This is a genomic window from Sphingomonas sp. Leaf257, assembly GCF_001422185.1.
Classification (GTDB): Bacteria; Pseudomonadota; Alphaproteobacteria; order Sphingomonadales; family Sphingomonadaceae; genus Sphingomonas; species Sphingomonas yabuuchiae.
Map to the genome: position 1 here is coordinate 224,077 of NZ_LMMH01000023.1, position 57,671 is coordinate 281,747.

General features: G+C 65.8%; 45 protein-coding genes, 1 tRNA gene and 1 pseudogene (2 of these 47 only partly in view). 29 read left to right on the forward strand and 18 right to left on the reverse strand.

The features are described 5' to 3' along the window. From hppD to ASF14_RS11935, 4 genes are all read left to right on the forward strand, one after another. Positions 1-115 carry the 3' end of a 4-hydroxyphenylpyruvate dioxygenase gene (hppD, locus tag ASF14_RS11920; RefSeq protein WP_056435001.1) on the forward strand. Its footprint begins 947 nt before the window's first position, so only the last 115 of its 1,062 coding nucleotides appear in the window; its start codon lies beyond the left edge, outside the window; the stop codon is at positions 113-115. A gap of 149 nt (positions 116-264) precedes the next feature. Next, the gene (gene hmgA, locus ASF14_RS11925) at positions 265-1,545 is read left to right on the forward strand and encodes a homogentisate 1,2-dioxygenase (protein ID WP_056435003.1); all 1,281 of its coding nucleotides are present in this window, start codon (positions 265-267) and stop codon (positions 1,543-1,545) included. Continuing rightward, a complete protein-coding gene (maiA, locus tag ASF14_RS11930; RefSeq protein ID WP_056435005.1) occupies positions 1,542-2,174 on the forward strand; it encodes a maleylacetoacetate isomerase in 633 nt (210 codons plus the stop codon). The genes hmgA and maiA overlap by 4 nt, the downstream gene beginning before the upstream one ends. Continuing rightward, the gene (locus tag ASF14_RS11935) at positions 2,171-2,530 is read left to right on the forward strand and encodes a Rieske (2Fe-2S) protein (RefSeq protein ID WP_056435006.1); all 360 of its coding nucleotides are present in this window, start codon (positions 2,171-2,173) and stop codon (positions 2,528-2,530) included. The genes maiA and ASF14_RS11935 overlap by 4 nt, the downstream gene beginning before the upstream one ends. Here ASF14_RS11935 and ASF14_RS11940 read toward each other — a convergent pair. Then, positions 2,520-3,350 (reverse strand): PEP-CTERM sorting domain-containing protein, encoded by an 831-nt coding sequence (locus ASF14_RS11940; protein WP_236697039.1) that lies wholly within the window; start codon positions 3,348-3,350, stop codon positions 2,520-2,522. The two genes, ASF14_RS11935 and ASF14_RS11940, sit on opposite strands and share 11 nt — an antisense overlap. Before the next feature lie 138 nt (positions 3,351-3,488). Here ASF14_RS11940 and ASF14_RS11945 point away from each other — a divergent pair, with 138 nt between their 5' ends. The 4 genes from ASF14_RS11945 (at position 3,489) to ASF14_RS11960 (ending at position 5,572) form a co-directional block, all read left to right on the forward strand. Then, positions 3,489-3,764, forward strand: a complete 276-nt coding sequence (locus tag ASF14_RS11945) for a metal/formaldehyde-sensitive transcriptional repressor (RefSeq protein WP_056435008.1) — start codon at positions 3,489-3,491, stop codon at positions 3,762-3,764. Positions 3,765-3,811: 47 nt separating this feature from the next. Next, positions 3,812-4,762 (forward strand): CDF family Co(II)/Ni(II) efflux transporter DmeF, encoded by a 951-nt coding sequence (gene dmeF, locus ASF14_RS11950; protein WP_056435010.1) that lies wholly within the window; start codon positions 3,812-3,814, stop codon positions 4,760-4,762. Between the two features lie 35 nt (positions 4,763-4,797). Continuing rightward, positions 4,798-5,430 carry a L,D-transpeptidase family protein gene (locus ASF14_RS11955; protein WP_236697040.1) on the forward strand — a complete coding sequence of 211 codons (633 nt, stop codon included), beginning with the start codon at positions 4,798-4,800 and terminating at the stop codon, positions 5,428-5,430. A gap of 68 nt (positions 5,431-5,498) precedes the next feature. After that, a tRNA-Gly gene (locus ASF14_RS11960) sits at positions 5,499-5,572 on the forward strand. A 25-nt stretch (positions 5,573-5,597) separates the two neighbouring features. Here ASF14_RS11960 and ASF14_RS11965 read toward each other — a convergent pair. Next, entirely contained in the window at positions 5,598-6,575 is a 978-nt protein-coding gene (locus tag ASF14_RS11965; protein ID WP_056435011.1) for an NAD-dependent epimerase/dehydratase family protein, read from the reverse strand. A 176-nt stretch (positions 6,576-6,751) separates the two neighbouring features. Then, complete coding sequence (locus tag ASF14_RS11970; RefSeq protein WP_056435012.1) at positions 6,752-7,522, reverse strand: competence/damage-inducible protein A; 771 nt, start codon at positions 7,520-7,522, stop codon at positions 6,752-6,754. Between the two features lie 50 nt (positions 7,523-7,572). On the opposite strand from ASF14_RS11970, the gene map reads away from it, so the two are divergent. From map to purL, 3 genes are read left to right on the forward strand one after another with little or no spacing between them, the layout of a single operon-like run. Then, a complete protein-coding gene (gene map, locus ASF14_RS11975; protein WP_056435014.1) occupies positions 7,573-8,400 on the forward strand; it encodes a type I methionyl aminopeptidase in 828 nt (275 codons plus the stop codon). 7 nt (positions 8,401-8,407) lie between these two features. Continuing rightward, the gene (locus tag ASF14_RS11980; RefSeq protein ID WP_056435407.1) at positions 8,408-9,919 is read left to right on the forward strand and encodes an ABC1 kinase family protein; all 1,512 of its coding nucleotides are present in this window, start codon (positions 8,408-8,410) and stop codon (positions 9,917-9,919) included. Between the two features lie 55 nt (positions 9,920-9,974). Next, the gene (gene purL / locus ASF14_RS11985) at positions 9,975-12,200 is read left to right on the forward strand and encodes a phosphoribosylformylglycinamidine synthase subunit PurL (RefSeq protein ID WP_056435019.1); all 2,226 of its coding nucleotides are present in this window, start codon (positions 9,975-9,977) and stop codon (positions 12,198-12,200) included. Between the two features lie 10 nt (positions 12,201-12,210). Here the strand turns inward: purL and nhaA are convergent, their stop codons facing one another. Further along, positions 12,211-13,617: a Na+/H+ antiporter NhaA gene (gene nhaA / locus ASF14_RS11990; RefSeq protein WP_056435025.1), complete on the reverse strand. Its 1,407-nt coding sequence runs from the start codon at positions 13,615-13,617 to the stop codon at positions 12,211-12,213. Positions 13,618-13,699: 82 nt separating this feature from the next. On the opposite strand from nhaA, the gene ASF14_RS11995 reads away from it, so the two are divergent. The 3 genes from ASF14_RS11995 (at position 13,700) to ASF14_RS12005 (ending at position 15,521) form a co-directional block, all read left to right on the forward strand. Then, positions 13,700-14,947, forward strand: a complete 1,248-nt coding sequence (locus tag ASF14_RS11995) for a DUF418 domain-containing protein (RefSeq protein ID WP_236697041.1) — start codon at positions 13,700-13,702, stop codon at positions 14,945-14,947. 68 nt (positions 14,948-15,015) lie between these two features. Continuing rightward, positions 15,016-15,198, forward strand: coding sequence for a (2Fe-2S)-binding protein (locus ASF14_RS12000; protein WP_443025792.1), 183 nt, complete (start codon positions 15,016-15,018; stop codon positions 15,196-15,198). Between the two features lie 71 nt (positions 15,199-15,269). Beyond that, a complete protein-coding gene (locus tag ASF14_RS12005; protein ID WP_056435026.1) occupies positions 15,270-15,521 on the forward strand; it encodes a hypothetical protein in 252 nt (83 codons plus the stop codon). A gap of 4 nt (positions 15,522-15,525) precedes the next feature. On the opposite strand, the gene ASF14_RS12010 is transcribed toward ASF14_RS12005, so the two are convergent. Together ASF14_RS12010 and ASF14_RS12015 are read right to left on the reverse strand one after the other, a co-directional pair. Beyond that, positions 15,526-16,581 (reverse strand): PepSY-associated TM helix domain-containing protein, encoded by a 1,056-nt coding sequence (locus ASF14_RS12010; RefSeq protein ID WP_056435027.1) that lies wholly within the window; start codon positions 16,579-16,581, stop codon positions 15,526-15,528. A 2-nt stretch (positions 16,582-16,583) separates the two neighbouring features. Then, positions 16,584-18,668: a TonB-dependent receptor gene (locus ASF14_RS12015; RefSeq protein WP_236697058.1), complete on the reverse strand. Its 2,085-nt coding sequence runs from the start codon at positions 18,666-18,668 to the stop codon at positions 16,584-16,586. Positions 18,669-18,956: 288 nt separating this feature from the next. Between ASF14_RS12015 and ASF14_RS12020 the strand changes: the two genes are divergently transcribed. Continuing rightward, positions 18,957-19,799: a type 1 glutamine amidotransferase gene (locus ASF14_RS12020; RefSeq protein ID WP_056435031.1), complete on the forward strand. Its 843-nt coding sequence runs from the start codon at positions 18,957-18,959 to the stop codon at positions 19,797-19,799. A 12-nt stretch (positions 19,800-19,811) separates the two neighbouring features. Here ASF14_RS12020 and ASF14_RS12025 read toward each other — a convergent pair whose 3' ends face one another. From ASF14_RS12025 to manD, 5 genes are all read right to left on the reverse strand, one after another. After that, positions 19,812-21,236 (reverse strand): L,D-transpeptidase family protein, encoded by a 1,425-nt coding sequence (locus ASF14_RS12025; protein WP_056435033.1) that lies wholly within the window; start codon positions 21,234-21,236, stop codon positions 19,812-19,814. Between the two features lie 75 nt (positions 21,237-21,311). After that, positions 21,312-22,178 (reverse strand): hypothetical protein, encoded by an 867-nt coding sequence (locus tag ASF14_RS12030; protein WP_056435035.1) that lies wholly within the window; start codon positions 22,176-22,178, stop codon positions 21,312-21,314. 20 nt (positions 22,179-22,198) lie between these two features. After that, a complete protein-coding gene (locus ASF14_RS12035) occupies positions 22,199-23,470 on the reverse strand; it encodes a PQQ-dependent sugar dehydrogenase (RefSeq protein ID WP_056435037.1) in 1,272 nt (423 codons plus the stop codon). 76 nt (positions 23,471-23,546) lie between these two features. Then, a complete protein-coding gene (locus tag ASF14_RS12040) occupies positions 23,547-24,866 on the reverse strand; it encodes an MFS transporter (RefSeq protein ID WP_056435040.1) in 1,320 nt (439 codons plus the stop codon). 1 nt (position 24,867) lies between these two features. Beyond that, positions 24,868-26,079 carry a D-mannonate dehydratase ManD gene (gene manD, locus ASF14_RS12045; RefSeq protein ID WP_056435042.1) on the reverse strand — a complete coding sequence of 404 codons (1,212 nt, stop codon included), beginning with the start codon at positions 26,077-26,079 and terminating at the stop codon, positions 24,868-24,870. A gap of 212 nt (positions 26,080-26,291) precedes the next feature. Between manD and ASF14_RS12050 the strand changes: the two genes are divergently transcribed. The 3 genes from ASF14_RS12050 (at position 26,292) to ASF14_RS12060 (ending at position 34,826) form a co-directional block, all read left to right on the forward strand. After that, positions 26,292-28,385, forward strand: a complete 2,094-nt coding sequence (locus ASF14_RS12050; protein WP_056435043.1) for an alpha-glucuronidase family glycosyl hydrolase — start codon at positions 26,292-26,294, stop codon at positions 28,383-28,385. Between the two features lie 489 nt (positions 28,386-28,874). After that, positions 28,875-31,895 (forward strand): TonB-dependent receptor, encoded by a 3,021-nt coding sequence (locus ASF14_RS12055; RefSeq protein WP_236697042.1) that lies wholly within the window; start codon positions 28,875-28,877, stop codon positions 31,893-31,895. A gap of 285 nt (positions 31,896-32,180) precedes the next feature. After that, positions 32,181-34,826 carry a PAS domain-containing protein gene (locus ASF14_RS12060; protein WP_156361159.1) on the forward strand — a complete coding sequence of 882 codons (2,646 nt, stop codon included), beginning with the start codon at positions 32,181-32,183 and terminating at the stop codon, positions 34,824-34,826. Here the strand turns inward: ASF14_RS12060 and ASF14_RS12065 are convergent. From ASF14_RS12065 to ASF14_RS12075, 3 genes are all read right to left on the reverse strand, one after another. Next, positions 34,823-35,416: a DUF2076 domain-containing protein gene (locus ASF14_RS12065; protein WP_056435046.1), complete on the reverse strand. Its 594-nt coding sequence runs from the start codon at positions 35,414-35,416 to the stop codon at positions 34,823-34,825. The genes ASF14_RS12060 and ASF14_RS12065 overlap by 4 nt on opposite strands. An 81-nt stretch (positions 35,417-35,497) precedes the next feature. Then, the gene (locus ASF14_RS12070; RefSeq protein WP_056435048.1) at positions 35,498-37,036 is read right to left on the reverse strand and encodes an FAD-dependent oxidoreductase; all 1,539 of its coding nucleotides are present in this window, start codon (positions 37,034-37,036) and stop codon (positions 35,498-35,500) included. 30 nt (positions 37,037-37,066) lie between these two features. Further along, on the reverse strand, positions 37,067-37,636 hold the full coding sequence (locus ASF14_RS12075) for a Dps family protein (RefSeq protein WP_172839659.1): 570 nt from the start codon (positions 37,634-37,636) through the stop codon (positions 37,067-37,069). A 193-nt stretch (positions 37,637-37,829) separates the two neighbouring features. On the opposite strand from ASF14_RS12075, the gene ASF14_RS12080 reads away from it, so the two are divergent. Both ASF14_RS12080 and ASF14_RS12085 read left to right on the forward strand, forming a co-directional pair. Then, positions 37,830-39,185, forward strand: a complete 1,356-nt coding sequence (locus tag ASF14_RS12080; RefSeq protein WP_056435051.1) for an alpha/beta hydrolase — start codon at positions 37,830-37,832, stop codon at positions 39,183-39,185. Then, positions 39,182-40,720: a GMC family oxidoreductase gene (locus ASF14_RS12085; protein ID WP_056435053.1), complete on the forward strand. Its 1,539-nt coding sequence runs from the start codon at positions 39,182-39,184 to the stop codon at positions 40,718-40,720. The genes ASF14_RS12080 and ASF14_RS12085 overlap by 4 nt, the downstream gene beginning before the upstream one ends. Here the strand turns inward: ASF14_RS12085 and ASF14_RS12090 are convergent. Beyond that, positions 40,717-41,598, reverse strand: a complete 882-nt coding sequence (locus tag ASF14_RS12090; RefSeq protein WP_056435055.1) for a polysaccharide deacetylase family protein — start codon at positions 41,596-41,598, stop codon at positions 40,717-40,719. The genes ASF14_RS12085 and ASF14_RS12090 overlap by 4 nt on opposite strands. 175 nt (positions 41,599-41,773) lie before the next feature. On the opposite strand from ASF14_RS12090, the pseudogene ASF14_RS12095 reads away from it, so the two are divergent. Beyond that, positions 41,774-42,796, forward strand: a pseudogene (locus ASF14_RS12095) (glycoside hydrolase family 43 protein); the annotation flags it as partial. Between the two features lie 36 nt (positions 42,797-42,832). Here the strand turns inward: ASF14_RS12095 and ASF14_RS12100 are convergent. Together ASF14_RS12100 and ASF14_RS12105 are read right to left on the reverse strand one after the other, a co-directional pair. After that, positions 42,833-44,038 carry an MFS transporter gene (locus tag ASF14_RS12100; RefSeq protein WP_056435059.1) on the reverse strand — a complete coding sequence of 402 codons (1,206 nt, stop codon included), beginning with the start codon at positions 44,036-44,038 and terminating at the stop codon, positions 42,833-42,835. 54 nt (positions 44,039-44,092) lie between these two features. Further along, complete coding sequence (locus ASF14_RS12105) at positions 44,093-46,366, reverse strand: beta-glucosidase (RefSeq protein ID WP_443025794.1); 2,274 nt, start codon at positions 46,364-46,366, stop codon at positions 44,093-44,095. A 176-nt stretch (positions 46,367-46,542) separates the two neighbouring features. Here ASF14_RS12105 and ASF14_RS12110 point away from each other — a divergent pair, with 176 nt between their 5' ends. The 8 genes from ASF14_RS12110 to ASF14_RS12145 all read left to right on the forward strand — a co-directional run bounded on the left by ASF14_RS12110 (position 46,543) and on the right by ASF14_RS12145 (position 57,405). Then, positions 46,543-49,587 (forward strand): TonB-dependent receptor, encoded by a 3,045-nt coding sequence (locus ASF14_RS12110; protein WP_056435061.1) that lies wholly within the window; start codon positions 46,543-46,545, stop codon positions 49,585-49,587. A gap of 100 nt (positions 49,588-49,687) precedes the next feature. Then, positions 49,688-51,205 (forward strand): tryptophan halogenase family protein, encoded by a 1,518-nt coding sequence (locus ASF14_RS12115; RefSeq protein WP_056435422.1) that lies wholly within the window; start codon positions 49,688-49,690, stop codon positions 51,203-51,205. Continuing rightward, positions 51,205-51,924: a SapC family protein gene (locus ASF14_RS12120; protein WP_056435425.1), complete on the forward strand. Its 720-nt coding sequence runs from the start codon at positions 51,205-51,207 to the stop codon at positions 51,922-51,924. Before ASF14_RS12115 ends, ASF14_RS12120 begins: the two co-directional genes overlap by 1 nt. After that, positions 51,917-52,948 (forward strand): cupin-like domain-containing protein, encoded by a 1,032-nt coding sequence (locus ASF14_RS12125; RefSeq protein ID WP_056435063.1) that lies wholly within the window; start codon positions 51,917-51,919, stop codon positions 52,946-52,948. Before ASF14_RS12120 ends, ASF14_RS12125 begins: the two co-directional genes overlap by 8 nt. Then, complete coding sequence (locus tag ASF14_RS12130; protein ID WP_056435065.1) at positions 52,945-54,426, forward strand: tryptophan halogenase family protein; 1,482 nt, start codon at positions 52,945-52,947, stop codon at positions 54,424-54,426. Before ASF14_RS12125 ends, ASF14_RS12130 begins: the two co-directional genes overlap by 4 nt. A gap of 8 nt (positions 54,427-54,434) precedes the next feature. Beyond that, the gene (locus ASF14_RS12135; protein ID WP_156361160.1) at positions 54,435-55,511 is read left to right on the forward strand and encodes a LacI family DNA-binding transcriptional regulator; all 1,077 of its coding nucleotides are present in this window, start codon (positions 54,435-54,437) and stop codon (positions 55,509-55,511) included. A gap of 27 nt (positions 55,512-55,538) precedes the next feature. Further along, entirely contained in the window at positions 55,539-56,435 is an 897-nt protein-coding gene (locus ASF14_RS12140) for a Gfo/Idh/MocA family protein (RefSeq protein ID WP_056435068.1), read from the forward strand. A 76-nt stretch (positions 56,436-56,511) separates the two neighbouring features. After that, positions 56,512-57,405 (forward strand): ATP-grasp fold amidoligase family protein, encoded by an 894-nt coding sequence (locus ASF14_RS12145; protein ID WP_168371523.1) that lies wholly within the window; start codon positions 56,512-56,514, stop codon positions 57,403-57,405. Here the strand turns inward: ASF14_RS12145 and ASF14_RS12150 are convergent. Further along, a protein-coding gene (locus tag ASF14_RS12150; RefSeq protein WP_056435072.1) for an arylesterase crosses the window boundary here: on the reverse strand, positions 57,402-57,671 show its 3' portion. Its footprint extends 447 nt past the window's final position; only the last 270 of its 717 coding nucleotides appear in the window; its start codon lies off the right edge, out of view; the stop codon is at positions 57,402-57,404. The genes ASF14_RS12145 and ASF14_RS12150 overlap by 4 nt on opposite strands.

Below are 57,671 nucleotides of genomic sequence, written 5' to 3' on the forward strand. Positions count from 1 at the left end.
CGAGATCATCCAGCGCAAGGGCAATGAAGGCTTCGGCAACGGCAATTTCCAGGCCTTGTTCGAGAGCATCGAATTGGACCAGATCCGGCGCGGCGTCATTACCGTCGACGCCTGAGATTTTGCCGAACCAAGGGGCTTCCTCCCCTCCCCTTCAGGGGAGGGGCCGGGGGTGGGGCGCTTCCGCAAACCGGCAGCGCGTGGAGAGGCCCCACCCCAACCCCTCCCCTGAAGGGGAGGGGCTTGCTTGGAAGGAGAGGAAAAGAGATGACGACATCCTATATCCCCGGCTTTGGCAACCACGTCGCGACCGAGGCGGTTCCCGGCGCCCTCCCCATCGGTCGCAACTCGCCGCAGCGCCCGGCTTACGGCCTCTATGCCGAGCAACTGTCCGGCACTGCCTTCACCGCGCCGCGTCACGAAAATCGTCGCTCCTGGCTCTATCGCCTGCGTCCGACCGCCGAGCATCCGCCCTACGAGCCCTATGACGGCGCGCCGCGTTTCGCGCTCGGCACCAGCGACAGCCCCCTGCCCCCCAATCGCCTGCGCTGGGATCCGGCGCCGATGACGCCGCCGGGCACCGACTGGATCGACGGGATGACGACGATGCTCGCCAACCGCGATCCGGCGGATCTGGAGGGCGTCGCCGTCCATATCTATGCCTGCAACCGCAGCATGGATCGCGTCTTCGTCGATGCGGACGGCGAGCTCGTCTTCCTGCCGCAATCTGGCCGCTTGGCCATCCTGACCGAGCTGGGCCGGATCGACATCGCTCCCGGCCAGATTGCACTGGTCCCGCGCGGCGTCCGCTTCCGTGTCGAACTGCCCGATGGCGAGGCGGCGGGCTATGTCGCGGAAAACCATGGCAGCCTGTTCCGCCTGCCCGATCTCGGCCCCATCGGCGCAAACGGCCTGGGCAATCCGCGCGATTTCGAGACACCAGTCGCCTGGTTCGAGGATCGCGACGAGCCGACCCAGGTGGTCCAGAAATTCCTCGGCTCGCTCTGGACGATGACGCTCGACCACAGCCCGCTCGACGTGGTGGCGTGGCACGGCAATCTCGCGCCCTGGCGCTACGACCTGTCGCATTTCAACACGATCAACACGGTCAGCTTCGATCATCCCGATCCCTCGATCTTCACCCTGCTGACCTCACCCAGCGACGTGCCTGGCCGCGCCAATGCCGACCTCGTCCTGTTCCCACCACGCTGGATGGTCGCGGAGGACACGTTCCGTCCGCCTTGGTTCCATCGCAACGTCATGTCGGAGGCGATGGGCCTGATCACCGGCGCCTATGACGCCAAGGCCGAGGGTTTTCGACCCGGCGGTCTGTCGCTGCACAATCTGATGGCGGGCCACGGCCCCGACCTCGCCAGCTGGCAGGGGGCGAGCAACGCGGAACTGAAGCCGCACCGGATCGAAGGCACCATGGCCTTCATGGTCGAAAGCTGCTGGCCCTATCGCCCGACGACCCATGCGCTGTCGCATGCGCAACTCGATTACGATGCGGTGTGGAAGGACTTTCCCAAGGCCAAGCTGCCCCTATGAGCCTGACGCTCCACGGCTATTGGCGGTCGAGCGCCGCCTATCGGGTACGGCTGGCACTGGCACTGAAAGGCTTGTCCCATACCAGCGTCGCGCATGATCTGCGTACGGGGGCGCAGCGTGCCGCCGATTATCGCGCGCTCCAGCCGCAGGGCCTTGTGCCGGTGCTGGAGGGCCCGGATGGGCCGCTGATCCAGAGCCCCGCCATTCTCGAATGGGTGGAGGAACGCTATCCCGATCCGCCACTCCTCCCCGGCGACAGTGCCGGGCGGGCCGTGGTGCGGGCGATGGCGGCGATCGTAGCGTGCGATATCCACCCGATCAACAATCTGCGCGTCCTGACGATGCTGCGGCAGGATATGGGCGCCGACGAGGCTACCATCAGCCGCTGGATCGGCCATTGGGTGACGGAGGGTTTCGCCGCACTGGAAACGCTGATCGAGCGGCACGGCGCGGGCTATGCCTATGGCGATACGCCGACGCTGGCCGACTGCCATATCCTCCCGCAAGTCTATAATGCGCAGCGGTTCGCGGTCGACCTGTCGCCCTTTCCCCTGCTCGTCGCGGCGGCCCAGCGCCTGCGCGACCGCGTGCCCGAGGCATCACCCGAGGTTCAGGGCGACGCGGCATGAGCGACGAACGCCTGACCGCCACGCCCGCCGGGATCACGCTCGGCCCACTCGATACCATCGCCGACGGCGCGGCGCGCAACTTCGTGCTCCAGATGCGGGCGGGTCGTTTCCACGGCTTCGTCGTGCGGCGTGGCGAAGCGGTCCATGGCTATGTCGACCGCTGTCCGCATATGGGCCTGCCGCTGGCGCAGGAACTCGACGCCTATCTGACCCCGAATGGGGAACGGATCGTCTGTTCCTGGCACGGTGCGATCTTTGATGTGGCGGACGGCCAATGTCTGGGCGGCCCCTGCGCGGGACAGCGTCTGACGCCCTGGCCGGTCACGGTGCGCGATGGAGCGATCGTTACGGCGTGACGGCCGTCACCTCGGCATGCGCGATCGCCTGCAACCGGCCGATGAGACGCGGCTCCAGCCCGAGATCGATCCCCGCCCGCTCCTGTTCGCCCAGCCGCCGGACGTCGAACCCCGTGATCTTTCCGAAGACGACCAATGCCTCCAGATAATAGCCCGCCGCGCTGGCGTGATACTGGTCCCAGCTCCACAGATCGACCTGTCCGAAGGCGATGCCGTCATAAGGGTTCGGATCGGCGACCCGCTCCGCCCAGGCCCTGTTCCATGCCTGCCCCACCGGAATCGTGCCCGAGATTTCGGGATAGCGTCGCACGGCATAGGCGTTGCCGACCGCCAGATCGTCCGCCATCGCGGTGATCGGCTTGCCGCGCCAGGGACTGGCGGTACGATAGGTCAGGTCCGCGCGGCTCCAGGTGGATACCAGTTCCACCCGAACGCGCGGATTGGCCCGGCGCAGCATGGCGGTCAGCAGCCCTGCGGCCTCGGCATGACGCGTCGGATCGCCCGGCCGCTGCGCATCGAGGGTGCTATAGCCCTGTAGCACGACGACATCCCAGCGCCGGTCGATCTCCTTGCGCTTCTGGTCGTAATGATAGGCCAAGTCGCGACCGGGCGCGGTTTCCAGGCTGACCTGCCAGTCCTGGCCTGCTTCCTTCGCGAACGTCTTGAACAGCGCGGGCACGCCGCCAATGCCTTCCCGGTTCAGGTCGCGGACCAGATCGGGGCGATAGCGCATGACCGGCGAATGCGCGCCGAAGGTGAAGCTGTTGCCGACGAACAGGATCGACTCCGCCGCCGCCGGGGCGGAAGCGGTCAATGCCACCGCTACCAAACCCCCACGCCGAATTTTTCCCATCATGCCCATACCTCTCCCTTTCATGGCAGCCCTACTGACGGATGCCGAAGCCGGTACGCAACCCCGTTGATCGAAATTCCACTATACCCTATACCCCTATCCATTATGGCCCATGTCACTACCAGCAAGGAAAAGATCATCGCGCGCGTCCGGCGGATCGCGGGACAGGTTGCGGCGATCGAGCGGTCGGTGACGGCCGATGCCGATTGCGCCGAGACGCTGCATCTTGTCGCGGCCGTTCGCGGCGCGGTGGCGGGATTGATGGACGAACTGGTCGAGGACCACCTCCACGCCCATGTCGCAGCCCCCGACCTGTCCGACGAGGAACGCAAGGCCGCCGCTACCGAGCTGGCCAAGTTGCTCCGCCGCCATTTCCGCTGATTGCCGATCAAGGACGTCTTGCCGTGAACAGCCCCGTGAACGCCCCTATGAATACACATAGCCATGACTATCTGGGCCATGCCCATGACGAGAATGCGCGCCGCACACGCCTGGTGGTGTGGCTGTCGACGGGGATGATGGTTGGCGAGATCGTCGCGGGCTATCTGACCGGATCGATGGCGCTGCTGGCGGATGGTTTCCACATGGCGACCCATGTCGGAGCGCTGGGGATCGCGGCGATCGCCTATTCCTATGCCAAGCGCCACGTCGCCAACCCGCGCTATAGCTGGGGCACCGGCAAGGTCGGCGAACTGGCGGGCTTCGGATCGGCAATGGTGCTGGGGCTGGTGTCGTTGGGCATCGCCTATGAGTCGGTCATGCGGTTGGCCGATCCGCATGCGGTTGCGTTCGGGGATGCGATCTTCGTCGCGGTACTGGGCCTGCTGGTCAACATCGCCAGCGCCTGGCTGCTCGGCCATGGTCACGGGCATGATCATGGGCATAGCCACGGCCACTCCCATGGCCATGGTCATTCGCATGATCATCATGACCACGATCACGGGCATTCGCATGACCGCTATGGCGGCGACACCAACATGCGCGCGGCCTATATCCATGTCCTGGCGGATGCGCTGACCTCGGTCATGGCCATCCTGGCTTTGGTGGCGGGGCGCTATCTGGGCTGGGTCTGGCTCGATCCGGCGGTCGGGCTGGTCGGTGCGGCGGTCATCGCCAACTGGTCGGTCGGGCTGATGCGCCAGGCCTCGACCGTATTGCTCGACGCGGCCGATCCCAAGCTCGCCGGTCAGGTCCGCGACCGGGTGGAGGCGCCCGGCGACCTGCGCATCCACGACTTCCACATCTGGCGGATCGGACCCACCGCCCATGCCGTGGTTCTGTCGGTCGAGAGCATCGACACGGCGCTGACCAGCGCGACGATCCATCGGCGGCTGGAGGGGATGGCCGCGCTCGGCCATGTCACGGTCGAAATCCGCTAACCCCTTATTGAAGAAGGGGTGGTAGAAGGCGCAAGATGAGAGCGCTGCAAATTCTGGCTGGAGCCATACTTCTGGGCGTAGCGGGTGGCGGCGTGATGCTGGCCCGCCATGCCGCTCGCGATGACGCGCCCCGGCCCGCCAAGACGACAGCGCCCCGCATCCTTCCCCATCCACCGGTCGTGACCCCCTCGCCTACCCCGACGCCCGCGCCCTTTGTCGTCCGCCGTATCCTGGACCTGAAGGGGCCATTGAAGCACGGCGACTTCATATGGGACGAAAGCGGCGCACCCGGCGGTCCCATCGTCATCACGGTGGATCTGGCCGCCCAGGTCGTCTCGATCTTCCGCGACGGCTATGAGATCGGGACGGCTGCGATCATCTATGGCGCGGACAATATGCCGACGCCGCTCGGCGTGTTTCCCATCCTGCAAAAGGACGCTGACCACGTCTCCAATCTGTACGACGCGCCCATGCCCTATATGCTGCGGCTGACCAATGACGGCGTCGCCATCCACGCCAGCGATGTGCGCTACGGCAACGCCACCCATGGCTGTATCGGCGTACCCACCGGCTTTGCCAAAAAGCTGTTCGCCGCGACGAAACTGGGCGACCGGGTGATCGTAACCAACGGCAAGACCATGGCGCTGGGCCAGTCGATCCTGGGCTGACGACCCCGAAGAAATTTGGCCCCACCCGCTTGCCAAATTCCCATGGCTTGAATAGGCAGCACCACGACGCGGGTGTAGCTCAATGGTAGAGCAGCAGCTTCCCAAGCTGAATACGAGGGTTCGATTCCCTTCACCCGCTCCATCACTTCGATGGTCGCCGGGTCATCCTAGACCCGATAATAATCCCGATACCAGGCGACAAAGCGCTCCAACCCTTCGGCCAGTGCGACCTTGGGCGCATAGCCGGTCAGCGCGTTGAGCTTCGACACATCGGCATAGGTGGCGGTCACGTCGCCCGGCTGCATCGGCTTCATGATCTTGATCGCGTCGCGGCCCAGCGTCCGCTCGAGCGTGGAGATCATGTCCATCAATCCGACCGGCTGGCTGTCGCCGATGTTCAGGATGCGGTGGCTACCGCGCTCGGGCGGGTGATCCAGCGCACCCACGATGCCGTCGACGATGTCCGCGATATAGGTGAAGTCGCGCGCCATCCGGCCCTCGCCGAAAATTTCGATCGGCTCGCCGTTCAGGATTTTCCGGGTGAACGAGAAATAGGCCATGTCCGGCCGACCCCATGGACCATAGACGGTGAAGAAGCGCAGCCCCGTCTGCGGAAAGCCGTAGAGCGCAGCATAAGACTGGCTCATCAATTCGCAGGAGCGCTTGGTAGCGGCATAGAGTGACACGGGGGAAACCGAAGGCTCGTCCTCGCTGAACCCCTGCCCGCCCATCGGCTTGTCGCCATAGACCGAACTGGACGAGGCATAGACGAGGTGAACGAAGCCCGGCTGGTGGCGACAGGCCTCCAGCACCGCGAGTTGCCCGCCGATATTGGAGCGTTCATAGGCGAAGGGGTGGTCGATGCTGTGGCGCACGCCCGCCTGGGCCGCGAGATGGACGACGCGGTCCGCGCCATGCTCCCGCAACAGCGCGGCGACGGCTCCGGCATCCGCAACATCCATCGCATGGAAGGAAAATCCGGGAACGCCCTGCAAACTGGCAAGCCGCGCCTGCTTCAATGCCGGTTCGTAATAGTCGTTGAGATTATCGATCCCGATGACCGTCTCACCACGTGCGAGCAGGCGATGGGCGGTGGCGTGACCGATAAACCCTGCCACACCGGTAACGAGGATGGGGGCGGCCATTGATTAAAGTCCCAGAACCGCATCGGGGCGAACGATCCGCCCCGTTCCACTCACCGCAATCCGCATCCGGAACCACTCCATATCATCGACCACCCAGGACAGGCACACGCCGCCCGATGACCCGCCTTTAGGGCGTCAGTCTTGAAAAAGTACGAAAATGCAAAAGGATCGGCGGCTCAGATGCCGCCCGCGATGACGTCGCGACCATCGGCTTCCAGCGCGAGGGTCAGATCCCGGAGACAGGCATCGACCTGCGCCGCATCGGGGCTTCGCACGACGAAATTCGCCCCCGTCCGACCCTCGCGGAAAAAGGGATAGCTGCCGATCGCCACACCCTCATGCCTCTTTTCGGTCTGACGGAGCAGCTCGGCGACCTCGCTCTCGCCGACCCAGCAGCCAATGGTTCCCGACACGACCGGGCGGCCGCCCTCCAGCGTGCCGGTCAGCGCGTCGAGCATGCCAGCGGTAATGTGTGGCACGCCAGCCATGATGAAGATGTTGCCAATGCGGATGCCCGGCGCGCCCGAAACGCGATTGGGGATCAGCGACGCCCCTTCCGGCGTGCGCGCCATCCGGGCACGGGCGGCAGTCACCCCGCCGCGTGTCGTATAATAATCCTCCAGGATCGCACGGGCTTCGGGATGCTCGATCACCGGCACGCCCAACGCCGCCGCGATCGCATCCACCGTAATGTCGTCATGCGTCGGCCCGATGCCGCCGGTGGTGAACAGATAGTCGTTGCGGACGCGCAGCGTGTTCACCGCTTCGCCGATCGCGTCCGGCCGGTCAGCGACGACCCGCACTTCGGCCAACCTTATCCCTTGTACGTTCAACCAGGTGGCCAGCTGCGCGATGTTGCGATCCTGCGTCCGGCCCGAGAGGATTTCGTCGCCGATGACGATCAGCGCGGCGGTCCAGATACGCTCAGGTAGGGTCGCGGTTTCCATGCGCCCGACATAGCCTCGCAAAAACGGTCGCGCCACGCTATATCGCCGCTATGACCGATTATGTGACCGTTTCCGCCGACGCGCCCCAGGGGCGGACCGGCGCGATCAAGCTCTGGGGCCGCGAGGCGTTCAACGGGATGCACAAGGCGGGCCGCCTGGCCGCCGAGACGCTGGACATGCTGGTCCCGCATATGGTGCCGGGCGTCAGCACCGCCGAGATCGACCGCCTGATCCACCAGTTCATCCTCGAGCGCGGCGGCGTGCCCGCGACCCTGGGCTATCGCGGTTACACCCATTCGACCTGCATCTCGATCAACCATGTCGTCTGCCACGGCATTCCGTCCGAAAAGACGTTGAAGTCGGGCGATATTGTCAATGTCGACGTCACCCCGATCGTCGATGGCTGGCATGGCGATACGAGCCGCATGTACCTGATCGGCGACGTGCCGCTCAAGGCGCGCAAGCTGGTCGAAGTGACCTATGAGTGCCTGATGCTGGGCATCGAGCAGGCCAGGCCCGGCAATCATATGGGCGATGTCGCCCATGCCATTCAGCAGCATGCCGAAAAGCATCGTTACGGCGTGGTCCGCGATTTCTGCGGCCATGGTCTGGGCCTGTTGTTCCACGACGCGCCCGAAGTCGTCCATGTCGGCCGCCCCGGCACCGGCCCCGAGCTGAAGCCCGGCATGATCTTCACCATCGAACCGATGATCAATATCGGCCGCCCCGACGTGAAGCTGCTCGATGACGGCTGGACGGCGGTGACACGCGACCGCTCGCTGTCGGCACAGTTCGAGCATTCGATCGGCATCACCGAAGAGGGCTGCGAAATCTTCACGCTCAGCCCGGCGGGCTATAGCCAGCCGCCCTATATCTAAGGCCATGATGCTGGGTGCGATCCGGGTTGCGGCACGCGACCGCACCCGACTGGCCGAGGTGATCGCCACCACCTCGCGCTTCGGGTTGGACGTGCTGCTGGCGCGGCTCGGGCTCGATTCGGCGCGGCGGGATCCGGACGCCCTGCCCTTCGACCTTCCCGCCCGCACCCGACAGGCGATGGAAGCCCTCGGCCCGGTCTGGGTCAAGCTCGGGCAGATCCTGGCCACGCGCGCCGACCTGCTGCCGCCCGAATGGATCGCCGAGCTCGAACAACTCCATAGCGCCGCTCCGCGCCTGCCCTTCGCTGATTTGCGCGAACAGGTGGAAGCCGCGCTGGGCGAGCCGCCCGAGACCGCCTTCGCCCGGTTCGATCCCGAGCCGCTGGCCGCCGCTTCGATCGCGCAGGTTCACCGCGCTGCGCTGGCGGATGGCACGGAGGTCGTCCTCAAAATCCGCCGCCCCGGCATCCGCCCGGTGATGGAAGCCGACCTCCGCCTGCTGACCCAATTCGCCGTGATGGTCGAGGCGACCAATGCCGAAGCCCGGCGCTATGGCGCGGTACGAATGGTGCGCGAGCTCGGTCGCGACATCCTGGAAGAACTCGACTTCACCAACGAAGGCCGTAACGCCGACCGCATGCGTGAGGATTTCGCAGGCGACACGCGGGTGGTCGTCCCGACGATCCACTGGGCGCAGACGTCCGAAATGCTGCTGGTGATGGACTTCATCGACGGCGTGCCGCCGCGCAACGCCGCGATCCTGCAACAGGCGGGGATCGATCCGTCGGCCATCGCCTCGGCCGGGGCGGACATCGTGCTCGACATGACGCTCATCAATGGGCGCTTTCACGGCGACCCGCATCCGGGCAACCTGCTCTGTCTGCCCGGCAACCGGATCGCCATGCTCGACCTAGGCCTGATCGGCCATGTTTCCCCGCGTCGGCGCGAAGAGGTGATCGCCTTTACCCAGTCGATCGCGAATAGCGACTCGGCCTTGCTGGCAGAGACACTGAAGCAATGGTCGCAAACCGATGATATTGCGCCCGAACGCTTCCAGGCGGTCGCGGACCGGCTGGTGGCTCGGCATGGGGGCGGCGCTTTGCGGCTGGCGGCGATCCTCGGCGACATATTCCCGGTACTGCGCGAAGAGCGCATCGTCCTGCAGCCCGACATGCTGCTGCTGTTCAAGGCGCTCATCACCATCGACGGCGTGCTGAGCGGCATCCAGCCCGACTTCGACCTGTCGGCCGCACTGCGCCGGGCCAGCACACGAATCGTCGAGGCGCGTCTCGCCCCCGAACGCTGGACCAGGCGGGCCGCAGCGCTGGCGCTGGAGCTCGACCGGCTGGGCGACGACCTCCCCCGCCTGATCCGCGCGACCACCCGCAAGCTGGAGAGCGAACAGGCGGGCCTTTCCACCGGCGGCGTCGAAACGGCAATCCGCACCGGCGCAGGCTGGATCGCGGCCGCACTGGCTTTTTCCGGCGTGGCCATCGCGGTGGCGATGCACTTCGGATAACATCTTCGCATCCCGATAGTGACGAACCCGCGACACCACGTTAAAGGCGCGGGCCATGACCGAGATCACGCCCCAGATCGTCGCCGACCACGGCCTGTCCGAAGAAGAATATCAGCGCGTCCTGACCGCGCTGGGCCGCGAGCCGAACCTCGTGGAGCTTGGCATCTTCTCGGTCATGTGGTCCGAGCATTGCAGCTACAAGTCGAGCCGCATCCACCTGAAGAAGCTGCCCACCGAGGGGCCCCAGGTCATTTGCGGTCCCGGCGAAAATGCGGGCGTCATCGATATCGGCGACGGCCAGGCCGCCATCTTCAAGATGGAGAGCCACAACCATCCCTCGTATATCGAGCCCTATCAGGGTGCGGCGACCGGCGTCGGCGGTATCCTGCGCGACGTGTTCACCATGGGTGCGCGGCCGGTCGCCAACCTGAACGCGCTGCGCTTCGGTCGTCCCGATCACCCCAAGATGCGCCACCTGATCTCCGGCGTCGTCCATGGCATCGGCGGTTACGGCAACTGCGTCGGCGTGCCGACCGTGGGTGGCGAGGTAAACTTCCACCCGGCCTATGACGGCAACATCCTGGTCAACGCGATGACCGTCGGCGTCGCGGATCAGGACAAGATCTTCTATTCGGCCGCCAGCGGCGTCGGCAATCCGATCGTCTATGTCGGCTCCAAGACCGGCCGCGACGGCATCCACGGCGCGACCATGGCCTCGGCCGATTTCGGCGAGGATGCGGAGGCGAAGCGCCCGACCGTGCAGGTGGGCGACCCCTTTACCGAAAAGCTGCTGATCGAGGCGTGCCTCGAGCTCATGGCGTCGGACGCGATCGTCGCGATCCAGGACATGGGCGCTGCGGGCCTTACCTCCTCGTCGGTCGAGATGGCGTCCAAGGGCGGCGTCGGCATCGAACTGATCATGGACGACGTGCCCCAGCGCGAAGAGGGCATGACGGCCTATGAGATGATGCTCTCGGAGAGCCAGGAGCGGATGCTCATGGTGCTGAAGCCCGGCCGCGAGGATTTCGCCGAGGCGATCTTCCGCAAATGGGAACTGGACTTCGCGGTCATCGGCCATGTTACCGAGACCGGCCGCATGGTCCTGCGCCACAAGGGTGAAGTGGTGTGCGACATCCCGCTCGCCCCGCTGGCCGACGACGCCCCGCTTTATGACCGTCCGCATGTGCCGACCGAGGTGCCTACCGCGATCACGTCACCCGGTTGCCAGGACCCGGCCGCCGATCTGCTGAAGCTGATGGGCTCGCCCGACATCGCCTCGCGCCGGTGGATCTGGGAGCAGTATGACCATATGGTCGGCGGCGATACGGTGCAGCGCCCCGGTGGCGATGCCGCCGTGGTCCGCGTCCATGGCACGCAAAAGGGGCTCGCGATGAGCACCGATTGCACGCCGCGCTATTGCTATGCCGATCCGGTGACCGGCGGCATGCAGGCCGTGGTCGAGACGTGGCGCAACATCACGGCGGTCGGCGCCAAGCCGCTCGCCATCACCAACTGCCTCAACTTCGCCAATCCGCAGCGGCCTGAGATCATGGGCCAGATCGTCGGTTGTCTCGAGGGCATGAGCCAGGCGTGCCGCGCGCTCGACTATCCGATCGTGTCGGGCAACGTCTCGCTCTACAACGAGTCGAAGGCGACCGGCGGGGGCTCGGCGATCCTGCCGACCCCGGCGATCGGCGGCGTCGGCCTGATGGCCGACTGGTCCAAGTCGGCAACGGTGGCCTTCAAGGGCACGGGCGACGTCATCGTCCTGATCGGCACCCCCAAGGGCGAAATCGGCCAGTCGCTTTGGCTGCGCGAAGTGCACGGGATCGAAGGCCGCGAGGCCGGCCCGCCCCCGTCGATCGACCTGGATGCGGAACGTCGTACCGGCGATCTGGTCCGCGAGGCGATCACCGCTGGCCACCTGACCGCCGTGCACGACGTCTCGGACGGCGGCATCGCGGTGACGGTCGCCGAGATGGCGCTGGCAGGCAATATCGGCGCGCTGATCCAGTTCCCGGAACAGGGCGAGGCCTGCCGCCAGCTCTTCGCCGAGGATCAGGGCCTGTACCTCGCCACGGTCGAGGACACCGCATTGATGGACTTCCTGGCGAACGCGCATCAGGCGGGCGTCGAGGTCGAGCGGATCGGCCGCACGGCGGGCACGCGCCTGATCTTCGAGCGCGAGGACGGCGATTTTGTCGTGGCGCTGGACGATCTGCGTCGCGCGCATGAGGGCTTCTTCCCCGCGCTGATGGGCGCGGACGCCGCCCTCGCCTAAACCCCTATCCCTAACCCTCTGTCGGAACCTCGGCGGCGTGCCGGGGCTCCGCACAGTGGCGAAGGATCGCATAGCCGATCGCCGCCGCCAGCACCGAGGCCAACAGCACGCCCAGCGACGCCGCCTCGCGCATTTCGCCGTCGCCGAATGCCAACCCTGCGATGAAGAGCGAGATCGTAAAGCCGATCCCGGCCAAAGCGCCGACGCCCGCCACCATCGGCCATGTCACCTGATCGGGCCGCCGCGCCAGACCCAGCGCACTCGCCGCCCATGTGAAGGTCAGGAAGCCCAGCGGCTTGCCGATCACGAGGCCCAACACGACGCCCATCACCAGCGGCCCGCCGATCATTGACAGCAGATCCCCCGAAATGTGGATGCGCACGTTCGACAACGCAAACAGCGGCAGCACGACGTAATTGACCCAGGGGGTCAGCACCTCGATCAACCGGCTGCTTGCCTCCCGCGTGGCCGACGCCATTTCGTGCAGATAGCCCAGCCGTTCCTCGGCCCGCTCGCGATGCCGATGCTCTTCCTCGTCATCATGGGCATCCTCGGCCGCATCATGCGCGTCGCGGAATTCGTCGACCCGCCGCTGGACCCGCTGCGCAAAGGCATGCTGTTGCAGTCGGGGCTCGACCGGGACGGTCAGGCCGATCAGAACCCCGGCGATGGTCGCATGGATGCCGGACTCCAGAACGCCGCCCCACACGAGCAATGCGAGCAGCACATAGGGCACCGACGACACCCAGCCGATCCGGCGTAGCCCGATGATGCCCGCCAGCCCAGCCGCCGCGACAACCAGCCCCCATGGGTCGATCGCGCCGCTATAGGCGAAGGCGATGACCAGCAGTCCGCCGACATCGTCGACCGCCGCAAAGGCCAGCATCGTCGCACGCAAGCCCGCAGGCAGCCGGTTTGCAAACACCGCGATCAGCGCAAGGCCGAAAGCCGTGTCGGTGGTGATGACCGCCCCCCAGCCGGGTTGCGCAGGCGTGCCCCCGGCGACCGCCAGATAGAGCCCCACCGGCACCAGCATCCCGCCCAACGCGCCCGACAGAGGAAACGCCGCGCTGCGCCAGTGCGCCAATGGCCCTATCGCCATTTCCCGCTTCACGTCCGCCCCGACGATCACGAAGAACAGCGGGAGAAGCGCGTGGTCGATCCACTCGGCCAGCCGGTGCGACACCTCACCCGTTCCGAACCCGATGGTGACGGGCGTATCCCAGAAACGCTCGAAGCCGCCCGCCCAGGGGCTGTTGGTCATCGCCAGCGCCAGGATCGTCGCGAGCAGCAAAGGCCCGCCCGTGACCTCCCGTCCTGCGAAAAGCGGCTCTATCTTATGCAGGAACGCCGACGCGGCGGGCGAGTGATGCGCACGCGCGGTGGCGCGGCCGGTCAGGCGAGGCGATAATCCCATGGGATTCCAATGCCTCGCCAGCACGGTGGTTGCATCCCCGGCAACGCAGGCTAAGCCCCGGCAAGTGAGACGGAGCTATTCCTTGGCCGACGGTCCTGCCCCTGCCCCCACCCTGACGTCGGCCGCCCCCGGTGAGCGGCTGTTGTCGCTGGACGTGCTGCGCGGGGTGGCGGTGATGGCGATCCTGCTCGCCAACCTGCCCGGTTTCGCCTTGCCCGACCCGGCCTATTCCAACCCGGTCGCCTGGGGCGGTCGGCGCCCCATCGACATCGCCATGTGGTTCCTGACCGAAATCTTCGTCAACGGGCGGATGCGGGGGCTGTTCTCGCTGTTGTTCGGGGCATCGACGCTGCTGGTCATCCAGCGGGCGGATGCGGCGGGGTGGAACGGAGCGTCCTTCCATCTGCGGCGGATGGCGGTGCTGTTCGTCCTGGGTCTGGTCCACCTGACCTTCATCTGGACCGGCGATATCCTGGCCCATTATGCGCTGGTCGGGATCGTCGCCCTCGCCTTTGTCGGCCTGACGCCACGGGCCTTGTGCTGGACCGCCCTGGGCTTTGCCGCACTGTCCATGGCATTCGGTGCGCTGGATTGTCTGGGGCTGTTCGTCGCCGCCGCGCGCAATACCCCGCAAATGGCGAGCCTGTGGGATAGCTATCAACTGGCCTTCGGCACCCCTCCGGCCGCCAGCCTCGCCCCGGAAATCGCCGCGATGCGCGGGCCCTGGGCCATGGCGACCGCCTTTCGGCTGGAGAATAACGGCAATCCACTGATCGACCTCATGCAGATCGGTCCCGACACGCTCAGTGCCATGCTGCTGGGCATGGCCGCGTTCAAGTCGGGCTTCCTGACGGGAGACTGGCCGCGCGCCGCCTATCGCCGCTGGGCCGCAATGGGCCTTGGACTGACCATTCCCGTCTATGCCGCAATGGCTTTGGGTATCATGGCCAGCGGTTACGATGTTCGCGCAGTCGCATTGGTCGAGCTGCTCCTGAACGTACCCTTCCGGCTGATCGGGACGATCGGCTATGCCGCGCTGATCCTGCTGCTGATGCGGCCGGGCGGCTGGTGGACGGTCCGGGTCGCGGCGGCGGGGCGGATGGCCTTCACCAACTATATCGCAACCAGCCTCCTCATGACGGCGGTCTTCTACGGTCATGGCCTGGGGCAGTTCGCCCGCTGGAACCGGGCCGAACTCTATATCCTGGCACCCCCGATGTGGGGGTTGATGATGCTTTGGTCGCAGCCATGGCTCGCCCGTTTCGGTCAGGGACCGCTCGAGCGCCTATGGCGACTGGCGAGCCGGGGAGCGGTTGGCAGAGCGGGATAATTTTCTGCAAACGCCTCGCAATATGCTTGCGATCCACTCTCATTAGCGCTAGACGAGAGACGTAATCGATGGAGAGCGCCTTGTTCGTCTGCGTCTGCAATGCCATCCGAGAATCTCAGGTCCGCGACGCCGCTCGCGCCGGTTCCATGACCCCCTGTCAAATGTATCAGGCGCTCGGTCGCCAGCCCAAATGCGGCCAGTGCGCGGTCCTGGCACGGGCCATCATCGAAGAAGAACGCGCCGCCGCCTGAGCCGCGTCGCGGCCCCGCCGCCATGCGACCATAACCCCGCTTTCGCGTTGGGGTGTTTTGGGAGAGCGGCGATGAGCGACCGGACCAACCTTCAGATCGGCCTGCGCCGCAGCGGCGAAATGGCCGCCGTCTTCATGATCGGCGATGGGCTGCTCGGCCTGCTGCAGCCGAAACGGCATGTCGAACTCTGGCGGTCGGACGTTCCGGCGGTCGATCTGCTCGTCCGCCCCTTCGCCGACCATCCCCGGCGCCGCCGAGCCTATGGCCTGTTGCAACTCGCGGCCGGTATCGCCCTCGCCTCTGCCCTGCGAAAGCCCGAGTAACCTGCTATAGGCGGCGGCGTGGTCGCCGGAACCAGAAGGTCCATACTGCCAACGACCCCAGCAGGGTCAGCGCCAGGCCGCTGACGGTCATCAGCAGCTTCCAGGCCAGTCCGCCGACACGCCCGGCATGAAGCGGATAGAGCATGTTATAGACGCGGGCGGCTCGCGGCATCGCCATCGCGTCGTTGCTCGACAACAGACGACCGGTGGCGGCGTCGAAGACCAAAGTGGTTCGCCCATTGGGCAACCATTCGTCCGCCCGGCGCATCCGCAGCGTGATCGGGTCCCCCGGCTTACGCGGCATGGCCAGGATACGGGGAACGGCGTCAGGGAAACGCTGGCTCGCCGTCGTCAGCATCGCGCGCCAGGGCGGGCTGGCCGCCAGCGGTCCGCCATGTACCTTGCCCGGCCGCAGCGCCGCCAGCGCCTTGGCGGGAGAGCCGAAGGGTGCGACGACAATCATCGCCACCGGCCGAAACACCATCGCCGCGCCGGTAATGCTCGACAGCAGCAGCAGCGGCGCAACGATGATCCCCAGATCGCGGTGATGCATGAGGATCGCCGGACGGCTCATCCGCTTTGGCAACAGCCGCCACTTGAACGTCCGCCGGGTCCTCCACCACAGGATCGCGCCCGACACCACGAAGAACAGTCCACACAGCCCGGCAATGCCGATCACCGTCTCGCCGATATCGCTGGCGAACAGATGGTGGTGGAAATCGAACAGCCACAGCTCGGGCCGCTCCCACTGGCTGCTCCAGCGATCGACGATCCGCCCACCCTGATCGGCATAGGCCCCTGCCCCATGGGCAAGGCGAAGCTGGTGCAGGGCAAAGCCATTATCGGCGAACACCACGCTCTCGCCGCCCTTGGGCTGGGGGAGCAGGCGCTGGACCGCCGCTGCGACGGAGGCCGGATCACGGATCAGCGGCATCGCCTTGCCCGGTACCATGATCAGCGCCGTCTTCCAAACGAGCAGACATCCGGTCAGCCCCAGCAGCCCCAGCACCAGACCAATGACACCGCCGGTCCAGCGATGGACCAGATCCAGCCACTTCATCGTCAGAACCTTACATCCCAGCCCAGCGTAACGGTGCGCCCGCGCCCGGCAAAATAGCTGAAATTGTCGGTCGGCAACCGGGTGTCGCTGGAATAGTCGATATAGAAGCGATCGAGCAGGTTCTGCGCCGCGAGGTAGATGGTCCCCTTGCCCATATTATAGGCGATGGTCCCGTCGACGACGGTATAGCCGCCAAAGTCGTTACGCGGGTCGCGCAGACGCCCCTTGAAGGCGCGGGACAGGAAGAACTGGCTTTGAAACCTCGCCGACCACGGCCCGCGATCATAGCTGGCCGCCAGGTTGAGCCGGTCGGGCGAGATGTTGGCGCCGTCCAGATCGGTGTCGACGATCCCGTCGGGCGGCGTTTTGCTGTCATAGCGGCCCGACAGATGCGCATAGCCGATCGACAGGCGCGTCCCCGGCAGGGGCAGGCGCATGCCCAGATTGATCTCCAGCCCCTGTATCTCGGTCCGCAGCCGCTGCACGTCGAAGATGCCGCCGGGATTGGCGATCAGCAATTGCCCCTTGTCGCTGGACGACCAGAAATAGGCCGTGCTGGCATCGAACGGCCCGCGTTTCACCTCGACGCCGATCTCACGATTGTTCGATACGATGGGCGCGATGTCGAGGAAGGTGTCGATCGAAACGCCCGGCCGGTTCACCGCCCGGGTGATGCGGCCGATATCGGGCACCGTGAAACCCTCGGCATAGCTGGCATAGGCGCGGATGCCCCGGATCGGCTCGACGATGACGCCACCGTTGAACAGGGCGTCCTGGAAGGTCGGTGTGCCGCCCTTCACCGCGACGCGGTTGGAGGTGGCAAGGGTGGTATAGTCGTCGATGCGGATGCGGACATTCTCCCACCGCACGCCACCCGCCAGCCGCACCGCCTTGTCGAACAGCGCGAGGTTCAGCTGGCCGAACGGCGCCAGGCTGCGAAAGTCGCTGGGCGGCACCCAGACGCGGTTCGTCAGGATCAGCCGCTGCTCGGTCTTGTCCCACAGGGCGTCGAAACCGACGATCGCCGTCAGCGCCTCGAAACCGGGTATCGCGCGCTCATAGCTGATCTTGCCGCCGATCTTGCGGCTGCGGTTCTGCGACTGGTCGATCAGCGTGCCCACCGGCGCGATCAGCGGATCCTGGAAGGTCGCGATCGGGTTGATCTCCGCCCCGAAGGTGTCGCGGGTGCGGTTCCAGAAGATCTGGGTGACGAGGTTGCCCTGGGCCAGGTCGGGATCGGTGAGCGACAACGCGACGCTTTCCGTCCGGCTGGCGGCACTGCGACCCGGCGGATTGCCGCGCCGGGCGCTGGTCGGCAGGCCGGTCAGGCGGTTGCCCGCCACTGCGACATAATCGCCGTCGCCCTTCAATTCAAACCGGCTGGCGATCAGGTCGAGCCGCATCGTGTCGGTCACGGCATAGCCCGCTCGTGCGAACAGAGAGGTCGTCCGCGAATCCTGCGTCTCGCCCTGGGTCAGGTTCAGGCCGACCCTGCGCCCCTCACCGTCATAAAAAACACCGCGCTTTTCATAGACCGCGCCCGCACTGATATCGAAGCGGCCCGACTTGTACTGGAGCAGCCCGCCGACCTTGCCGCCCAGCCCTTCGCCGTGAAATTCGGTATCGGCGGTGCCCTGAACGAGCGCGCGGCCGCTCAGACCCTCGCGACGCGGCGCGCCGACCGTGACCTGGTTGACGATACCGCCGGTTCCACCGACGCCCTGCAACGCGTTCGACCCGTAGATCAGCTCGACCCGGTCGATGAAGAAGCCGTCGATCGTGTAGCCGTCCCGGCTGCCGTCGCGCAGCGGCGTCGTCTGCGGAATGCCGTTGATCGCGTAGAGCGGCGAGCGTCCGCGCAGGGTCTCGCCCGCGCCCGACAGCTTCTGGCGGGTCGGCGAAAAGGATGGGGTCAGCGTCGCCACCGCATCGACCACCGAGCCGGAGATAGCGATCTGCTGATCCAGCGCCTGCTTGTCGATGATATCGATGGTCAGCGGCAACGCGTTGGGCGGCAGGATCGAGCGCGCCGCACTGACGACGATATCCTGCGTCGGCGCTTCGCCCGCTTCCTGCACCTGCGCCATATCCTGCGCGTGACCTATCGCCGGATAGAATGCGACCGAGGTCATCGCCAGAAGCCGCCAACCGATATTCATATTCGCCACCCCCTTTGTGGTGGGCGGCTCTTAGGCAAAAGGTTGCTAGATTGCAAATCGGTCGCATTAGCTGGATGTGACAAGCCTGTTCGTCGTCATACACCGGCCCCTCTTTCCCGCCCCAGCCAGAAGCATTTCCGGTCAATTATTCGTGGCTTAGAGACGGACCGTCCTGAGCGGGCAAGCGTTGGTGCGGCTCATGATCGAAAGTTTTCTGTGCCGCATTATCTGATCGCGCAAAGCGAATTGCCCGAGGAACGCGAAGCCCGCCGCCGCCGGGCCGGTAAAAGCTCGGGCGAGACCTATGCCGCGACGCTGGAACAGATGCAGCCTGGCATTGCCACGACGATCGTCTCCCCGGCCGAAGACGCCGCCTCCGGCTTTTCGACCGACCGCTTGGCCGCGTTCGACGCGGTGTTCCTGACGGGCTCGCCGATGCACGTCTATGACGACAGCCCCGAGGTCCGGCGTCAGCTCGACTTCATGACGCGCGTATTCGCGGCGGGCGTGCCATCCTTCGGCTCCTGCGCCGGATTGCAGATCGCGGTCGCGGCGGCGGGCGGACGGGTACGCAAAATGCCGGAGCGGATGGAGGCAGGCATTGCCCGCCGCATCACCCCGACCAAGGCGGGGCGTAGCCATCCGCTGCTCGCGGGTCGGCCGCTCAGCTGGGACGCTCCCGCCATCCATGGTGACGAAGTGGAGGAGCTACCGCCCGGCGCGACGTTGCTCGCCAGCAATGCCGTGACACGGGTGCAGGCGGCGGAGATCCGTTTCGACCGCGGCGTCTTCTGGGGTGTGCAATATCACCCCGAACTGGCGCTGCGCGAGATCGCCCTGGCCATCGCCGCACAGGCCGGCGACCTTGTCGAGGCGGGGTTGGCGGATACCGAAGGCGATGTCGAAGCGTGGAGAAGCGATCTCGACGCCCTTCACGAAGCGCCCGACGACCGGGCGCTTCGCTGGCGGCTGGGGGTGGATGGAGAGTTCGCGGAGGAACGGTTGCGCCGCCGCGAAATCGCCAATTTCCTCTCCCACCTCAGCAAGTTGAGAGGCTAGGCCGTCGGGCCGTTACGGCCCGACATCCGCTGCGCCCGTCACCACCCGGAGCGCCTTGCCCGCCTTGAAGCCCAGTGCCGCACCGACCCGGTCGTCCCAGCCATAGGGATCGTTGCGCACGATCGGCTCGCCGCCATCGTCGAACAGCACCGTCTGGTAAAGAAGCCGGACGGGGATCTGTCGCGGCAGCTTGACGAAGCTCTCATCGCCCGTCTCGCGTGCCTTGTGCCACTCGTCCAGCACGCCCTCGTCCCTGGCGAGCATCTCGGCGAAGCCCAGCGCGTCGTCCACGCGGACGCAACCATGGCTCCGCTGGCGCTGGACCATGCCGAACAGCGCCTTGGCAGGCGTATCGTGCAAATAGATGGCATGGTCGTTCAGCATGTCGAACTTGACCAGCCCGAGCGAATTTTTCGGCCCCGGCTGCTGGACGATCCAGCCGTCTTTCCAGACCATGTTGTTGGCCTTCAGATAACCGGAGCCTTTCTTCGCAAGTTCCTTCTGCTGGATCGAGCGCGGCACGGTCCAGGTCGGGTTGGCGACGAGGCGATAGATGGGCGACCCCAGCTGCGGCGTCTCGGTATCCGGCTCGCCGACCACGACCTTGCGGCTGTCGACGATCTTGCCGTCCCGCCAATAGGTCAGGCGCGCGGCGGCGATGTTGACGTCGATCCGCGTGGCGGGTGGCGTCCGCTCCAGCCAGCGCAGCCGTTCCATCGCCACCGCGATGGCCCGCGCCCGGTCGGCGTTGGACATGTTAAGGATCGCCAGCGCCTCGCTGCCGATGATGCCGTCGGGCTTCATGCCGTAATCGGCCTGCATCCGTCGCACCGCATCGACGGCGGTCGGGCCATAGCTGGTCCCCTGCGCCGCTTCGGGCGCGAGATAGTCGAGTACGACCAGCTCGCGCATGATGACCGGCAGGCGCGGGTCGCTCGCCCCCGGCTTGATCGGCTCGCCGGTGCCCGCGATCTTGACGTCGGCATCCTGGGGCTGCTGTCGCAGTTTCAGATAGGCGTCGGACAGTCGCTTGTAATTGCCGTCCTGCGGCGCGAGGCTGTTCAGCCATTTGGTCAGGTCACCGCTGCGCAGCGCCGCTGCCAGTCCGGCCTTCAGGTCGGGCGACGGGCGCGGCACGGTATAGACGTCGTAGAGCTTGGTGGGATCGGTCGCACCCCGCGCCAGGGCCGTGGCGAAGCGGAGAGCCTGTTCGGTGGTCGTTGCCTCATCGCTGCCCGACACGTCGAACGTCATATGGTCCAGGCCATGCGCCGCCCGTCCGTCGATCGCCTGACGCAGCTGTCCACGTGTGCGGTCGCTCCATTGGGCGGGACCGGCCTGCTCGTTCGTCGGAGACGTTGCATTCTGATCCGTCGCGACCTGACCGCCGCATGCCGACAGCAGCAGTCCCAGCGCCAATACCGATCCCGTCCGCATATACGTTCGTCGCTCCCTCGTTATGGATCGTAAACGCACCGAAATGAAGTCGGCTCCCGCTTCGTTTGGAATGGCTTACCACGCCAGCATCAGCGAGATGGTGGCGTGCGGGACCACCGCCGCCGTCGTACCGCCCGGCGCGTCGAGTCGGCGCAGCCGGTCATCCCGGACCAGGGCGAGGATATCGGCCTGCAAGGTCGCGGCACTGCCGCCGAGCTTGATGGGATAGGCCATGGACAGCCCCCCACTGCCGTAAACGCGCGTGCCGCTACCCTCCGCATAGAAACCGTTCCAGCCGACGCCGACCAGTACCGGCACGCTGAGCGACGGCCCTTCCTCGCGCCCCGAAAGCGTAAAGGACGGACTGATCCCGGCGATCGTATAGAGACCGCCCTCCCCCTGCGTCCGGCGAGTGATCGCCGCGCGCGGCTTCAACCGGCCGAGGCCTCGATCCGCCGTATAGAGGATGCTCAAGCTCGCTTCATGCGTGGTGGAGGCGACCCCATTGGGGCTGGTCTTGATCGTATAGGTCGCGGCGGTCGTCAGCCCGTCCGCCGGACGCCAGGCCAGTCCGAGCAGATTGTTGCTCTCATACCAGGCGCGCGGCGCGACACGCTCGTCCGCTCGCGGCGCGTGAAAGCCGTTCGAGCTTTGCCCGATGACGAACAGGTCGCCGCTGCCATCCCGTCCGCGCCGAAGCACCAGGGCACCGCCAAAGGCGACATGCACCGGCACCCGGTCGAGCGCGGCATCGTCGTCATCCAGTGCACCGCGAGCATAATCCCCGTTGCGGATGTCGAGCGTCACGACCGGATGCCAATTCCTGCCCCCGTCCTTCACGTCGATTTCGGAAAGCGTGGCATCCTCGGTATCGGCGAACGGGATGGACTGTGCCCGGGCGGGGCCAGCGACCGCGACGATGGCGAACAAGATAGCCGCCATCGCCGCACCATGTCCGCGTCTCACGAACTCCGACGGACCAGCCAGACCGTATCGCCCGCATCATCCAGCACGAAGATCGCGCCGTCCTCGCGGGTCTGGATGCTGACCGGACGGCCATAGACCTCACCCTTCTTGGCATCGGCCACGAAGCCGGTCAGGAAGGGCTGCGGCGCGGCGGTCGGGCGTCCGCTCGCAAAGGGCACGGCCAGCACGTCATAGCCGCTGAAGCTGGACCGGTTCCACGAACCATGCCGTGCGACATAGGCGGTTTGCCCCGCATTTCCCTTGTCGAACGCCACGCCGAGCGCGGCGGCATGGGCGCCGACCGCAACGTCGGGCATCAGCGTGGTTGCCAGCAGATCACGGCGTTCATTGACATGGCGGGGATCCTGTTTCCCGTAATAGCTATACGGCCAGCCATAAAAGCCGCCTTCCTTCACGCCGACCAGATAATCGGGCGAGATATCGTCGCCGATCTCATCCCGTTCGTTGACCGCCGTCCACAACACCCCGCCGGGCGCCCAGGCCATGCCGACCGGGTTGCGCAAGCCCGAAGCGTAAAGACGCTCGCGCCCGCTCGCCAGATCGACCGCGAGGATAGCGGCGCGGCGCTTTTCCTCGTCCATGCCGAACTCACCGACATTCGAAGCCGAACCGACCGAGACATAGAGCGTCCGACCATCCAGGCTGAGCAGCAGGTTGCGGGTCCAGTGATTGTTATAACCCCCGGCGGGCAGTGCAATCAGCGGCTTGGGTGCGGCGGTGATCGTCGTCTGGCCGGGCTGGTAGGGGAAGCTCACCACGCCGTCGGTGTTCGCGACGTAAAGCCGCCCGCCGACATATTGCATCCCGAACGGCTGGTTCAAACCTTCGCGCAACACGAAGCGTTGCTCCGCCACGCCGTCCCGGTCCGCATCGCGGAGCAGCGTCAGGCGGTTGGCGCTGAAGCCGGTGGTCTTGGACAGAGCTTGCCCACGCTGAACCTCGGGATCGGCGTCGAGCTTGGGCTTGGTCCGCGCTTCCGCGACGATCACATCGCCATTGGGCAGCAACAGTGCCTGACGTGGGTAATCGAGCCCGCCTGCGAACTTTACCACCTCATAGCCGCGCGGTGCAACGGGCTTGCGCCCTTCCGGCCAGCCAATGGTCTTGGGATGGTTGACCACTGACTCCGTTGCATAGGGCTCGGGCTGGGGCGGCAGTCCGACGACCTGCGACGCCGATTGGGCAGAGGCCCCGCCTGCGACCATCGTCGAAGCGAGAAGAAGATGGGCGAAGGCGATCCTGTTCATATTGGCTCCCGGCTGTGTGAGCGAGAAACCACCCGATCCGGCCATATATCCGGCGCTGCGATCAGGACATGAAATGTTACATGGGGCCTATCCTTACGTCCCGATAGCGCGGATTGAGGATATGGAAGATCAGCAGCGCGACCAGATAGGCGACGCCGCATGCGATGAAGAAGGGCTGATAGCTCCCTACGCGGTCTAGCAACGCGCCCAGCGCCTTGGACGCGATGAACCCGCCGGTCGCCCCGGCAAAGCCGCCCAGACCGATCAGCGTTCCCTGCGCATAACGCGGGAACTGGTCGCCGGGCAGCGCGAAGAGGTTGGTCGAAAAGCCCTGATGCGCGGCGCAGGCGAGGCCGATCATCGCCACCGCGATCCAGATATTGCTCGCCTGCGCGGCAAACATCACGGGCAGCGCGAACAGCGCACAAGCGAACATCGCCTGCTTGCGCGCCCGGCCCGTCTCGACGCCGCGCTTGAGCAGCCGTGACGAGTACCAGCCGCCGACGATCGCCCCGACATCGGCCATGATATAGATGGCGACCAGCGGCGGCCCGAAATTCTTCAGGTCATAACCATAGCGGCTGTGGAAGAAGTCCGGCAGCCAGAACAGGAAGGTCCACCAGACCGGATCGATCAGGAAGCGCCCGGTCATATAGGACCAGGACTCGCGGTGGCGCAGCACGGTCAGGAAGCCCGCGCGGCCTGTCGTCTCGACAGGCTCGGCCTCGATCCAGGCGCGTTCCTCGGGCGTGATACGCGGATGGCTGTGCGGCGGGTGATAGAGCCGCCACCAGGCGGTCAGCCAGACGAGGTTGAACAGTCCGGTGATGACGAACGCCCAGCGCCAGTCGAGCACCAGATCGGCGATCAGAAAGCCGACCAGTAACGGCGTCACCACCGCGCCGACATTGGCCCCGGCATTGAAGATGCCGATCGCCATCGCGCGTTCCTTCTTGGGGAACCATTGCGAGGCGGCCGCCAGTGCCGAGGGGAAAGTCCCCGCCTCCCCCAGCGCCAGCGGAATGCGGGCAAGCGCGAAGCCGGTGGTCGAGGTGACGAGCGTCTGCGCGAAATGGCCGACCGTCCATGCGCCCATTGCCAGCAGATAGCCTGCGCGGGGCCCGATCCGGTCGATCAGCCAACCGAAGAGCAGGAAACCCAGGCCATAGGCGACCTGGAAATAGCCGGTGATGTCGCCGTAACCGCTATTGGTCCAGCCATAGAGCGCGGTCAGTTGCGGCTTGAGCACGCCCAGCACCAGCCGGTCGATATAACTCAGCACGACGGCGGCGAAGAGCAGGCCGCAAATGACCCAGCGCACGCGCCCGCGCGGCGGCGGTACGGTCTGGGCGACGGTATCCGGCGCGGCGATGGCGGCCTGGGTCAGGTCGCTCATCTCACCAGCTCCACAAGGTCCCGTCCTCCAGACGGTTCACCGGCAGATAGGCCCGCTTGTACGGATAGGTTTCCGCCAGCGCCTCGTCGATCTCGACACCCAGGCCGGGTGCGTCGCCGGGGTGCATCATGCCGTCCTCGAAGCGGTAATGATGCGGGAAGACGGCGTCCGTCTCGTCGGTATGCGGCATATGTTCCTGAATGCCGAAATTGGGGATCGACAGCCCGAAATGCAGCGCCGCGGCCATGGTGACAGGCGACAGGTCGGTCGCGCCGTGACAGCCGGTTCGCACCTGATAGAGGTCCGCCAGCGAGGCGATCTGCCGCAAATGGGTCAGGCCGCCCGCATGGACGACGGTGGCGCGGATATAGTCGATCAGCCGGTTCTCGATCAAATGCTTGGCATCCCAGATCGAGTTGAAGATCTCGCCCACCGCCAGCGGCGTCGTCGTATGCTGGCGGATCAGGCGGAACGCCTCCTGGTCCTCGGCGGGGGTCGCATCCTCGATCCAGAAGGGGCGATAGGGCTCCAGATCCTTGCCCAGCCGCGCCGCCTCGATCGGGGTCAGCCGGTGGTGGACGTCATGGAGCAGGTGCACGTCCCAGCCCAACGCCTCGCGCGCGGCGGCGAAGAGTTCGGGCACCACGCGTAAATATTTCTCGGTCGACCAGACGCTTTCGCTGGGTAGGTCGGCATCGGCAGGCTCGTAGCGCTGCCCAGCCTTGGCGACGCCATAGGTCGAGGCGAGGCCCGGCACGCCGCATTGCAGGCGGATCGCGCGATACCCCTCGTCGCGGTGGCGGGTGGCTGTGGCGATGGTGTCCTCGATCGTCGTGCCATTGGCATGGCAATAGACCATGCAGCCTTCACGCGCCGCGCCGCCCAGCAGCTGATAGACGGGCAGCCCAGCGACCTTGCCCTTGATGTCCCACAATGCCATGTCGACCGCCGCGATCGCGGTCATCGTCACTGGCCCGCGCCGCCAATAGGCGCCCTTGTAGAGATACTGCCAGATATCCTCGATGCGATGCGCCTCCCGCCCGATCAGGCAGGGGATGACATGGTCCTGCAGATAGCTAGCGACCGCCATCTCGCGCCCGTTGAGCGTCGCATCGCCCAGGCCGGTGGTGCCGTCGTCGCATTCGATCTTCAGCGTGACGAAGTTACGCCCCGGCGATGTGACGATCAGGCGGGCGGAAATGATCTTGGGCATGGGTACGTCCTTCAGGCGAACAAGGGCGCGACGAAGGGACGGCCGCACGAAGCGGCATGGCCGGTCATGGGGCGGGTCATGGGTTGCCACCGGGTCATTCAGGCCCCTCCTGTCAGGCAGCCGGTCCAACCCGACTTGCCAATTGGTCTGATAGCGGTAACGTGCGGGCCAAGCGTCGGCTTGTCAATCGCCGACACATCGGGAGAGTATGGATGAAACGGATTCGCGCATGGACCACCGCGCTGTCCCTATCTTTGGTCGCAATGCCGTTTCCGGCGGCGGCGGAGGACGGCTATGCGTTGTGGCTGCGCAGTGTCGCACCATCGGTCGGACAGGTGAATGTCAGGGTGTCAGGGGCGTCGCCGACGCTGGATCTGGCAGGCGCCGAACTGCGTCGCGCGCTGCCCGCCGGTACGCCGCCCGTGTTGGTGGCGACCGCATCGGACCCCGCCCTTCGCCCCTTGCGCCTGCCGTTCGAGGGACTGGGCGAGGAAGGGTATCTGGTCCGCGCGGTCACGCTGGGTGGCCAAAAGGTCGTTCTGGTTGCAGGTAGCAGCGATCGCGGTGCGCTCTATGGTGCCTTCGCGCTGATCCGCCATCTCGCCACCGGCGGTACGGCGGATGGCGTCGCGCTCCGCTCGGCGCCCAAGGTCAAGCTGCGCGTGCTCAACCATTGGGACAATCTCGATGAGTCGGTCGAGCGCGGCTATGCGGGCCAGTCGCTCTGGGACTGGTGGACGCTGCCCGACTTCCGCGATCCCCGCTATACCGATTATGCCCGCGCCAACGCCTCGATCGGGATCAACGGCACCGTCCTGAACAACGTGAATGCCAAGGCCGACAGCCTGACCGCGCCCTATATCGCCAAGGCGGCGGCGCTGGCGGATGTGTTCCGGCCCTGGGGCATCAAGGTCTATCTGTCGGTCCGCTTCTCCGCACCGATCGAGCTGGGCGGGCTGAAGACCGCCGATCCGCGCGATCCGGCGGTGGCGGCGTGGTGGAAGGCGAAGGCCGACGAAATCTATCGCACTATCCCCGATTTCGGCGGCTTCCTGGTCAAGGCCAATAGCGAGGGCCAGCCCGGCCCGCGCGACTATGGCGCATCCCATGCCGATGGCGCCAACATGCTGGCCGCGGCGGTGAAACCCCATGGCGGCATCGTGATGTGGCGCGCTTTCGTCTATGCCGAAACCGACCCCGAGGATCGCGCGAAACAGGCCTATACCGAGTTCAAGCCACTCGACGGCAAGTTCGCCGACAATGTGTTAGTGCAGGTGAAGAACGGCGCGATCGACTTCCAGCCGCGCGAACCCTTTCACCCGCTGTTCGGCGCTATGCCGCGCACGCCGTTGATGATCGAGTTCCAGATCACCAAGGAATATTTGGGGTTTGCGACCCATCTCGCCTATCTTGGCCCGCTGTTCACCGAGGTGCTAGACGCCAAGACCGGACAGAAGCCGGGCGAGACGGTGGCCGATGTGGTCGACGGCCAGGCCGAGCATCACAAGCTCTCCGGCATGGCGGGCGTCGCCAATATCGGGCGCGATCGCGACTGGAGCGGATCGACCTTCAACCAGGCGAACTGGTACGCCTTTGGCCGTCTAGCCTGGGACCCCGATCTCTCGGCGGAGGACGTTGCGCGCGCCTGGGCCGCGCAGACCTTCGGCACCGATCGGCAGGTCGTCGATACCGTCACTGCCATGATGATGGGAAGCCGGGAGGCGGTGGTCGACTATACCGGCGCGCTGGGCCTCGCGCACCTGATGGCGACGGGTCATCATTATGGCCCGGGGCCATGGGTGTCCGAACTGGCGCGCCCCGAATGGAACCCGACCTATTATCATCGCGCCGATGCGAACGGCATCGGCTTCGATCGCACCGCCTCGGGCAGCAACGCGGTCGGCCAATATGCGGGGCCGGTCGCCAAGGCCCTTGCCAAGCCGGAGACGACGCCGGAGTCGATGCTGCTCTGGTTCCATCATCTACCCTGGGACCGGCGGATGGCGAGCGGTCGTACGCTCTGGGAGGATCTGGTCGCCCATTATGATCGCGGCGTCGCCTATGTCGCGCAGATGCAACGACAGTGGGACGGCCTGCGCCCGAAGATCGATGCCGAGCGGTGGCAGAAGACGGCGACCTATCTGGCCGTTCAGGAACGCGAGGCCCGCTGGTGGCGCGATGCGAGCCTGGCCTATTGGATGTCGGTCAATCACCGCCCCCTGCCCGCCGGGGTGCGCGCGCCAGACCATGATCTGGCCTGGTACAAGGCGCAACGCTTTCCCTACGCGCCCGGCCATACCCAGTGAAAGGAGCAACGGTCGCGGTCCGTCAAGGCCGCGACCCCCTACCCTCCACATCGGCAAAACCAGAGTACAGCAATTTGGTCGGTCCGATATGGCTATACTTGCACAACTATAAATCGATTGCAGTATAACCCATCCGCTATCAGTCTCCGCCTGAAGAAACCCAACTGTCTCAACATGAAACGGCGATGCTGTGGCAGAACAGCCATAGTTCGTCACGAACCTGCTGCGGCCTAACCAATTTGCATTGACTTGTGGACCAATAGCGCAGAACGATAGCGCTATCAGCATACGCCGCATCAGACGGTCGGAGGGGATAGCATGGTTAACGGCATCATCATGGCCGACGCATTGGCAGACCGCGTGGAGCTTCGCCCCGGCCACCATCACGCTCCATCGGCAGCCTGATCCATCGCCCCTAATCCACCGATACACCCAAAATGATTCCGCATGTCGCAACGAACGACAGCGGGCCGCAAGAGAGGACCTGACATGAAATCCGTGCCCACCATCCGCCTCAGCCGCATCGCCCTGCTATGTGCCACGGCCGTCGGCGCGATGAGCGCATCGACCGCCTGGGCGCAGGCGGTTCCCGCCCCGCAAGGGCAGATCCTCAATGACGGCCAGGATGACGGCCCCTCCGTGCCGCCCGCCCCGCAGACCGATCAGACCCAGGGCACCCCGTCCGAGGACATCGTCGTCACCGGCTATCGCTCAAGCCTGGCCAAGTCGACCAACGCAAAGCGCGCGTCGACCGGCTTCACCGACTCGATCTTCGCCGAAGATATCGGCAAGTTCCCCGACACCAACATCGCGGAGTCCTTCAACCGCATTCCCGGCGTCACCATCACCCGCGACGTGACCGGCGAAGGCACCAACGTCGCCATTCGCGGCCTGGGATCGAACTTCACCAACGTGACCCTGAACGGCGCGCCGATCGCGGTCGCCTCGTCGGGTTCGACCGACGCGCAGGGCACCGACCGCTCGGTCGACCTCAGCTTCTTCCCGACCGACCTGTTCACCAAGCTGACCGTGAACAAGAGCTATACCGCCGACCTGCTGGAAGGTGGCGCGGCGGGCAATATCGACCTGCGCTCGGCTCGTCCGTTCGACCGCAGCGGCCCCTTCCTCGCCTATAATATCCAGGGATCGAAGCAGACGCCCGAGGACCGGATCGGTGCGCGCGGCTCGCTGATCGGCAGCTGGCGCAACGACACGTTCGGCGTGCTGGCAGGCGTTTCGGCGCAGCGCCTGTTCACCGATACGCGCGGTTTCGAGACCATCGGCTATACCAACCCTGCGCTCACCGCAGCGCAGTGCGGCGCGACCAGCGGCTGCAACAGCACCGGCGGCGGCAACTGGACGATCCCGGCGACGGTGCCGGTCGGTGCCGGTGCGGGCCTCGTCCCCGGCACGGTGATCGACCGCAACTTCCTGCTCGCCAACAATCCCGGCGCGACCATCCAGCAGATCGACAACGGCCTGCTGCCCCGCCTGGGCCGCGTCACCAGCATTCGCGGCCCGCGCGACCGCATCAACGCGATCCTGAGTGCGGAGTATCGCCCGACCGACGAGCTGCATTTCTATGTCGATGGCCTGTACGGCTTCAAGAAGAACGAGCTGACCCGTGAGAACATGGCCTGGATCGTCCGCAACGGCGCGATCATCCCGACCAACCTGACCTTCGACAAATCCGATTGCAGCGCGGGCTGTACCGTCACCGGCGGCACCTTCGCCAACGCCCAGTTCTTCAACGAATTCCGCCCCTATACCGAGACGACGCGCCTCTGGAGCGTCAATCCGGGTGCCGAGTGGCAGATCAACGACAAGCTGAAGCTGAACTTCCAGGGCAATTACGCCCGCTCGACCTTCCATCGCGAGAGCCCGACCGTCGGCATGACGACGCCGCTGGGCGTCGGCAACACCGTCACCTTCTCGAACACCGGCGGCATTCCGACGATCAAGAGTGCGCTGGACTTGAACGACCCGAAGAATTTCGGCTGGTATGCGGGCAGCCGCGTCAACCTGCAGGACGAACGTCGCCTCAACATCAACAAGGGGCTGCGCGGCGACCTGACCTGGGGCGACACCGCGCTGAACCTGAAGGTCGGCGGCGCCTATGACGATACGTCGCGCCGCATCCGGGGCTTCGACAACAGCCAGTTCTGGCAGAACGCGGTCTGCGGCAACAATCCGAACGTCGCCGTCCCCTCGCCCAACTCGCAGCCGCCCTGCGAGGGTCTGAACGCGCCGGGCGCCGCGCCTGCCGGTTATCCGACCTATCCGGGTTATGGCACCGGTTTCAGCTCGGGCATGACCGGTCCGGTCAGCTATGGCGGTTCGCTGATCCCCAACAGCGCGGCGCCCAGCTATCTGTCGCCCGGCCCGGCCGGTTTCGTGACGGTCAACTGGCCCGCCTTCGCCAAGGCCAGCAACTACCAGTTCTTCCACGACAACGCGCCCGAGAATGGCGGTGCGAACACCGGCGCCAGTGCGGGCTTCATCCGCGAGGTCGTGAAGTCGGCCTTCGCGACCTTCAACGGCGCGCAGGAACTGGGCGGAAACACGCTGCGCTTCAACGTCGGCCTGCGCTACGTCAACACGATCCAGACGATCTCGGGCCGCGTCTCGGTCCCCGATCCCCGCAACACGACCGCAACCGGCGCGTCGCTGCCCGACGGCAGCCGCTATCCCAGCATCGTGAACATCGCCGACACTCGGAACGTCTATTCGGAATGGCTGCCCGCGGCGACCTTCGCCTATGACATTGGCGACCATGCGGTGGTCCGTGTCGCGGGTTCGCGCACGATGACGCGGCCCGATCCCTCGGCGCAGCTTCCAGGCATCAACTTCGGCGCGCCCTCGGCCGACCAGGCCTCGATCGGCAACCCGGCGCTGGCCCCCTATCTGTCGACCAATCTCGACCTGGGCTTCGAATATTATACCGGCCGTGAGGGCGTGATCAGCTTCAACGCGTTCCGCAAGTCGCTGGAAGGGTTCACCACCACCGCGATCAGCACGGTGCCCTTCTCGAACCTAGCGCAGTACGGCATCACCTATGACACGCTGAACCCGACGCAGCAGATCGCGATCAACGCGCGCGGCGGACCCAGCCAGGCGCAGGTGCAGGTCACGTCGCAGGTCAACGTGCCCAACAAGCTGACCATCAACGGCCTGGAATTCCAGTGGGTTCAGCCGCTCGACTTCCTGACCCGCGCGATCGGCATCACCGGCTTCGGCTTCAACGCCAACGCGACCATCGTCGACCAGCGCAGCGACGGCCCGGCCGTTGCGTTCGGCGTGGCGCCCTTCACCTACAACATCACCGGCTATTACGAAAAGAACGGCGTGATGCTGCGTGTCGCCACGACCTCGCGTCAGGGCGCGCAGAATAGCGGCGCGGCGCAGAACGGCATCCCCAACGCGGCGCTGTTCGGCACCGACTTCACGACCTACGACTTCTCGTCGGCGTTCGACCTCGACAAGATCTTCGGGATCGCCGGTGCACCGTAGCTGACCGTCAACGTCGCCAACTTCACCAACGCGACGCTGCGCTCCTACTTCCAGTTCGAGAACGCGACGTTCACCCAGTACAAGCCGGGTCGTCAGTTCCTGATCGGCTTGCGCGGCACCTTCTAACCTTTCGATCGTTCACCCCTCGCGATCGGACAGAGGCCCCGGTGAAAACCGGGGCCTTTTTTTGCGAGTGGTGCTGTCGTCATCGGCGGACGACCAACTGGCTCTAACGTCGATCAATGATTGTTTCGCGCTTTCGGCTTTATCGAGTATCGTGCACCAGTGACCGTCCCCTCCCCATCAGTCAGTACGCCGCATGGCGAGGGCGTCGCCGCCATCAATACCGCCATGGAAATGCCACCCTTTCTCATCGGCGGTGGCGATTGTGCCGATCGGATCGCTCGCCTGGACTGGTCCGCCACCGCGCTCGGCCCGGTCGGAAGCTGGCCGATCTCGTTGACGACGACGCTCGCCTTGGTGCTGCGCTCGGCCGTGCCGTACCTGCTGTTCTGGGGCGAGGACGGGGTGATGCTGTACAACGACGCCTATGCCAATTTTGTCGGGGACGGCCATCCGGGATTGCTGGGCAAGACGGTCCACGAAGGCTGGCCCCAATATGCCGCCTTCAACGACGTCATCATGACCGCCGGTTTCGGTGGCAAAACGCTGCACTTCCCGGACCTGCCCGCGACCCTCTACCGTAATGGGCAGGAGACGCAGGCTTGGGCCAATTTCGATACGTCGCCCATCGTCGATGCGCAGGGCAAGCCGGTCGGCGTCCTGTGCCTGCTGGCCGATACGACGCAGCGGGTACTGGCGGAGCGGCGCGCGGCATTCCTGCTGACCCTGGCCGATCATATGCGGGCACTGGAGACGCCCACCGCAATCATGGCGCTGGCGGCGGAACGGTTGGGTGAGGAACTGTCGGCCAGCCGCGTCTTCTATGCCGAGATCACGAGCAAGGGCTGGATGACCGTCGAGCGCGACTATGCGCGCGGCGTATCTTCGATCGTCGGCCGCCACTCGCTGGTCAGTTTCGGGCCGGACCTGCTGGCCGCCTATCGCGGCGGCGCGCCGGTGGTCGTCACCAATGTGGATGCCGACGACCGTCTGAGCGACGGCGCGCGTTCGGGGCTTCAGGCACGTGAGGTCGGCGCATTCGTCGATGTCGTTCTGTTCGAGGAAACCGAATGGGTCGGCCTGCTCGCGGTCCAAAGCGCCACGCCGCGCATCTGGAGCCCTGAGGAAGAAGCGCTGATCCAGAATGTCGGCGAACGGGTCAAGGTCGCGGTCGAGCGGGCCCGCGCCGAGATGGCCCTGCGCGAGTTGAAGGACACGCTGGAACAGCAAGTCGTCGAGCGCACCGCCGAGATCCGCCGCTATCACGAAATCGTCGAGGCCATCGCTTCGCCCATCTGCGCCTTCGATACCGACTATCGCCTGATCGCCTTCAACAAGGCACATAACCAGGAATTCCGGCGGGTCTTCGGTTTCGACACCAAGATCGGCGACGTGTTTCCCGATCAGTTCGTGCCGGACCAGCGCGATGCCATCCGGGCGCTGATGACCCGGGCGCTGACCGGCGAACATTTCACCGTTGCCGAAGCCTTTGGCAGCCCGGATCTTGCCAAGCCGATCTGGGAAATCACCTATACTCCGCTTCGCGACGGCGCAGGGCGGGTGATCGCGGCCTTTCACCAGGCCACCGACATTTCCGAACGCCTGAAGGCAGCCGCCGAACTGGAGGCAGCGCAGGAGGCCCTGCGACAAAGCCAGAAGGTCGAAGCCATGGGCAGCCTGACCGGCGGCGTCGCGCACGATTTCAACAACCTGCTGACGCCGATCATCGGCTCGCTCGACATGCTGATGCGCAGGGGCTCCGGCACGGCGCGCGAACAGCGGCTGATCGACGGGGCGCTGCAATCGGCCGAACGGGCCAAAACCCTCGTCCAGCGCCTGCTCGCCTTCGCCCGCCGCCAGCCGCTCCAGCCGACCGCCGTCGATCTGGGCCAGCTGGTCGACAGCATGGCCGACCTCATCGAATCCACGGTCGGCCCGACCATCACGCTGGAGGTGGAGGTCGCCGACACCCTTCCCCCCGCCCGGGCCGATGCCAACCAGCTTGAAATGGCGCTGCTCAATCTGGCGGTCAACGCACGCGATGCCATGCCGAGCGGCGGCACGCTGTCGGTCAAGGTCCACCGCTGCGAGGTCGACGGCCAGCAGACGACCGACGTTCCGGCAGGTGATTATATCTGCCTGAGCGTCGGCGATACCGGCATGGGCATGGACGAGGAAACCCGCCTGCGCGCGATCGAGCCCTTCTTCTCGACCAAGGGCGTCGGCAAGGGGACGGGCCTGGGCCTGTCCATGGTGCATGGTCTGGCCGCACAGCTTGGCGGCGGCCTGACGATTTCGAGTGCATTGGGGCACGGAACGGCGATCACGCTCTGGCTGCCGCTCAGCGATGTCGGGACGGCGACGGCAGCACCCGTGGTCCCTGCCCCGGCAAGGGCCGATGGCATCGGCACGGTCCTGCTGGTGGATGACGAGGATCTGGTGCGGATGAGCACGGCCGACATGCTGGCCGATCTGGGTTACGGCGTGGTCGAGGCATCGTCCGGCGAACAAGCGCTGGAACTGGTGCAGGCGGGGTTGCGCCCCGACCTGCTCGTCACCGATCACCTCATGCCGGGTATGAGCGGCGCGCAGCTCGCCCGCGAGTTGCAGGACAGGCTGGCCGGACTTCGCTCCCTCATCGTATCGGGCTATGCCGAGGCGGAGGGGTTGGATGTCGAGGTCGCGCGACTGACCAAGCCGTTCCGCAGCGAGGAACTGGCGGCAAGTCTGGCCGCCATCGGGGCGTCAGCCGCGGGAAGCCGGGCGGCTCCCGAAGAAGGGGACGCCGCCCAGCCGATCATTGCTTAATAATCGTCGGAATTGTCGAAGTCGGAATTGCCGTCGTCGAAACGGCCGCCATCGTCATCGTTGAAGTTGTTGATGGTGACATTCTCCGGTTGGCCCACAAAGCCCTGGCCGCCGCCACCGAACAGGCCACCGCCGCCGCCGCCGCCGCGATGGCCGAACATGTCGGACAGGCCCGAAAACAGCATCTCGCCGCCGACGACGCCCGCCGCCGTGGTGCCCGCGCTGCGCAGGAAGCTGCCCAGTCCGCCGCCGCCGGAGAAGACGCCGGGCCGGGCCTCGGGCGGGGCTGGCGAATAGCTGTCTTGCGGGTGCGCGCCCCAGGGACCGCCAGCGCCCTGCGGCAGGAAGCCGCTGCTTGCCGGTGCCGGGGGTGCCTGTTGCTGACGCTCCAGCTCGGCGATACGCTGCTGTGCCGCATGCAGCGACTGGTCGGCAACGATGGCGTGCTGGACCAACAGATAGGCCGCGTCCGGATTGGAGGACAAAGCGCGGGCGATCATCGCATCGGCCTCGGGGTCCTTCCCGCCCGTACGCGCGGCGGACAGTTCATCAAGAAAGCGGGTAAGCAACGTGCGTTCTTCGGCGTTCATCGGGCCACTCCAATCGTACGCTCCGAAAGATCGTCGAGCCCGCCCCCAGATCAAGATCGGAAGCCTTGGATGACCGATTATTCACCCCAGCGGCATCTTGTCTCCAGCCTGTGAACGGCCTTCCTGCTCCCACTCATATTCCTTTTGCAGCGCCAGTTCATCGCGCCCCGCCGTCAGAACAGCCTGTTCGCGGCCCTTTTCGGCAAACGACACCACGAAATCCTTGGCGGGGACAACGCCATCGATCGTCCGATCCTCGGGCGAGGCGACATGGCCCACATAGCGCAGGCTCAGGTCGTAATGGCCCGACCAGAAGAACGGCACTTCACGATAATCGCCGCTCGCCTGTCCCATGAAATGCCGGGCAAGCCATTGCCCCATGCGCTGTGCCACCACCCAATGCTCGACCCTAATAGAATGACCGAGACGAGAGTCCGGTACATTGGCGATATCGCCGATCGCGTGGATGGCGGGATCGGACGTTCGCAATTGAGGATCGACCTTCACTCCGCCCCCATCGGCCTTGTCGGCCAGATCAAGGCTAGCCGCCTCCGCCAGTTCCACCCGTGGCCGTACGCCAATCCCGGCCACGACGATATCACCCGTCACTTCGGAACCGTCGTCGAGCATGGCGACATGGCCATCCCAGCGCGCGATACGGCGGTCCAGGTGGAAGGTGACACCCTTGGACTCGTGCAGGTCGCGGATCATCGCACCGACCTCGGGCCCGGCCGTCTTCTCCAACGGCAATTCGTCATCGGATATGACCGCGACCTCCAGCCCGCGCGCGATCAGCGAGGCGGCGACCTCCAGGCCGATATAGCTCGACCCGACCACGATGGCGCGCTTCGCCTGTCCCGCCGCAGCGATCAGGCGGTCGGCATCGGTCAACGTCCGCAAGGCGAACACGTCCTTTCGCCCCGAACCGTAAAAATCGGGCGACACCACCGCCGCGCCGGTTGCAAGCACCAGCCGGTCATAGAATATGGTATCGCCGTCCTTCAGGACGATCGTCTTGGCTTCGCGGTCGATCCGCGACACGGCGATGCCGGACCGGACGTCCACGCCCTCCAGTCCGGGCAAGGCGGTCTCGCCTCGCTTCGCTTTGCCTGCCAGATATTGTTTCGAGCAGAAGGTGCGATCATAGGGCGCATCGCTCTCTTCATCGATCACGATCACCGACGCGCCCGCACCGTGGCGGGCCAGCATTTCGGCACAGGCATGACCCGCGGCGCCAGCGCCGATGATGACGATGCGTTCCAACTCCGCGGCCTCTGCGGCCTCGGGTGCAGGGCCCGGTTCGGCGGGACCGGTGATCCGCAACCGGCCGTCGTCCTCGACCACCTCGAACCGCTCCAGCGGCGCGAAGGCGGGCGCGCCCACGGCCTCGCCCGTCTCGATATCGAAACGGGCATGATGCCAGGGGCAGCGAAGCGTGCCGTCCGCGACGATCCCGTCGGACAAGGGTGCCTTCAGATGCGTGCATTGGCCCGCCAGCGCGCAGACCCGCCCCTTGTGCCGGACGAGCACGACATCCTGCCCGTCCAGCACACCGGCGACGATCCGCCCTTCCTGCACTTCGCTAGAGGCGATGCCCTTCGCCAGATCACGATCCGCCATCGCCTCTTGCCTTTCCTGCTTTATCGGGGGTCAGTCGGCGCGCTGAAGCGCCGTCGCGGCGAGATGCTCGCCGACGAACCAGACCTGCGGCTCGTTGGAGCGGATGATGTCGCTGACCAGCAGGTCGTTGGTGCCGTCATCGCCGGACTCGTCGGCGGTCTTGGCGCCCTCATGCGCCTGTTCCAGCACGATACGATGCGCCTCCAGCAGGCGGGCGAGCATCGTCGGCACATCCTCGCGGCCGCGCGGCGGGCGCGGGATACGGGTCATCTCGGCCACGTCATGCGGCGTCGCGATGCTGATGCCGCCCAGCGCCTGGATACGCTCAGCCACCATGTCGACCAGTTCGGCCTGTTTTTCATAATGGGTGTCGAGCAGCAGATGCAGTTGATAGAAGGTCGCACCCGACATCTGCCAATGATGCTTCTTGTAGAGGTCACGCAGCATCATGGTGTCGGCCAGCACTTGGTTCAGGATCGACACGCTTTGCTTGCGGGCATTGTCGGACAGACCCAGCGGCAAGTCCTTCAACGTGCCGAAGGGCTGGATCTCGCGATATTCGATCTTGTACTGCGGCTGCGCCTGGTCGGTATCGGCCACGACTTTACTCCGATCATGGATAGGGACCGTGGCCAAGCGCTTGCCCCCGCGCACGGTTCCATGAATTTTCCGGCATCGTCCGACTGGCGAGGATTATCGCCTATGATCCAAATTAATTTTTATTGGGAGGCATTTGTCAGGAACGGACCGTGCCGTGCGGCGTCAAGCATGGGCTTTCAAGGAACCCGGCCGCATGATCCAACCGACCTTCGTCTTTCTCCACGCCCTGGGTTCCAGCAAAGGGGAATGGGAGCTGGTGTGCCGACATCTTGGCAGTGCGCCTTGCATGGCACTCGACCTTCCGGGTTTTGGCGACCGGGTTGATGAAGGCTATGCCGATGTCGCCGCGATGGCCGATGATCTGGCCGATACGATCCGCCGCAACGGGCTGACCGCCTGTATTCTGGTCGGACACAGCATGGGCGGCAAGATCGCCACCATCGTCGCAGCTCGCGCGGCGGCGGGTGAGATCGGGTTGGCCGGGGTTCTGGGCGTTGCGCTCGCCGCCGCCTCGCCCCCCTCGCCCGAACCGATGGACGAGGAGCGGCGCGCGCAGATGATCGGCTGGGTCGCGGGCGGATCGATCGGGCAGGACGATGCCGAGACCTTCGTTGAGGCCAATACCGCGTCGCCCCTGCCGCCTGAACTGCATGACCGGGCAGTGGCAGACGTGCGGCGTTCGAGCCGCGAGGCGTGGCTCGGCTGGCTGGAACGGGGGAGCCTGGAGGATTGGCGCGGTCAGGTCGGCCAAATTTCCATACCAGCACTGATCGTCGCGGGCTCGGAGGACGGTGACCTGAACGAGGATGCGCAGCGCAGGCTCAATGCGCCGCATTACCGTCACGCCGATATTCGCGTGGTCGATGGTGCCGCGCACCTGATCCCCTATGAACAGCCCGAAGCGCTCGCGCAGTTGCTTGCAAATCATGCTGCTTGGCTGGCCTCCTCAACCCTTCCGGCCGGCTTCGTGGATATCTTGGGCTCCGACCGGGTCAGCCGCCGCACCCGCGCTGCCATGCTGGAGCGGATCCGTCCGGTGTCTGACGCCGGACTGCCATGGTCGGACGCTGAGCGGGCAACCGTCCAGGCCCTGATCGCCCACATTCTGCCGGAAGACGTCTCCGCGCATGATCTTGCCCAGCGGGTCGAGCTGGCCATCACGCAGGGGTCGGGGGACGGCTGGCGCTTCGCCGATCTGCCGCCCGATCCAGAGGCCTGGCGGCAAGGGTTGCTGGCCCTGGACGCGCTCACCGGCGGCTTTGCCGCTCTGGACCATAATGCGCAGGCCGACTGGCTGGACCGGATCGCCACTGGGAATGACGACGCCACCGCCAATGCGGGTCCGTTCTCGCCCGCGCAGATGGCCCTCTGGTTTCAGGACGTCCGCGCGGAAGTCGTTCGCCAATGGGCCGCCCTGCCCTCGACGATGGCGGCGATCGGCTATGACGGCTTTGCGGTCGGCGGCGATGGCCCCCGCAAGGAAGGCTATCGCCGAACCGGCGCGAACGATGTCGAAGCCTGGCAGACGGTACAGGAGAAGATCGCATGAGCCGCGCCCCCTATGCCGCGACCGAGATGGTCGATGCCGTCGTCATCGGGACCGGCGCGGGTGGCGCGCCGCTGACCGCGCGGCTGGCCGAGGCCGGGCTCTCGGTCGTCGCGCTGGAGGCAGGACGGTCTTTCAAGCCAAACGAACATGTCGCTGACGAACTCGCCGCCAATATCTACTGGATGGAAGAGCGACTGAGCGGCGGCAACGACCCGACCGCCTTCGGCTCCAACAATTCGGGCATGGGCGTCGGCGGCTCGACACTCCACTGGGGCGCCTTCTGCCCACGCCCCGATCCCCGCGACCTGCAACTGAGGACCATGACCGGGCAAGGCGCGGACTGGCCCGTCCCCCATGCCGAGCTGATCGCCTATGTGAAAGAAGTGGAGGCATTTACCGGCGTCTCCGGCCCGGCCCGTTACCCTTGGGACGACAGCCGCCGCTATGCCTATCCGCCGGTCCCCCGCAATGCCTCCGCCGAGGTGATGGCACGGGGGTGCGAGGCGCTGGGCATCACGGTGGCGGACGCTCCGGCTGCGCTCGTCTCGCGCGACCGCGAACAACCGCATTGGGGACAGCGCCAAGCCTGCGTCAATTGCGGCACCTGTCACCAGGGCTGCCGCAACGCCGCCAAGACCAGCATGGACACCAGTTATCTGCCCATGGCCGTCGCGCATGGGGCCGAGATACGCTCTCAAGCACGCGTGCTGTCCTTCGAGTTCGACCAGCAGGGGCGGATCGACGGGGTCGTCTATCATCAGGGCGGTCAAGAACACCGGCAAAGATGCCGCGCCGTCTTCCTGTGCGCAGGCGGGGTCGAGAGTCCGCGCCTCCTGCTGAACCTCGGCCTCGCCAATTCCAGCGGGCAGGTCGGCCGCAACTTCATGGCGCATGTCGCGACCCAGGTCTGGGGACGCTTCGATGACGAACTGCGGATGAACCGGGGCTATCCCTCCTCGCTGATCAGCGAGGACATGATGCGCCCCGCCGATGCGGACTACGTCGGGGGCTATCTGATGCAGAGCCTCGGCGTACTGCCGGTCAACCTCGCCACCGGACTGGCGCGCGGGGCGGCCATGTGGGGGACGCGGCTTCAGTCGATCCTGCGTAATTACAACCGCATGGCGGGGATCGGCATCAATGGCGATTGCCTGCCGCATCCCGACAACCGGCTGACCCTGTCGGACGAGACCGACGCGTTCGGCCATCGCAAGGCGCGGATCGACTTCAGCTATCATGCCAATGAACGCGCCATCGACCAGCATTCCCGCCGTGTCATGACCGCCATCTGGGAAGCAGCGGGCGCGCAGGACATTTTCGCGGTCGATCGCTCAGCGCATACCATCGGCACCTGCCGCATGGGCGACAATGGCGACGAGGCCGTGGTCGATGCGGACGGGCGCAGCTTCGACATCGCCAATCTGTGGATTTGCGACAACTCGGTATTCCCCAGCGCGCTGGCCGCGAACCCTGCGCTGACGATCATGGCGCTGTCGCTGCGCACGGCGGATCGCTTCCTGGCATCGGGACGCTAGGCGGCAAGCCCGTTCGCCTCGACATGGTCGGCGATCGCTCCGGCGGTCGTCCACCATATCCGGGGATCGTCAGCCTCGCGCAGCGCCGTCAATACACGCGCGAGCGGCGGGACGCGGTGCGCCTGCCCCATGATATAGGGATGAAGCGCGATCCCGAGGACCGAGGGGCGGCGATCGGCCTCGGACAGCAATTGCGCGACGGCATCTCGGATCATCGCGGCAAAAACATCCGCCTCCTGCTTGCGCTGGATCACGGCGGGCAGGTCGTTGATCTCCTGCGAATAGGGTATCGACAGAAGCTCGCCATGTTCGGTCGCCAGCCGGGTCGGCTGGTCGTCATGCGCCCAGTCGAGCACGTAGCGATAGCCCGACGCCTTCAGCAGGTCGGGCGTCACCTCGCTCTCCGAAATCCAGGGGCCAAGCCAGCCGGTGGGGCGCGTGCCGAGCGCGGCCAGTCTGTCGGTCACGTCGGCGATCAGGCGGCGTTCCTCCTCCTGCCCCAGCATGCCCTGCGCCTTCGCATTGCTGCCGCCATGCGCAGCGATCTCGTCGCCCCGGTCGCGACAGGCCTCGGCCAGCCCCGGACAGCGATCCAGCACATCGGCGTTCAACAACGCCGTGGTCTTCAGCTCCAGCCGGTCGAACAATTCGAACAGCCGCCACGCGCCCACCCGATTGCCATAGTCGCGCCAGGCATAGTTCATCACGTCCGGCTGATTCTGCGACGGCGCCAGCTCGGCTCCCAAGCCGCCGCCAAAGTCGAAGACCTCATGATTGACGCCCAGATAGATGGCGACCCTGCGCCCCTCGGGCCAGTCATAGGCGGGGCGGTCGATGATAGGGCGAAAGGGATAGCGACCCGGATCGGAAGAAGACATGACACGTCAACGTCGCCCCGCGCCAATGGATGCCCGGTCCTTCCCTATCCACGCATTTGTAATGTCGGAGTTTTGGGCTAGGGCAATGACTTCGATGAGCCTCGTGGCGATTCGAACGAGAAGGACCGCTACGATCCCGTCCGGGACGGCGCGGCCGACAGGCGGAGGATGGACCATGCTGACCCGACGTTCCTTCATGGCTGGTGCGACCACCGCTATGGCATTGCCCTCGATCGTTCGGGCGGCGGGCGCACCGACCATCGTCAACCCGGTGGTCCGTCAGCGCGCCGATGCGCAGGTCTTCCGCCACACCGATGGCTGGTATTACATGACCGGGTCGGTGCCCGAATATGACCGGCTGGTCCTGCGCCGTTCGAAGACACTGGCGGGTCTGACCACCGCGACCGAGAAGATACTGTGGCGACATCTGCCGAGCGGGCCGATGTCGGGCTTCATCTGGGCGCCCGAGCTGCATCTGATCGATGGCCGCTGGACCATGTATTTCGCGGCGGGGCCGAGCGGCGGCGGCGAGGATGTGTTCCGCATCCGCACTTTCGCGGCCGTGTGCGACGGCCCCGATCCGATGATCGGCAACTGGTCGGTGCTGGGCCAGTTGCAGACCGAATGGGACAGCTTCACCCTCGACTCGACCAGCTTCGTCCACAAGGGCCAGCGTTATCTGGCATGGGCGCAGAGCGAGCCGGGCATCGCGACCAACTCCAACCTCTATCTCGCTCCACTCAAGACCGCGCTGACCCTGGCCGCCAAGCCGGTGCGGCTGTCGGTGCCGACGCTGGACTGGGAGATCCAGGGCTTCAAGGTCAATGAAGCGCCCGCCCTGCTCGCCCGCAACGGCAAGCTGTTCATGACCTATTCGGCCAGCGCCACCGATGCGCGCTATTGCATGGGGATGCTGACCTGCGATGCCGATGCCGACCTAATGAATGCGGCCAACTGGTCCAAGTCGCCGGTACCGGTCTTCAAGACCTCGACCGCGCACAAGGTCTTCGGACCCGGGCATAACAGCTTCACAGTCGACGAGCGCGGCCGCGATGTGCTGGTCTATCACGCGCGCGACTATCTGGAGATCAAGGGCGATCCGCTGTTCGATCCCAATCGGGACACGCGGATGCAGTATTTCCGTTACCGCCCCGACGGCTCGCCCGATTTCGGTGAGCCGGTCGCCAATGGGCCGCTCCGCCGGCTCTGAGCGGGTATTGCTCGGACAATAATCCTATCGCCACGCCTTGACGCCCAGGATCGCCAGGCCGCCCGCCATGGTGATCAGGGCGAGCACGACCAGCACCGCGTCGAAGTCGTGCGGCGTGGCGAAGGTACAGGTCAGGCCCGCGCCGATGATGGTCGGCAGGGTATTGGTCAGGTTGAACAGACCCAGGTCACGCCCCCGATGCCGGGGATCGGGCAAAAGCTGGAAGCTCAGCCCGGCATGCAGCGCGACGAAGACGGACGACCCGGCGGTGTAGAGGATGAACGCCGCCGCCGCAGCCTGACGGCTGTCGGCTGCGGCCATGGCCAGCAAACCCAACGCCGCGACCAGCGCCGCCATTGCTAGAATATACCGGCGGCGCTCCATACGATCCGCCAGCCGCCCCAGCACCAAGGCGATCGGCAAGGGCAGGACGAAGGCCAAAGTGAAGACCTGCCCGACCCAGTGGGGCAGATCGGCATAGTCGGCGGCCGGTACGATCGTTTCGAAATAATAGAGCAGATAGACCTGGGTCACGACCGCCGCAACCTGGATGCACAGCCGCGCCATGCCCGCGATCAAAAAGTCCTGCCTGGGCGGGCGTGACGGCGCGGCCGCGACGCGCTCGTCCGGCATGGCGCCCCCCGCCCCGACCAGCAGCAACGGCAGAACGCAGAGCATGACCGCTATCACCATGGCCGCCAGCCGCCCCTGCTCCCCCAGCACGGTTTCGCCCACCAGCCAGGTCGACAGGGCCGAGGCCGCCGGATTGCCGAGCGCGATCAGGCCGCCCGTCAGCCCGCGCTTCGCATCGGGTATCTCCTCCGCCATGATCGCCATCAGCGGGGCGAGCAGCGCATTGACCGTGAACTGGAAGAACAGGATTGCCGCGACCAGCATCATGGGAGTCGCGGCCATGCCGATCGCGGCATAGCTGGCCGCCACCCCCGCCAGGCCGATCGCCATCCAGCCCCGCCGACCACGTCCCGCCCGCTGCGACCGATCGCTCAGCCAGCCGAACAGGATGTTCGCCAGGCTCGCCGTCGCCGCGCCCAGGACCGCGACCAGCGAGAGCAAGGCGATCCGGCCATCCGGGCTGACCGCCTCGACCTTCATCGGCACCAGTAGGGTCAGCAGCGGCAGATAGGCCGCCACGCCACCGATATTGGCCAGCGCGTAAAGCCCCAGGGGCGGGCGCTGGCGCGGATGGGTGCGATCGAAGGGCGGGACCATCGCCCACCCTTGCCCCCGATCGCACGCCAAGGGCAACGGGCGTTACGGCTTCCCTTAAGGCTTCATCGTCTGCGCATCGATCCGGGTGGTGCTGACCATCGCCCGGTCGGTCGCGTCATGCGCCACCGCGACGCGATAGGCCCCGCCCTGGATTCGCCAGCCAGGGAGCGCGGTGTCGTAATCCGCCAGCAGACGCGGCTCGGCGATCAGGGTGATGCGACGCGTCTCGCCGGGCTTCAGCGTCACGCGCTGGAACGCCGCCAACCGCATCGGATCGCCACTGCCGTCGCGCGCCACATAGATTTGCGGCACGTCCGACCCGGCGCGCTGGCCGGTGTTGACGATATCGACGGTCACGCGGACCGTCTTGCCGCCGGTGACGATCGGATTGCGATAGGCGAAGCTCGTATAGCTGAGCCCGTGGCCGAAGGGGAAAAGCGGCTTCAGCCCCTTCTTCTCATACCACCGATAGCCGACATCGGCGCCTTCGACATAGTCGACCGGGAAGCTCTGAAGCGTCGGGGCCGGTGTCGCCGCCGGATTGGCGGCGGCCGCCGCTTCGACCTCGCTCAGCTTGTCGAGCCCGACCGGACGTGGGCGCGGCGGTTGCGACGCATCGGCGGGGAAGGTGATCGGCAGGCGGCCCGAGGGATCGACCTGGCCGGTCAGGATCGCTGCCAGCGCCTCGCCGCCGCGCTGTCCGGGATACCAGGCCTGGACGACAGCGGGGACCTTCGCGATCCAGGGCATCAGCACCGGGCCGCCCGTTTCCATCACCGCCACCGTATGCGGCTGTGCGGCGGCGATTGCGGCGATCAGGGCGTCCTGCTGGTTCGGCAGGCGCAGGTCGGGCACATCGTCCGCCTCAGTCGTCCATTGGGTCGCAAAGAAGATGGCCATATCCGCCTTCTTCGCCGCCGCGACCGTCGCGTTCAGATTGCGCCCGTCCTGCCACTCGATCTCGACGCCGGGCAGTGCCTTGCGCAGCGCGGCGAGCGGGGACGAGGCGTGATAGGTGATCCGCGCGAACGAAGACGAGCCGCCATAAGCCAGCGGGATTTCGACCGGCGCACCGCCGACCGAGCGGACCTGCGACGATCCGCCGCCCGACAGCACGCCGACATCGGCATTGCCGCCGATCACCACGATCCGCTTGGCGGTGCGGGCGATGGGCAGGAGGTTGCCGTCGTTCTTCAACAGCACGATCCCGGCCTCCGCCGCGCGCTGCGCAACCTCGGCATGTGCGGCATAGTCGGGCGTCACCGCCTGGGTGGGCATCGGCGCATCATAGGCGCCGGTCTCGATCAGCCCGGTCAGATAGCGGGCGACCATGTCGCTCAGTCGCGCCTCGGGCACCTCCCCCTTGGCCACCGCCTCGGCGAGCGGCTCGGCGAAATAAATGGCCTTGTCGAGTTCCTGCCCGGACTCCTGGTCCAGCCCGGCATTGGCAGCCTTCACGGTCGAATGCACCGCGCCCCAGTCGCTCATGACCCAGCCATGATAGCCCCAGTCGCGCTTCAGCACATCGGTCAGCAAATGACGGTTCTCACAGGCCCAGTCGCCGTTGATCTTGTTATAGGCGCACATGACCGAGCCGGGTCGCCCCTGCTCGATCGCGATCTGGAAGGCGAGCAGGTCGCTCATCCGTAGCGCCGCCTCGCCGATCCGCGCGTCTAGGATGTTGCGGCCGGTTTCCTGTGCATTCAGCACATAATGCTTGATCGTCGAGACGATGCGGTTCGACTGAACGCCCGCGATATGCGCGCCGCCCAGCGTTCCGGCCAGCAGCGGGTCCTCGCCCAGATATTCGAAATTGCGACCGTTCCACGGATCGCGGGTCAGGTTAACGCCGCCCGCCAGCAGCACGTTGAACCGCTTGTCGCGTGCCTCCGCGCCGATCATCGCGCCGCCCGCGCGGGCGATAACGGGATCGAAGCTGGCCGCCGTCGCCAGACCGGAGGGCAACGCGGTGGCGACGTCGCCGACCCGCTGCTCGACCTGATTGGCCACGCCAAGCGAGGCATCGCTCTCGCGGACCAGGGGCACGCCCAGCCGGGGAATGCCGTCGATGTGCCCAGCCGAGGGGATCAGTTCCTCCTTCGACTTGCCCGCCGCCATGGTCGGGAACAGGCCGTGGACCAGCAGGATCTTTTCCTCGCGCGTCATCTTCGCGACGATCCGGTCGGCGCGCGCGCGTGCGGCGGCGATGGAGGTCCGCGCCGCCTTTTGCGGCGACCGCACCTGCGTTTGCGCCGACGCCCCGGTGCCCGCCGCGATCAGCGCGATCATCGCCAGACCGCCTGCCATCTTGCCCTTCGTCACAATCATCCTCCCCCGATCATCCGGTTTGCCGCCTTGTGTTGCATTGCTGCACGCCTGTCCAGAGAACGTTCACAATCGTGTAAAATCAATGGCTGACACTCTTGACAGTCATCCGGCATTGGCAGAGTGAACGTTCTCATAGAGCGCGGATAACCGCGCCCGTTCACGAGGGGAGGTTTTCCATGCGTAGCGTTCGTGCTCGCCTGCTATCCAATTTCGCCATTGGTGTTTCCACCGTCGCCCTGACCCTTCCGGCCGCCGCACTGGCGCAGGATGCCGCCGCGACGATGGGCAACCCCGGCCCGGCCCAAACCGATCCGCAACCGCCCGCGACCGGCCCGACCGACCCAGCACAGGGCGACGGCGATATCGTCGTCACCGGCATCCGCGCCAGCTTGCGCCAGTCGATCGACATCAAGCGCAATGCGCAGGGCGTGGTCGACGCGATCAGCGCCGAGGAGATGGGCAAGTTCCCCGACACCAACCTGGCCGAGTCGCTCCAGCGTATCACCGGCGTGTCGATCGACCGCTCGAACGGCGAGGGCCAGTTCGTGACGGTGCGCGGCTTCGGCGCCGAATATAATCTCGTCACGCTCAACGGGCGGCAGATGCCGACCTCGACGATCGGCGACGGCAACAGCGCCCCCGGCTCGCGCTCGTTCGACTTCGCCAACCTTGCCTCCGAAGGCGTCGCCGCGCTCGAGGTCTACAAGTCCGGCCGCGCGACGGTGGCGTCGGGCGGCATTGGGTCGACCATCAACATCCGCACGCCCCGTCCGCTCGACAAGTCGGGCCTGCGCGGCTCGATCTCGGCGCGCGGGGTGATCGACACCTCACAGAACGGCGGCAAGGATATCACGCCCGAAGTGTCGGGCATCTTCTCCGATACCTTTGCCGACGACCGGATCGGCGTGCTGGTCACGGGCGCCTATCAGCGCCGCAATTTCAGCCAGAACCAGGCCAATGTCGGCTGGCGCGACGGCTATCTCGGCTCGGAGAACAATTGGGGTTCGCTGGCGCAGCAAGGCGATCCGCGCTACGCCAACATCACCAACCGTCCCGGCGCCAATGACGTGTATCAGGTGCCGCAGAACGCCAGCTACAACATCGTCAACGGCCGTCGCGAGCGCATCAACGGCCAGGCCGTCCTGCAATTCCGACCCATGGACGATCTGACCGCGACGGTCGACTATACCTATTCGCAGAACACCTTCGACATTCGGGACAACAATGTCGGCATCTGGTACAACCATAACGACACGTCGAGCGCCTGGACCAACGGCCCGATCGCCGGGCCGGTCTTCTATACCGAGCGCTTCACCGCCGCGGAGGCCAAGGACCTGGCCTATTCCGCGACGCAGACCTCGAGCCGCAGCATCAACAAGTCGCTGGGCGGCAACCTGACCTGGAAGGCGCCGGGCGGCGTCACCCTGTCGATCGACGCGCATCATTCCACTGCGGAGTCCAAGCCCGATAACCCTTACGGTAACAGCAACTCGGTCGGCACTGCGATCTTCGGCGTGCAGAGCCAGACGATCAATTTCGACAACAAGCTGCCCGTCATCTCCTTCGCGATGCAGCCGGGCATCGACCCGCTGAACGCCGCGAACATCGTCCCCACGGGAAGTGCCTTCCGCAATTCCTATTTCCGCGACGAGATCAATCAGGTCCAGTTCCGTGGCCATTACGACCATGAACAGGGCTTCCTCGACAGCCTGGACTGGGGTTTCGACTATACCGACAACAAGGTGCGCTCGGCCTATAGCGTGCTTCAGAACGACACCTGGGGCGGCACCGGCGGCGACAGCGCGGCCCAGCGTGCGGCGGCCGCCGCCCTGATCCCCGACGATCTGTTCCAGCAGATCAGCGTGCCCGACAAATTTTCCGGCATCGGCGGCGCCAACGATGCGGCGATCGTGAAGTCCTTCTACGGCTTCGACCTGCCGTCGATGGTGTCGCTGCTCGACAAGGCCTATGGCATTTGCGGGGGCAACGGCCAGTGCCTGATCCCGTACACGACGGACTCGCGCATCCGGGAGAAAACCGTCGCGCCTTACTTCCAGTTCAACGGCAAGATGGACCTGTTTGCGCGCCCCGCGCACCTGATCGCAGGCTTGCGGTTCGAGAATACCGACGTCTCGGCCTCCGCGCTGGTGCCGACCCCGGTGGGTGCGCGGCAGAACTCGCAGAACGAGTTCAACATCCTGTTCTCGGGCAGCGGCTTCACGACGTTCAAGGGCCGCTACCAAAACTGGCTGCCCTCGGTCGACTTCGATTTCCAGCCGCTGGAAAACGTCAAGCTGCGCGCCTCGTACAGCCACACCATCACCCGCGCCGATTATGGTAGCCTGCAGGGCGGTCGCAATCTGGATCAGTTGTTCCGCATCGGCGGCGGCACGGGCCGGGTCGGCAACCCCAATCTGATCCCGTACAAGTCGAAGAATATCGATCTGTCGGCGGAGTGGTATTACAAGCCGGACAGCTACATCTCGGTCGGCTTCTTCCACAAGGTCGTGTCGAACTATATCGGCAATACGCAGGTCAATCTGACGGTGCCCGGCCTGACCTCGCCCACCACGAGCTTCAACGGCGTGACCCAGAATGGCCCGCGCTATCAGGCGGCGATCAACGCACTGGGGGCCAATGCCACCTTCGCGCAGATCCGCGACTATATCGGCGCCAACTTCCCCGGCGGCGTGGTCAACGGTACGATCGTCGCGCAACCCAATGATCCGCTGGTCAATTTCGTCGTCACGACGCCGTTCAACAGCGATCAGACCGCCAAGGTCGACGGCTTCGAGTTCGCGATCCAGCACAGCTTCTGGGACACCGGCTTCGGCACGATCCTGAACTACACGATCGTCAACGGGAACCGGAACTATGACAACCGACAACCCGCCAGCGTGTCGCAATTCGCGATCACCGGCCTGTCGGACAGCGCCAACGCGGTCCTGTTCTATGACAAGTTCGGTATCCAGGCACGCGCGGCCTATAACTGGCGCCGGGGCTATCTGGCCGGAGCGGGCATCAACCCGGTCTATGTCAACACCTATGGCCAGTTGGACGCCAGCGCCAGCTATGCGCTGACCAAGAGCGTCGCGATCTTTGCCGAGGGCATCAACCTGCTGGGCGAGAACCGCAGCGGCCACCTCCGCTCGGATCGCAACGTCAACTTCGTGACCAAGCAGGATGCGCGCTACTCGGCGGGCGTGCGTTTCACCTTCTGACGACGGGAAAGCCAGCTTTCCCGCCGAGGAATGGCTGGCTTTTCGCGGATCATATGGGCAATTTGCGGGCTTGGAAGATGGGCCGGGGATCGGGACTGCGGTGGACAAGGCTATCACCCGGATCGTGATCGTCGGCGGCGGAACCGCCGGATGGCTGGCCGCCGCCCGCATTGCCGCCGCCACCGCCGGATCGGTGACGGTCACGCTGATCGAATCCCCCGACGTGCCGACGCTCGGGGTCGGAGAAGGCACCTGGCCGACCATTCGCCGTACGCTGGAGCGGATCGGCATCACCGAGACCGAACTGCTGGTCGCCTGCGACGGATCGTTCAAACAGGGGACTCGCTTCGACGGATGGGCGACCGGCGCAAGCGATGATCGCTATTACCATCCCTTCGTGCCACCGATCGATGCCGACCCCGCCGACCTGCCCCGCGATATCCCCTATGCCTTCGCCACCTGCCCCCAGCCGCTGGTCTGTGCCGAGGACCTTGCTCCGCGCCAGCGTGGGATGCCCGATTATGCAGGCGCACTGAACTATGCCTATCATCTGGATGCGACGAAGCTCGCTGCGCTGCTGACCCGGCACGCGACTACCCGTCTGGGCGTGCGGCATGTGCGCGATCACGTCACCGGGGTCGAACGCGGCCGGGATGGCGGCATCGCGACGGTCCATACCCGCGGATCGGGGAGCGTCGCAGGCGACCTGTTCCTCGACTGCACCGGCCATGCCGCGCTGCTGATCGGCAATGCGCTGGGGGTGGAGACGGTCGATGCCTCCTCCATCCTGTTCAACGACCGCGCGCTCGCGGTGCAACTGCCCGCCGCGCCGGGCAGCCGCATCGCGTCGCAGACCGTGGCGACCGCCCATGGCGCGGGCTGGGTCTGGGACATCGGCCTGCCGACGCGACGCGGGATCGGCTGTGTCTATGCCTCCGCTTTCATGAGCGACGACGAGGCGGAAGGCGTGTTGGCCGAATATTGCCGCCGGATTTCGGGCGATAGCCCCGCGCCGCGTCGGCTGACCTTTCGCTCCGCCTATCGGTCCAGGCCTTGGACGGCCAATTGCCTCGCCATCGGCCAGTCGGCGGGGTTTATGGAGCCGCTAGAAGCCTCGGCCATCGTCATGATCGAGTTGGCGCTGGACGCACTGCTGGACGATTTTCCCGTCGACGCCGGTCTGATGGCGATCCAGGCGCGGCGTTTCAATGCACTTGCGACCTATCGCTGGGAACGGATCGTCGACTTCCTGAAGCTGCACTATGTCCTTAGCCGACGCAATGAGCCCTATTGGCGGGCGCATCGCGATCCCGCCACGATACCCGACCGACTGGCCGAGATGCTGGCACTGTGGCGCTATCGCAGCCCGTCCGCGCTCGACCTGCCCATGCAGGATGAACTGTTTCCCGCGGCCAGCTATCGCTACATCCTTTGGGGTATGGGTTTTCCCGCCCCCCTGCCCTCACCCTTGCCGCGCCCGCATCGGCCCGACCTGCCGAGCCAGCTTCGCCAGATCGACCAGCGCGGCCGCGCGCTGGCTGCGAGCCTGCCGACCAACCGCGCCTATCTCGACGCCCTGCGCGCCGAACAGGCCCCCCTTTCCGAGAAATGCGCCTGATGTCCCGCCACGAAGCCCTGACCCCCGACGACCACCGCGACCTGCGCATCCAGGAGCGCCGCGACGCCGCACTGGGTGATGCCCGCATGGCCTGCATTGTCGTGCCCGCCGAGTTCCGCGCGCTCCAGGCCGAATACCCCATCCTGTTCCGCCTGAACGAAACCCGCGACCGGTTCAGCGCGCTGGCCATGTTCGGGTTCGAGAATGGCGAGAATCTCTATCTGGCGGATGGCCGCTGGGACGCGCGCTACCGCCCCCTGGCGATCGATATCCAGCCGTTCCTGATCGGCGGCCGTCCCGATGAGGACGGCCCCAAGCAGATCCATGTCGATGTCGCCTCCCCCCGCATCGCGACCGGCGACGAAGGCGTGCGCGTATTCGACAAGCATGGCCGCCCCACGCCCTATCTGGAACGGGTGATCGAACAGATCCGCGAACTCGACCATGGCTTTCGCGAGTCAGGCGATTTCTTCGCCGCGCTCCAGCGGCACGCGTTGCTCGAGCCCTTCACATTGGAGGTGACGCTGGAGGATCGGTCGGACAACCGGCTGGTCGGCTATCACATCATCGACGAGGCACGATTAAACTCGCTGAGCGGTACGGCCTTGGCCGAGCTTCAGGCGGCGGGCCATCTGGAGCCCATCTATATGGCGATGGCCTCGCTCAGCCAGTTCAGCGCCCTGATCGCGCGGCGCAACCGGCGGGCTGCGCGTGGCTGACGCCAATCCGGGGCGGCTGACCGCCCTTCCCCCGGTGCCCGAGGTGACGGTCGCCGGTGCGGCCGAACTCGACCGGTTGCTGCGCGCCGCCGACCGCCCCTTCGTCGTGCGCGGGCTCGCCGCCGACTGGCCGCTGGTCCAGGCCGGGCGGCGTTCGGCGGAGGCGGCGCGGGCGTATCTGCTCGACCATCATCGCGACCGGCCCTTCACCGTCTCGGTCGGCGTGCCGGGCAGCGGCGGGCGGCTGTTCTACGACGACGCCATGGGGATGAACTTCCGCATGATGGAGGCGCGCCTTCCCGAGATCTTCGCCCGCATCGCGGAATTTGCGGGCCGGCCCGACGCTCCCTCCATCTATCTCGCCTCGATAGACATGCACCAGTTTTTCGACGGACTGCACGAGGCCAACCATATCGATCTGGGCGAGCGCGAGCTGCTGGCCAGCATCTGGATCGGCACCCGCACCCGGATCGCCGCGCATAATGACGTGCCGCACAATCTGGCCGTCTGCGCGGTCGGCCGCCGCCGCTTCACGGTCTTTCCGCGCGAGCAGTTCCGCAACCTCTATCTCGGCCCCGTCGACAATACACCAGCGGGCCGCGCGGTCAGCATGGTCGATTTCCACGCCCCCGATTTCGAGCGCCATCCCCGCTTCGCCGACGCGCTGGTAACCGCGCAGGTCGCCGACCTGGCGGCGGGGGACGCGGTGTTCATCCCTGCCCTCTGGTGGCACCATGTCGAAGGGACCGAGGATTTCAACGTGCTGGTCAATTACTGGTGGCGCGACGCGCCCCGCTGGCTGGGCCAGCCGCAAGAGGCACTGAACCACGCGATGATGACGATCCGCGACCTGCCCGCCGACCAGAAGGCGCATTGGCGCGCCATGTTCGACCACTATGTCTTCGCCAATGACGATAGCGTGGTCGCCCATATACCCGAGGGCGGGCGCGGCATATTGGACCCGATGACGCCCGACCTGGCGGGTCGCATCCGTGCCTTCCTGCTGCGGGCGCTCAGCCGATGAGCACGCCGCGCCGTATCGTGATCGCCGGGGGCGGCACCGCCGGTTGGATGGCCGCCGCCGCCATGGCTCGGACGCTGGGCCGTGCGGTCACCGTCACGCTGGTGGAGTCGGACGCGATCGGCACGATCGGCGTCGGCGAGTCGACCATTCCGCCCATCATCACCTTCAACCGACTGCTCGGCATCAACGAGGCCGAGTTCATGGCCGCGACCCAGGCGACCTTCAAGCTGGGCATCCAGTTCGACGGGTGGAAAGGGCCGGAGGACCGCTATTTCCATTCCTTCGGGCTGACCGGCAAGGATCACTGGGCGGCGGGGTTCCAGCATTTCTGGCTGGACGGCCTCCGTCGAGGGCATGACGCGCCCTATGACGATTACTGCCTGGAGCTGATCGCCGCGCGCGAGGGCCGGTTCGCGCATCTCCCCGACGAGCGGATGAACTATGCCTATCAGCTCGACTCCACGCTCTACGGTCGCTTCCTGCGCGGCATGGCGGAGGGCGACGGCGTGACGCGGATCGAGGGGCGGATTGCCGAGGTCGCGCTGAACCCCGATAGCGGCGACATCGCCGCCCTGGTGCTGGACGACGGTAGGCGGGTCGAGGGCGACCTGTTCCTCGACTGCACCGGTTTTCGCGCGCTGCTGATCGACCGCGCGCTGCATGTCGGGTTCGACGACTGGAGCCATTATTTGCCCTGCGACGCCGCCGTCGCGGTGCAGACCGAAAGCGTGCGGCCCCCCGTCCCCTATACCCGCGCCATCGCGCATGAGGCCGGGTGGCAATGGCGCATCCCGCTGCAACACCGGGCGGGCAACGGCATCGTCTATTGCAGCCGCTACATGGATCACGACGCGGCACGCGAAAGGCTGTTATCCACCGTCGAGGGCCAGGTGCTGACCGAGCCCAACATGCTGCGTTTCCAGACCGGCGCAAGGCGCAAGCAATGGCATCGCAACTGCATCGCGGTCGGCCTGTCGGGCGGGTTCCTGGAGCCGCTGGAGTCGACGAGCATCCACCTGATCCAGCGTGCCATCCTGCGACTGATCCGCCTGCTCCCGGGCGGCCCGATCAGCGCGTATGACGTGGCGGAGTTCAACGATCAGCAGATGACCGACATGCTGCAGATCCGCGACTTCCTGATCCTGCACTACAAGGTCCATGAACGGCGCGACTCCGCCTTCTGGCGGCAATGCGCCGACATGGAGGTGCCCGACAGCCTGGCGCACAGGATCGCGCTGTTCCGCGAGACGGGCCGCGTCTTCCGCCGCAATGACGAGCTGTTCGCCGAGAACAGCTGGGTGCAGGTGATGATGGGCCAGGGCATCAAGCCGGAGAGCCATCATCCGATCACCGCGCGGCTGTCCGACGAGGAATTGGACCGGCTGCTGACCACGCTGCGCCAAAATATCGCGACGACGGTGCGCGGCCTGCCGCCCCATGCGGACTATGTCGCGCACCACTGCGGCACGGCGGCCTGACCTCGCCTATGCCGCCGCGCCGCCGCCAGTCCGTCACCATCCGTCATGTCGCCGCCGATGCGGGCGTCTCGCTCCAGACCGTCAGCCGGGTCATCAACAAGGAACCCAATGTCCGCCCCGAGATGATGGAGCGGGTCCAGGCGTCGATCGCCAGGCTGGGCTATGTCCCCTCGATCGCGGCGCAGCGCATGGGGGGATCGCGATCCTATCTGATCGTCGCGCTCAACGACCGGGAACGCACCATCGCCGACTGGCGCAACCGGCAGGGCACCGACTGGGTCGACCAGATGATGCTGGGGGGCATGCTGACCTGCGCCGAGCATGGCTATCGCCTGATCGTCGAGCTGGTCGATACGCATAGCGACCATATCGAGCGCGAGTTGCTGGCCGCGATCGCCGCGCTGCAACCCGATGGCGTGATCCTGACCCCGCCGCATTCCGAGAACCCGTTGATCTCCGGTTTGCTGGAGGCGCAGGGGATCAGCTTTGCGCGGATCGGATCGCTCAAGCCCGGCCCCGGCTTTGCCCTGTCGCTGGATGACGAGGGCGCGGCACGACAGGCGACCGATCATCTGATCGCGCTCGGCCATCGGCGGATAGGCTTCATCGCCGGGCCGGACGAGTATGAACTCAGCGGCTGGCGGGTCGCGGGATGGCGTGCCAGCATGGCGGCGGCGGGGCTGGCTTGCGAGAGTCTGTTGGCGCAGGGCGATTTCAGCTTCGCTTCGGGGCGCGCCGCCGCCTCGGCACTGTTCGACGGCGATGTTGCCCCGAGCGCGATCATCGCCAGCAACGATCAGATGGCGCTGGCCACGCTGGAACTGGCCCGCGAACGGGGGTTGAGCGTACCGCGCGACCTGTCGCTGGTCAGTTTCGACGACACCCCCATCGTCCGCTTCGTCCATCCCCCGCTGACCGCCGTGGTCCAGCCGATCGCCGCCGTCACTGCCCGCGCGGTCGAACTTATCATCGCCGAGCAGGCCGGTCAGGACATACCGAGCGTGCCGGTCGTCACCCCCGCCCAACTCGCCATCCGCGCCTCGACCGCTCCGCCAAGGGAGGACAAGCGCACCGACATGCGATAGGCGTGGTTTGAAGGACTTGGAGGCGACATGCGAATATTGGTCACAGGATTGGGCGACATTGCGCACAAGGCCTATCTGCCGGTCCTGTCGGCCATGCCCGACCTCCAGTTGCACCTTGCCACCCGCAACGCGCAGGTGCTTGAGCAGGCCGGGCGCAGCTTTCGCGTTGCCGGACTTCATTCCAGCCTGCATGAAGCCCTTCGCACCGAGAGCTTCGATGCCGCCTTCGTTCACGCCGCGACCGATGCGCATCCGGCGTTGGTAGAGACCCTGCTCGACCGGCGCATCCCGACCCTGGTCGACAAGCCGCTCGCCGACACGCTCGGGCAGGTCGAGCAGCTGGTGGCACTGGCGCAGCGGCAGGAGACGCTGCTGACCATCGGCTTCAACCGCCGTTTCGCCCCCGGCCATGTTGCGCTGAAAGCCTTGCAGGGCGACCTGATCGTCATGGAAAAGCACCGCCATCGACAGCCCGATGCGCCGCGGCGGGTGATCTTCGACGACTTCCTCCATGTCATCGACACGCTGCTGTTCTTGGCGCCCGGCCCGGTCCTGCGCCGGACGATCGAGACGCATGTCGAACAGGGCCAGTTGCTTTCGGTCACGCTGATGTTGGCAGGCGATGGCTTTACCGCGATCGGGACCATGCACCGCAATAGCGGGCTGAACGAAGAGCGGCTCGACGTGATCGGCAACGGCCTTCGCCATTCCGTCCTCAACATGGCCGAGGAACGGCACATGGATGGCGGCGAATGGCATCGGCGCCGGGGCGACTGGACCACGGTCGGCGAGCAGCGCGGGTTCGAGGCGATGTGTGTCGAATTTCTGTCCGCCGCCAGGGAGCGCCGCCCGACCGACGTCGATGCGATCCTGGCGACGCATCGACTGTGCGAGGCGATCACCCGTCACGCCGAGGGTCTCTGAACCCTTGTCACAGCTACGTCCTATACCACTGTCCAGAAACGAAAATCCTGGTTTCGTCCGCGACATGGCTTTGCCGATGACGCGCGCCTTCAACCACCTGATCGCGGGCGAGCATTTTGTCCGGCGTTTCGGTCGTTGGCCGCTACCGGCAGATGCGGCGGACGCTCTTATCAACGACGTCATCTTCGCTCGCATGATCGACCCGGACTGGTCGCGGCTGCACCGCGCCTTTATCGACAAGGAAACGGCCAAGATCGAGGCCAGGCGCCTCTGCCCCGGCATCGCCGCCCCGGAAACGCTTCTGGTCATCCCCATTACGGCGGTGGACTCGGTCAAGCATCTGTTTCACCTGCTTGAGCCCTTTATGGGCACGGATGCCGTCGCGAAGCCGACCCACGCCAGCGGTGCCGTGACGTTCCTGCGTGATCTTAAACAGCCCTCGAACCTGAACGCCCTCTACGACCTGTCCCTGCGCGACTATTCGACCCTGTTGCGGGAGATGCAATATGCCGGGCTGGAGCGGAAGATCATCGTCGAAGCGATGATCCCGACCCATGTGCCGGGGCCGCCCGACGATTACAAATTCCACTGTGTCCACGGCCAGCCGCTGCTCTGCCAGATCGACCATGGCCGCTTCGGGGCGTCATGGAGTCGCCTTTTCCACGTGCCCAACTTCACGCCGATGGACGAGCGTGATGGCTTGCACGCCCCAGCCAGCTTCTCGCCTGCCGATCGCGAGCGGCTGAACAGGATGATCGCCATGGCCGAGGCGCTGTCGGCACCCTTCCCGTTCGTCCGTGTCGACCTGTATGATGGCGACGACGGCATCTATTTCGGCGAACTGACCTTCACCCCCGCCGCCTCGCTGGGCATCGCCCCCTCGGCCGCCGGGGTTCATCGGCTGAACGCGACCCATCGTATCTATAGTCGCATCCTGATGGACGCGCTGGCCGTCAAAGGGTCCGATTAATCGGCAAGCTGCTTCGCCACCAGCGGCGCTACGCGATCGGCGATATGCGAGACACCGGTCGCATTGGGATGGACCCCGTCGCCCAGCATCAATTGCCGCTGCCCCAGCACACCCTGAAGGATGAAGGGGTCGAGCGCGGCCTTATGCTGCCGCGCAAGATCGGGCCATATCGCGTTGAACCTCTTGCCGAAATCCGGTCCCAGATTGGGCGGCGCCATCATGCCGGTCAGGATCACCGGAATGCCGCGACGGTCGAGCTCGTCCAG

Bases quoted from the DNA above. Each gene is read 5' to 3' on its own strand.
- hmgA (WP_056435003.1), top strand. From the start codon at position 265: ATGACGACATCCTATATCCCCGGCTTTGGCAACCACGTCGCGACCGAG.
- maiA (WP_056435005.1), top strand. From the start codon at position 1,542: ATGAGCCTGACGCTCCACGGCTATTGGCGGTCGAGCGCCGCCTATCGG.
- ASF14_RS11935 (WP_056435006.1), top strand. From the start codon at position 2,171: ATGAGCGACGAACGCCTGACCGCCACGCCCGCCGGGATCACGCTCGGC.
- ASF14_RS11945 (WP_056435008.1), top strand. From the start codon at position 3,489: ATGGCCCATGTCACTACCAGCAAGGAAAAGATCATCGCGCGCGTCCGG.
- dmeF (WP_056435010.1), top strand. From the start codon at position 3,812: ATGAATACACATAGCCATGACTATCTGGGCCATGCCCATGACGAGAAT.
- ASF14_RS11955 (WP_236697040.1), top strand. From the start codon at position 4,798: ATGAGAGCGCTGCAAATTCTGGCTGGAGCCATACTTCTGGGCGTAGCG.
- ASF14_RS11965 (WP_056435011.1), bottom strand. From the start codon at position 6,575: ATGGCCGCCCCCATCCTCGTTACCGGTGTGGCAGGGTTTATCGGTCAC.
- ASF14_RS11970 (WP_056435012.1), bottom strand. From the start codon at position 7,522: ATGGAAACCGCGACCCTACCTGAGCGTATCTGGACCGCCGCGCTGATC.
- map (WP_056435014.1), top strand. From the start codon at position 7,573: ATGACCGATTATGTGACCGTTTCCGCCGACGCGCCCCAGGGGCGGACC.
- ASF14_RS11980 (WP_056435407.1), top strand. From the start codon at position 8,408: ATGCTGGGTGCGATCCGGGTTGCGGCACGCGACCGCACCCGACTGGCC.
- purL (WP_056435019.1), top strand. From the start codon at position 9,975: ATGACCGAGATCACGCCCCAGATCGTCGCCGACCACGGCCTGTCCGAA.
- nhaA (WP_056435025.1), bottom strand. From the start codon at position 13,617: ATGGGATTATCGCCTCGCCTGACCGGCCGCGCCACCGCGCGTGCGCAT.
- ASF14_RS12000 (WP_443025792.1), top strand. From the start codon at position 15,016: ATGGAGAGCGCCTTGTTCGTCTGCGTCTGCAATGCCATCCGAGAATCT.
- ASF14_RS12005 (WP_056435026.1), top strand. From the start codon at position 15,270: ATGAGCGACCGGACCAACCTTCAGATCGGCCTGCGCCGCAGCGGCGAA.
- ASF14_RS12010 (WP_056435027.1), bottom strand. From the start codon at position 16,581: ATGAAGTGGCTGGATCTGGTCCATCGCTGGACCGGCGGTGTCATTGGT.
- ASF14_RS12015 (WP_236697058.1), bottom strand. From the start codon at position 18,668: ATGGCGCAGGTGCAGGAAGCGGGCGAAGCGCCGACGCAGGATATCGTC.
- ASF14_RS12025 (WP_056435033.1), bottom strand. From the start codon at position 21,236: ATGCGGACGGGATCGGTATTGGCGCTGGGACTGCTGCTGTCGGCATGC.
- ASF14_RS12030 (WP_056435035.1), bottom strand. From the start codon at position 22,178: ATGGCGGCTATCTTGTTCGCCATCGTCGCGGTCGCTGGCCCCGCCCGG.
- ASF14_RS12035 (WP_056435037.1), bottom strand. From the start codon at position 23,470: ATGAACAGGATCGCCTTCGCCCATCTTCTTCTCGCTTCGACGATGGTC.
- ASF14_RS12040 (WP_056435040.1), bottom strand. From the start codon at position 24,866: ATGAGCGACCTGACCCAGGCCGCCATCGCCGCGCCGGATACCGTCGCC.
- manD (WP_056435042.1), bottom strand. From the start codon at position 26,079: ATGCCCAAGATCATTTCCGCCCGCCTGATCGTCACATCGCCGGGGCGT.
- ASF14_RS12050 (WP_056435043.1), top strand. From the start codon at position 26,292: ATGAAACGGATTCGCGCATGGACCACCGCGCTGTCCCTATCTTTGGTC.
- ASF14_RS12055 (WP_236697042.1), top strand. From the start codon at position 28,875: ATGAAATCCGTGCCCACCATCCGCCTCAGCCGCATCGCCCTGCTATGT.
- ASF14_RS12065 (WP_056435046.1), bottom strand. From the start codon at position 35,416: ATGAACGCCGAAGAACGCACGTTGCTTACCCGCTTTCTTGATGAACTG.
- ASF14_RS12070 (WP_056435048.1), bottom strand. From the start codon at position 37,036: ATGGCGGATCGTGATCTGGCGAAGGGCATCGCCTCTAGCGAAGTGCAG.
- ASF14_RS12080 (WP_056435051.1), top strand. From the start codon at position 37,830: ATGATCCAACCGACCTTCGTCTTTCTCCACGCCCTGGGTTCCAGCAAA.
- ASF14_RS12085 (WP_056435053.1), top strand. From the start codon at position 39,182: ATGAGCCGCGCCCCCTATGCCGCGACCGAGATGGTCGATGCCGTCGTC.
- ASF14_RS12090 (WP_056435055.1), bottom strand. From the start codon at position 41,598: ATGTCTTCTTCCGATCCGGGTCGCTATCCCTTTCGCCCTATCATCGAC.
- ASF14_RS12100 (WP_056435059.1), bottom strand. From the start codon at position 44,038: ATGGTCCCGCCCTTCGATCGCACCCATCCGCGCCAGCGCCCGCCCCTG.
- ASF14_RS12105 (WP_443025794.1), bottom strand. From the start codon at position 46,366: ATGATTGTGACGAAGGGCAAGATGGCAGGCGGTCTGGCGATGATCGCG.
- ASF14_RS12110 (WP_056435061.1), top strand. From the start codon at position 46,543: ATGCGTAGCGTTCGTGCTCGCCTGCTATCCAATTTCGCCATTGGTGTT.
- ASF14_RS12120 (WP_056435425.1), top strand. From the start codon at position 51,205: ATGTCCCGCCACGAAGCCCTGACCCCCGACGACCACCGCGACCTGCGC.
- ASF14_RS12130 (WP_056435065.1), top strand. From the start codon at position 52,945: ATGAGCACGCCGCGCCGTATCGTGATCGCCGGGGGCGGCACCGCCGGT.
- ASF14_RS12135 (WP_156361160.1), top strand. From the start codon at position 54,435: ATGCCGCCGCGCCGCCGCCAGTCCGTCACCATCCGTCATGTCGCCGCC.
- ASF14_RS12140 (WP_056435068.1), top strand. From the start codon at position 55,539: ATGCGAATATTGGTCACAGGATTGGGCGACATTGCGCACAAGGCCTAT.
- ASF14_RS12145 (WP_168371523.1), top strand. From the start codon at position 56,512: ATGACGCGCGCCTTCAACCACCTGATCGCGGGCGAGCATTTTGTCCGG.